57 protein-coding genes (1 of these 57 only partly in view) are annotated in these 56,202 nt (G+C 66.6%); 23 read left to right on the forward strand and 34 right to left on the reverse strand.

The features are described 5' to 3' along the window. Positions 1 to 89: 89 nt before the first annotated feature. The 4 genes from WC815_07090 to WC815_07105 form a co-directional block, all read right to left on the reverse strand. Entirely contained in the window at positions 90 to 398 is a 309-nt protein-coding gene (locus WC815_07090) for a hypothetical protein (GenBank protein ID MFA5908522.1), read from the reverse strand. 122 nt (positions 399 to 520) lie between these two features. Further along, complete coding sequence (locus tag WC815_07095; protein ID MFA5908523.1) at positions 521 to 796, reverse strand: toll/interleukin-1 receptor domain-containing protein; 276 nt, start codon at positions 794 to 796, stop codon at positions 521 to 523. 774 nt (positions 797 to 1,570) lie between these two features. Next, entirely contained in the window at positions 1,571 to 2,254 is a 684-nt protein-coding gene (locus WC815_07100; protein ID MFA5908524.1) for a hypothetical protein, read from the reverse strand. A gap of 106 nt (positions 2,255 to 2,360) precedes the next feature. Further along, positions 2,361 to 3,506, reverse strand: coding sequence for a TIR domain-containing protein (locus WC815_07105; GenBank protein MFA5908525.1), 1,146 nt, complete (start codon positions 3,504 to 3,506; stop codon positions 2,361 to 2,363). A gap of 501 nt (positions 3,507 to 4,007) precedes the next feature. On the opposite strand from WC815_07105, the gene WC815_07110 reads away from it, so the two are divergent. Next, on the forward strand, positions 4,008 to 4,586 hold the full coding sequence (locus WC815_07110) for a Uma2 family endonuclease (GenBank protein MFA5908526.1): 579 nt from the start codon (positions 4,008 to 4,010) through the stop codon (positions 4,584 to 4,586). A gap of 16 nt (positions 4,587 to 4,602) precedes the next feature. On the opposite strand, the gene topA is transcribed toward WC815_07110, so the two are convergent. Then, positions 4,603 to 7,317 carry a type I DNA topoisomerase gene (gene topA / locus WC815_07115; protein MFA5908527.1) on the reverse strand — a complete coding sequence of 905 codons (2,715 nt, stop codon included), beginning with the start codon at positions 7,315 to 7,317 and terminating at the stop codon, positions 4,603 to 4,605. A gap of 72 nt (positions 7,318 to 7,389) precedes the next feature. Next, on the reverse strand, positions 7,390 to 8,220 hold the full coding sequence (dprA, locus tag WC815_07120; protein MFA5908528.1) for a DNA-processing protein DprA: 831 nt from the start codon (positions 8,218 to 8,220) through the stop codon (positions 7,390 to 7,392). A 125-nt stretch (positions 8,221 to 8,345) separates the two neighbouring features. On the opposite strand from dprA, the gene WC815_07125 reads away from it, so the two are divergent. The 8 genes from WC815_07125 (at position 8,346) to WC815_07160 (ending at position 13,281) form a co-directional block, all read left to right on the forward strand. Next, entirely contained in the window at positions 8,346 to 8,708 is a 363-nt protein-coding gene (locus WC815_07125; GenBank protein MFA5908529.1) for a tetratricopeptide repeat protein, read from the forward strand. Between the two features lie 46 nt (positions 8,709 to 8,754). Then, positions 8,755 to 9,513: a hypothetical protein gene (locus tag WC815_07130; protein ID MFA5908530.1), complete on the forward strand. Its 759-nt coding sequence runs from the start codon at positions 8,755 to 8,757 to the stop codon at positions 9,511 to 9,513. 160 nt (positions 9,514 to 9,673) lie between these two features. After that, positions 9,674 to 9,991, forward strand: a complete 318-nt coding sequence (gene rplU / locus WC815_07135; protein ID MFA5908531.1) for a 50S ribosomal protein L21 — start codon at positions 9,674 to 9,676, stop codon at positions 9,989 to 9,991. A gap of 5 nt (positions 9,992 to 9,996) precedes the next feature. Continuing rightward, complete coding sequence (rpmA, locus tag WC815_07140; protein ID MFA5908532.1) at positions 9,997 to 10,254, forward strand: 50S ribosomal protein L27; 258 nt, start codon at positions 9,997 to 9,999, stop codon at positions 10,252 to 10,254. A gap of 7 nt (positions 10,255 to 10,261) precedes the next feature. Next, on the forward strand, positions 10,262 to 11,392 hold the full coding sequence (gene obgE, locus WC815_07145; protein MFA5908533.1) for a GTPase ObgE: 1,131 nt from the start codon (positions 10,262 to 10,264) through the stop codon (positions 11,390 to 11,392). After that, complete coding sequence (gene nadD, locus WC815_07150) at positions 11,389 to 12,048, forward strand: nicotinate-nucleotide adenylyltransferase (protein MFA5908534.1); 660 nt, start codon at positions 11,389 to 11,391, stop codon at positions 12,046 to 12,048. Before obgE ends, nadD begins: the two co-directional genes overlap by 4 nt. A 141-nt stretch (positions 12,049 to 12,189) precedes the next feature. Continuing rightward, complete coding sequence (gene rsfS, locus WC815_07155) at positions 12,190 to 12,534, forward strand: ribosome silencing factor (GenBank protein ID MFA5908535.1); 345 nt, start codon at positions 12,190 to 12,192, stop codon at positions 12,532 to 12,534. Positions 12,535 to 12,549: 15 nt separating this feature from the next. Beyond that, positions 12,550 to 13,281, forward strand: coding sequence for a ComF family protein (locus WC815_07160; protein MFA5908536.1), 732 nt, complete (start codon positions 12,550 to 12,552; stop codon positions 13,279 to 13,281). Here WC815_07160 and tmk read toward each other — a convergent pair. Both tmk and lysA read right to left on the reverse strand, forming a co-directional pair. After that, positions 13,247 to 13,876, reverse strand: coding sequence for a dTMP kinase (tmk, locus tag WC815_07165; protein ID MFA5908537.1), 630 nt, complete (start codon positions 13,874 to 13,876; stop codon positions 13,247 to 13,249). The genes WC815_07160 and tmk overlap by 35 nt on opposite strands. Further along, positions 13,873 to 15,147 carry a diaminopimelate decarboxylase gene (gene lysA, locus WC815_07170; protein MFA5908538.1) on the reverse strand — a complete coding sequence of 425 codons (1,275 nt, stop codon included), beginning with the start codon at positions 15,145 to 15,147 and terminating at the stop codon, positions 13,873 to 13,875. Before lysA ends, tmk begins: the two co-directional genes overlap by 4 nt. A gap of 93 nt (positions 15,148 to 15,240) precedes the next feature. Here lysA and WC815_07175 point away from each other — a divergent pair, with 93 nt between their 5' ends. Genes WC815_07175 through WC815_07195 form a run of 5 tightly spaced genes read left to right on the forward strand, consistent with a single transcriptional unit; the run spans position 15,241 to position 19,024 of the window. Beyond that, on the forward strand, positions 15,241 to 15,840 hold the full coding sequence (locus WC815_07175) for an RNA polymerase sigma factor (protein ID MFA5908539.1): 600 nt from the start codon (positions 15,241 to 15,243) through the stop codon (positions 15,838 to 15,840). Next, complete coding sequence (locus WC815_07180) at positions 15,837 to 16,178, forward strand: STAS domain-containing protein (GenBank protein ID MFA5908540.1); 342 nt, start codon at positions 15,837 to 15,839, stop codon at positions 16,176 to 16,178. The genes WC815_07175 and WC815_07180 overlap by 4 nt, the downstream gene beginning before the upstream one ends. Positions 16,179 to 16,217: 39 nt before the next feature. Beyond that, positions 16,218 to 16,487, forward strand: a complete 270-nt coding sequence (locus tag WC815_07185) for a hypothetical protein (GenBank protein ID MFA5908541.1) — start codon at positions 16,218 to 16,220, stop codon at positions 16,485 to 16,487. 51 nt (positions 16,488 to 16,538) lie between these two features. Continuing rightward, complete coding sequence (locus WC815_07190) at positions 16,539 to 17,900, forward strand: radical SAM protein (protein ID MFA5908542.1); 1,362 nt, start codon at positions 16,539 to 16,541, stop codon at positions 17,898 to 17,900. 2 nt (positions 17,901 to 17,902) lie between these two features. After that, positions 17,903 to 19,024 (forward strand): DUF1028 domain-containing protein, encoded by a 1,122-nt coding sequence (locus WC815_07195; GenBank protein MFA5908543.1) that lies wholly within the window; start codon positions 17,903 to 17,905, stop codon positions 19,022 to 19,024. Between the two features lie 199 nt (positions 19,025 to 19,223). Here WC815_07195 and WC815_07200 read toward each other — a convergent pair whose 3' ends face one another. The 14 genes from WC815_07200 to WC815_07265 all read right to left on the reverse strand — a co-directional run bounded on the left by WC815_07200 (position 19,224) and on the right by WC815_07265 (position 32,541). After that, positions 19,224 to 19,853, reverse strand: a complete 630-nt coding sequence (locus WC815_07200; protein ID MFA5908544.1) for a hypothetical protein — start codon at positions 19,851 to 19,853, stop codon at positions 19,224 to 19,226. 3 nt (positions 19,854 to 19,856) lie between these two features. Next, entirely contained in the window at positions 19,857 to 20,822 is a 966-nt protein-coding gene (locus WC815_07205; GenBank protein MFA5908545.1) for a c-type cytochrome, read from the reverse strand. Between the two features lie 16 nt (positions 20,823 to 20,838). Then, complete coding sequence (locus WC815_07210; GenBank protein ID MFA5908546.1) at positions 20,839 to 21,327, reverse strand: nuclear transport factor 2 family protein; 489 nt, start codon at positions 21,325 to 21,327, stop codon at positions 20,839 to 20,841. Positions 21,328 to 21,333: 6 nt separating this feature from the next. Next, a complete protein-coding gene (locus WC815_07215) occupies positions 21,334 to 21,492 on the reverse strand; it encodes a hypothetical protein (GenBank protein MFA5908547.1) in 159 nt (52 codons plus the stop codon). Then, positions 21,493 to 23,637, reverse strand: coding sequence for a PQQ-binding-like beta-propeller repeat protein (locus tag WC815_07220; GenBank protein MFA5908548.1), 2,145 nt, complete (start codon positions 23,635 to 23,637; stop codon positions 21,493 to 21,495). Beyond that, complete coding sequence (locus WC815_07225; protein ID MFA5908549.1) at positions 23,634 to 24,077, reverse strand: CHRD domain-containing protein; 444 nt, start codon at positions 24,075 to 24,077, stop codon at positions 23,634 to 23,636. Before WC815_07225 ends, WC815_07220 begins: the two co-directional genes overlap by 4 nt. Before the next feature lie 93 nt (positions 24,078 to 24,170). Next, positions 24,171 to 25,271, reverse strand: a complete 1,101-nt coding sequence (locus WC815_07230) for a matrixin family metalloprotease (GenBank protein MFA5908550.1) — start codon at positions 25,269 to 25,271, stop codon at positions 24,171 to 24,173. Beyond that, a complete protein-coding gene (locus WC815_07235; GenBank protein ID MFA5908551.1) occupies positions 25,268 to 25,876 on the reverse strand; it encodes a hypothetical protein in 609 nt (202 codons plus the stop codon). Before WC815_07235 ends, WC815_07230 begins: the two co-directional genes overlap by 4 nt. A 10-nt stretch (positions 25,877 to 25,886) precedes the next feature. Beyond that, positions 25,887 to 26,993 (reverse strand): VWA domain-containing protein, encoded by a 1,107-nt coding sequence (locus WC815_07240; GenBank protein MFA5908552.1) that lies wholly within the window; start codon positions 26,991 to 26,993, stop codon positions 25,887 to 25,889. Further along, positions 26,993 to 27,718, reverse strand: a complete 726-nt coding sequence (locus tag WC815_07245) for a hypothetical protein (GenBank protein MFA5908553.1) — start codon at positions 27,716 to 27,718, stop codon at positions 26,993 to 26,995. The genes WC815_07240 and WC815_07245 overlap by 1 nt, the downstream gene beginning before the upstream one ends. Before the next feature lie 34 nt (positions 27,719 to 27,752). Beyond that, positions 27,753 to 28,862, reverse strand: a complete 1,110-nt coding sequence (locus WC815_07250) for a VWA domain-containing protein (protein MFA5908554.1) — start codon at positions 28,860 to 28,862, stop codon at positions 27,753 to 27,755. Then, complete coding sequence (locus WC815_07255) at positions 28,835 to 30,109, reverse strand: hypothetical protein (protein ID MFA5908555.1); 1,275 nt, start codon at positions 30,107 to 30,109, stop codon at positions 28,835 to 28,837. Before WC815_07255 ends, WC815_07250 begins: the two co-directional genes overlap by 28 nt. Then, positions 30,106 to 31,146 (reverse strand): MoxR family ATPase, encoded by a 1,041-nt coding sequence (locus WC815_07260; protein ID MFA5908556.1) that lies wholly within the window; start codon positions 31,144 to 31,146, stop codon positions 30,106 to 30,108. Before WC815_07260 ends, WC815_07255 begins: the two co-directional genes overlap by 4 nt. Positions 31,147 to 31,227: 81 nt before the next feature. Further along, positions 31,228 to 32,541, reverse strand: coding sequence for a dipeptidase (locus WC815_07265; GenBank protein MFA5908557.1), 1,314 nt, complete (start codon positions 32,539 to 32,541; stop codon positions 31,228 to 31,230). Between the two features lie 63 nt (positions 32,542 to 32,604). On the opposite strand from WC815_07265, the gene WC815_07270 reads away from it, so the two are divergent. From WC815_07270 to WC815_07280, 3 genes are all read left to right on the forward strand, one after another. Further along, entirely contained in the window at positions 32,605 to 33,495 is an 891-nt protein-coding gene (locus WC815_07270) for a sigma-70 family RNA polymerase sigma factor (protein ID MFA5908558.1), read from the forward strand. Further along, positions 33,492 to 34,484, forward strand: coding sequence for a hypothetical protein (locus WC815_07275; GenBank protein MFA5908559.1), 993 nt, complete (start codon positions 33,492 to 33,494; stop codon positions 34,482 to 34,484). Before WC815_07270 ends, WC815_07275 begins: the two co-directional genes overlap by 4 nt. A gap of 106 nt (positions 34,485 to 34,590) precedes the next feature. Further along, positions 34,591 to 36,087 carry a hypothetical protein gene (locus WC815_07280; GenBank protein ID MFA5908560.1) on the forward strand — a complete coding sequence of 499 codons (1,497 nt, stop codon included), beginning with the start codon at positions 34,591 to 34,593 and terminating at the stop codon, positions 36,085 to 36,087. A gap of 25 nt (positions 36,088 to 36,112) precedes the next feature. Here WC815_07280 and WC815_07285 read toward each other — a convergent pair whose 3' ends face one another. Then, positions 36,113 to 36,454, reverse strand: coding sequence for an STAS domain-containing protein (locus tag WC815_07285; protein ID MFA5908561.1), 342 nt, complete (start codon positions 36,452 to 36,454; stop codon positions 36,113 to 36,115). A 121-nt stretch (positions 36,455 to 36,575) separates the two neighbouring features. Between WC815_07285 and WC815_07290 the strand changes: the two genes are divergently transcribed. Continuing rightward, positions 36,576 to 38,216 (forward strand): M28 family peptidase, encoded by a 1,641-nt coding sequence (locus WC815_07290; protein ID MFA5908562.1) that lies wholly within the window; start codon positions 36,576 to 36,578, stop codon positions 38,214 to 38,216. A 12-nt stretch (positions 38,217 to 38,228) separates the two neighbouring features. Here the strand turns inward: WC815_07290 and WC815_07295 are convergent, their stop codons facing one another. Genes WC815_07295 through WC815_07305 form a run of 3 tightly spaced genes read right to left on the reverse strand, consistent with a single transcriptional unit; the run spans position 38,229 to position 40,915 of the window. After that, positions 38,229 to 38,981 carry an ABC transporter permease gene (locus WC815_07295; GenBank protein ID MFA5908563.1) on the reverse strand — a complete coding sequence of 251 codons (753 nt, stop codon included), beginning with the start codon at positions 38,979 to 38,981 and terminating at the stop codon, positions 38,229 to 38,231. Between the two features lie 12 nt (positions 38,982 to 38,993). Next, positions 38,994 to 39,923 carry an ABC transporter ATP-binding protein gene (locus tag WC815_07300; GenBank protein MFA5908564.1) on the reverse strand — a complete coding sequence of 310 codons (930 nt, stop codon included), beginning with the start codon at positions 39,921 to 39,923 and terminating at the stop codon, positions 38,994 to 38,996. Then, positions 39,923 to 40,915 carry an aminotransferase class IV gene (locus tag WC815_07305; protein MFA5908565.1) on the reverse strand — a complete coding sequence of 331 codons (993 nt, stop codon included), beginning with the start codon at positions 40,913 to 40,915 and terminating at the stop codon, positions 39,923 to 39,925. Before WC815_07305 ends, WC815_07300 begins: the two co-directional genes overlap by 1 nt. A gap of 91 nt (positions 40,916 to 41,006) precedes the next feature. On the opposite strand from WC815_07305, the gene WC815_07310 reads away from it, so the two are divergent. The 4 genes from WC815_07310 to WC815_07325 all read left to right on the forward strand — a co-directional run bounded on the left by WC815_07310 (position 41,007) and on the right by WC815_07325 (position 46,015). Continuing rightward, entirely contained in the window at positions 41,007 to 42,380 is a 1,374-nt protein-coding gene (locus tag WC815_07310) for a S8 family peptidase (protein MFA5908566.1), read from the forward strand. A 367-nt stretch (positions 42,381 to 42,747) separates the two neighbouring features. Further along, complete coding sequence (locus WC815_07315; protein MFA5908567.1) at positions 42,748 to 43,146, forward strand: hypothetical protein; 399 nt, start codon at positions 42,748 to 42,750, stop codon at positions 43,144 to 43,146. Between the two features lie 30 nt (positions 43,147 to 43,176). Then, positions 43,177 to 43,794 carry a DUF1326 domain-containing protein gene (locus tag WC815_07320; GenBank protein MFA5908568.1) on the forward strand — a complete coding sequence of 206 codons (618 nt, stop codon included), beginning with the start codon at positions 43,177 to 43,179 and terminating at the stop codon, positions 43,792 to 43,794. 37 nt (positions 43,795 to 43,831) lie between these two features. Then, on the forward strand, positions 43,832 to 46,015 hold the full coding sequence (locus WC815_07325; GenBank protein MFA5908569.1) for a carbohydrate binding family 9 domain-containing protein: 2,184 nt from the start codon (positions 43,832 to 43,834) through the stop codon (positions 46,013 to 46,015). Between the two features lie 358 nt (positions 46,016 to 46,373). On the opposite strand, the gene lpxC is transcribed toward WC815_07325, so the two are convergent. From lpxC to WC815_07360, 7 genes are all read right to left on the reverse strand, one after another. Further along, positions 46,374 to 47,279, reverse strand: coding sequence for a UDP-3-O-acyl-N-acetylglucosamine deacetylase (lpxC, locus tag WC815_07330; GenBank protein ID MFA5908570.1), 906 nt, complete (start codon positions 47,277 to 47,279; stop codon positions 46,374 to 46,376). 211 nt (positions 47,280 to 47,490) lie between these two features. Then, positions 47,491 to 50,421 (reverse strand): excinuclease ABC subunit UvrA, encoded by a 2,931-nt coding sequence (uvrA, locus tag WC815_07335; GenBank protein MFA5908571.1) that lies wholly within the window; start codon positions 50,419 to 50,421, stop codon positions 47,491 to 47,493. A gap of 71 nt (positions 50,422 to 50,492) precedes the next feature. Next, entirely contained in the window at positions 50,493 to 51,974 is a 1,482-nt protein-coding gene (locus WC815_07340; GenBank protein ID MFA5908572.1) for an amino acid permease, read from the reverse strand. Positions 51,975 to 52,019: 45 nt separating this feature from the next. After that, complete coding sequence (locus tag WC815_07345) at positions 52,020 to 52,886, reverse strand: rhodanese-like domain-containing protein (protein MFA5908573.1); 867 nt, start codon at positions 52,884 to 52,886, stop codon at positions 52,020 to 52,022. After that, on the reverse strand, positions 52,883 to 53,245 hold the full coding sequence (locus tag WC815_07350; protein MFA5908574.1) for a hypothetical protein: 363 nt from the start codon (positions 53,243 to 53,245) through the stop codon (positions 52,883 to 52,885). Before WC815_07350 ends, WC815_07345 begins: the two co-directional genes overlap by 4 nt. Next, positions 53,242 to 54,261 carry an IPT/TIG domain-containing protein gene (locus WC815_07355; GenBank protein MFA5908575.1) on the reverse strand — a complete coding sequence of 340 codons (1,020 nt, stop codon included), beginning with the start codon at positions 54,259 to 54,261 and terminating at the stop codon, positions 53,242 to 53,244. The genes WC815_07350 and WC815_07355 overlap by 4 nt, the downstream gene beginning before the upstream one ends. A 2-nt stretch (positions 54,262 to 54,263) precedes the next feature. Then, the gene (locus tag WC815_07360) at positions 54,264 to 54,797 is read right to left on the reverse strand and encodes an HNH endonuclease (protein MFA5908576.1); all 534 of its coding nucleotides are present in this window, start codon (positions 54,795 to 54,797) and stop codon (positions 54,264 to 54,266) included. A 70-nt stretch (positions 54,798 to 54,867) separates the two neighbouring features. Here WC815_07360 and WC815_07365 point away from each other — a divergent pair, with 70 nt between their 5' ends. Beyond that, on the forward strand, positions 54,868 to 55,518 hold the full coding sequence (locus tag WC815_07365) for a C40 family peptidase (GenBank protein ID MFA5908577.1): 651 nt from the start codon (positions 54,868 to 54,870) through the stop codon (positions 55,516 to 55,518). 12 nt (positions 55,519 to 55,530) lie between these two features. Here the strand turns inward: WC815_07365 and mtgA are convergent, their stop codons facing one another. Then, positions 55,531 to 56,202: the 3' portion of a monofunctional biosynthetic peptidoglycan transglycosylase gene (mtgA, locus tag WC815_07370; GenBank protein ID MFA5908578.1), read on the reverse strand. Its footprint extends 195 nt past the window's final position; 672 of the gene's 867 nt are visible here — the last part of the coding sequence; its start codon lies beyond the right edge, outside the window; its stop codon occupies positions 55,531 to 55,533.

The following is a 56,202-nucleotide window of genomic DNA, read 5'->3' on the forward strand; positions in this document are numbered from 1 at the left end:
GCATCCGCCTCCCGCAGAATCGTGACCATCTGCTCTTCGGTAAATCGGGTCTTCTTCATGGCTCCCTCGTGGTCCGAGGGGCCATTCTCTCAGGCTTCAGGTGGTCCGAAAAAGACCGGGCAGGTCAAGGTGGCCCGAGGGTACCAGGTTCCATGTTCAAGTTGGTACTCAAGAGGCCGAAGCACCTCCGGCGGAATATGATGGCGGTTCTTGGCGACAAACTCGGGAAGGTACTTGTTGCTGCATGACGCAGCAAGCCAAATCTCGCGATTCAGAGTTGAAACCTCGGCGAGGCGCGTCGCCTCCGCTGATGTCAGTTCCGCGGGGTGAGGCAGTAGTTGCTGGAAGAGGGCCTCGGCCCCACGCCAGCTTCGCGCATCCGCGAGCGCGTCGATCATTGTCGCAATTAGCACCCGCGGAAACCGAGCGACCAGTGGACGACGAAAGATCTCTGGGTCGATTGGGTCAGACAGCAAGTGTCCCTGGAAGACGGCGATGAATCCGTACGGCCTAGTCTGATCTAGACACACGGGAGGATTAACACGTTGGGCCGCGCGACAGCAAACCCAACTTCCCGAGAGGCCCAATCAGAACTCTTGAATGCTTCGCTCAGCAACGGCACGAAGATCTCCGTAGCTGCGAGTTCGACAAGAATCGTGTCACGCCACTCTTGCGATACGCGAATATCGTCGTGAGCCATGAAGGCATCGACTCCAAGACCGGTGAGCACCTTCTTGACCTCGGCCGCTTTGTGACGATCGTGCGTTGAGTAGCTGACGAACCCGCGAATACGCATTCCCATCGGCGCCTAACCGTCTTCGGTTTTGATCTTCATGCTGAGGCCTAACGGACAGCGCTCACCCGCGGCCGCTTCGTTTCACGGGTGCAGCGCTTGTTAGGCCGACGCGCTGCCCCAGCCGACGAGCGCCCAGTCGGCTCAGATCAAGCATCATGTGTGACGAGTCACGCCATAGCGAAATGGTACTGGAACGGTTACTCCAGCTGACGGGGACATGTACGATGCGCAGACCGAGTTCATAAGCACGAGCGACGATCTCGACTTCGTATGCGAGACCAGCGACCATAAGGCTAGCAAAGAGCTGTCGTGCCGCCGTTGCACGATAGGCTTTCACACCACATTGAGGATCAGCTTCTGGGGGTATACCGACAACACTCGAGGCCAATCGACGGAAAGCGGCGCTTGCATACCGGCGTGACAACGGAACGGCTGATGATTCAACCTGGGGTCCCTGTCTGCTACCAGCGGCTACGTCGTGGTCGACTAGTGAGTCAACCAGCCGGTCTAAGTCGGCCCACGATACAGGCAGATCCGCATCGCAGACCAGAATGGCCGAACCACGGCTAGCCAACACACCCGCTTGGACACATCGGCCCTTTAGAGCTGGCACGATGTGCACTACCCTCGCTGGTTCAAGCGATTGCCTCGGGAGCAGCTCGCCGCTCGCGATAACTTCTACCGGCAAGTTCCTCCCAGCAGCCCACGAGTAGAGGGCCGAAATAGCGCTCGCGGCTCGCTGGTCGCGCCAGACGGGTATAACGACGGACAGTGTCATGGTCCAGTAGATCCGACGTCCGCCGCCAGCGCTCTCAGGGAGTCGCCCCCGTCCCCGAAGTTTCCGGCCTCTGCTTGCCGGAGCTTACGGTGCAACACAATCATCATGCCCACATCAACGGCGATGACCAGCAGAAGCGCGCCAAACAACAGATAGTCCACGCCGAGATATGCCACATATTTCACACTCGTCCCATCGGCGGGTCGGAGCCATCCCATCCAGACCCCAACTAAGAGCAGGGCGCCAGAGAACGTCACGCCAATCGGCCCCTGCAGGAAGAGAAGCGCCGAGATGTGCAGGAGTGTCGCGCGGTGTTTCGCGATCCATGACTCCCACTGCATCGGAGGCGCGCTCGACTCGGCCCTCAGACGAAAGTAGGGCTCGATATATTCGCGTATGTAGGTTCCAACTCGTATGTACTTCCACAACTCCGAGGCGTAAACAGTCGTCATCGCCAGTGACTGAATACTCAGCAGCAACGCGACAGCCGGGACTACTAGAGGTGGCATGGGCCCGTTGGCAGCGACGGCGGCCGCACCAGCGAGCGTAAGACCGAATCCCGTCACTCCGGCCCAGACCGCATTCGACAGCAACTGTGCGCTGCGGTCACTTTCCGCTCGCAGGGCCTCGTACTCGGCCAAACGTGCGTGATCCACTGATTCCGTGATCTTGTTGGCCATCGCAGTGTCTAACTCCATGTCCGGTGTCGGCATAACGTTTTGCGCTCACCCGCCGGCGCTCACCGATAACGCGCGCCGGTCGGGTGCAGCGCGGCATTGGGCAGCTCTATCGAAATTGGCTGAACGTCTTCAGCAGTTTCATCGTCGAGTCGTAGTCCAGGCGGTCGCCCTCGTAGTCGCACCTGTAGAGACCTTGCAGGTTAGACGGCAGGGCAACGCCCTTCTCGACGAGCAGGATCACCTTGCGACCGTACAGAGCCATCGCGGCACCAACCTCGATGAGGACATTGTCGTTGATCTTTGTGTGTTCGTTACCGTCACGGTCGAGGTACTTGCCCTCAGCACCAACATGGAGGACACCGGCTCCGCATGAGCGCATGTCCTCGAAGACCTTTTCGGGCACCGGTATGGCCGTCGCTTCTCGCTCCACGGACACAACGGGCTCAAAGTTGCCAAAGGCCAGTAGTTCCTTAATTTGAATGGCGATTGCCTTTTGCTTGCCATGGGAGATGAACACACGGTTGGCCTTGGCATCGAAAGCCGGGGACACTAGGGCCGGGGCCACAAGCACGGGCGGCGCAGGATTGCCCTCTGATGCCACCACGAAGCCGTTGGCGCCTTGGTCTACCGCCGCGTCATCCACATCCGGGTCAGGCAGCGCTGGGGTAGCCGTAGGCGCAGGCACACCAGGGGAGTCGAGGTTAATAAATGGACCAGTCGGCGTTTCGCGAATGATGCCGGCATATCGGCCATTCGTTTTGACAATATCGAGAGCCGCCTCAACCCGCTCCGGAGGCACTCCCAATGACTTTAGGACGTTCCCGGCAATCACGTCAGTCGGGAACTTGGCCCGGCGGTAGCGCTCGAAAAACTCCCGTGCAATCCGCGGCTTCAGAATGGCCTGACGTCTTGCGGCGAGGTCCTCGCCTTCCTCTTCTGGCGCGACGAGCCGACGCCCGAGCGCGGACAGGCCAATCGAGCCTGCATTAACACCGCCTTCGGTCAAGCCATAGGCAATCGAGCTACCGGTCAAGGTTCTCCACGCACTGCTCGTGGGACTAATCCCGATCGCCAGTGCTACATCGGGCGGCGATCCGCTCTTTCCCGCGAAGTTGTCGACAAGGGCCGACGCAATCTTCTGGGCCTGCTGGAGGCTGTTCTGTGGAAAGTCAGCCTGTTTGAAGTAGACACCTTTCTCTTCGGCCTTCTTGTCGGCCTTGCGCTCACGCTGCTTGGTGTCTTTCTTCGCCATAAATCACCTCAGTCTGCCCAACTTCAAATGGGTGTCTCGCGCCAATTACTGGTCAGACGCCGGTTGCGCCGACGCCTGCACTTGGGAATACGCCCCGCTCGCGCGGATTATTGCCGTCATTCGAGCCGGCCACAAGTCATTCTGCCAAAACGATTCGCCTCACTTGAACGACACCTGAACCGGGAATTGGCGCCGGCGCCACAACCCCGGGGAATCGGGGATGCGACGGCTCCTGTCTCAGCCAGTACGCCCGAACTGCGCGCGCAACTGCGAAAGTCAAGAGGCGCCGCTTCAGGCCGACCGCCAGGCGGGACTCGCGGCGTGCCGGACGGGAAGGTGTCAGATTCTTCGTGGTGCGATCGCGGTCGACGCAGCAGATTCTGCGTGGTCAACACCCTGCATCGTCGAGTTCAGGCCCAAACCCGAGCGGCACATAGTTACAGCTCTCACTGGCATGTCCAATGACGATGGTAGGATTCCAGAATGGAGGGGAGGGACGCGATGTCAGACGCGGTTCGGTCGACAGCCAAGCTCACCTACGACGATCTGGTCGCGATGTTTCCGGAGGACGACGGAGTCCACCGGGAGCTTATCGACGGGGAGATCGTCGTGACGCCCTCGCCGGCCAACCGGCATCAGACACTCTCGTTGCGACTGACGCTGGCGCTCGGGAACCATCTGGAGGCGCACACTGAACAAGGCACCTTGTTCGTCGCGCGATTCGATGTCGTGATGACGCCCTACGATGTCGTGGAACCCGACCTGCTCGTCGTGCTTGGCGACCAGCAGGACATCCTCACGGACAAGAACGTTCAAGGCGCGCCGGGGCTGGTCATCGAGATCCTCTCGCCCGGCACGCGCCAGCGTGACCTGACGCACAAGCGGCGGCTCTTCGATCGCGAAGGCGTTCGTGAATATTGGATCGTGGATCCCGACCGCAACAACGTGGCGGCCTGTCGGCGGGCCAACGATGGATCGTTTCCGTTGGCGACCACCCTCGAGGCCAGAAACGGCGAGACGCTGACGACGCCGCTGCTGCCGGGTTGGGAGCTGCCGCTCGAACGGCTCTTCCGGCCGTAGTCCGCGACGCCTCGGCCTACGCCGGCTTCTTCGCCTTCTTCGCTGCAGTCTTCTTTTTCGCCGGCGCCTTCGCCGCCTTGCGACCACGCGCGGGCTTCTTCTTCTTCCCCATGCCCTCGCGCGCCGCCAGCAACTCCACCGCCGACGCCATCGTCACCGCTTCGACCTGCGTACCCTTCGGCACGGAGGCATTGGTGGTGCCGTCGCTCACATACGGCCCATAGCGACCATCGAGGATGCGCACGTTCTCGCCGCTGGCCGGGTGCTTGCCGAGCGCCTTCAGTTCCTTGGGCTCGGACCGCTGGCGGCGGCCCGACTTCTTCGGCTGCGCGAGCAACTCCTTCGCGCGCTCCAGCGTGATCGAATAGACGTCGTCGGTATCTTCGAGCGACCGGAACTCAGTGCCCTGCTTCACGTACGGACCGAACCGGCCGACGTTCGAGAGGATCGCCTCGCCGTCTTCGCCGAGGCCCAGCTCGCGCGGTAGCGACAACAGCTTCAGCGACACATCGAGCGTGATCGTCTCTTCGGTGTGATCGCGGCCAAGCGAGGCGCGCCGCGGCTTGACGTCGCGGTCTTCCGGCGTCTCGCCGAGCTGCACGTAGGCGCCGAAGCGGCCGTGCATGATGTAGACGTGCAGGCCGCTCACGGGATCGACGCCGAGCGACTTGGGCCCCTGCGCCTTGGCCTTGAGCAGCGCGATGGCCTTCTCGAGCGTCAGATCGGCCGGCGCCAGATCTTCCGGCAACGACGCGCGCGGGCCGCCGTCGGCCTGCGATCCGAGCTGCAGGAAGGGGCCGTAGCGCCCGATGCGGACGCGCACCGGCAGGTCGCTTTCGGGATCCTTGCCGAGCTCGATGATCGGGTATTCGATCGCCTGGCCCTTGTCTTCAACCAGGTGCTCGAGACCGGGATGCTTGCCGTCGCCGCGGTAGAACTCGGCGAGGAAGACCAGCCAGTCTTTTTCGCCGTTGGAGATCTTGTCGAGGATCTCTTCCATTTCGGCGGTGAACGCGAGGTCGACGTAGTCGCCGAAGTGGTTGCGGAGCAGGCGGGTGACGGCGAACGCGGTGAAGCTGGGCACCAGCGCCTTGCCCTGGTGCGAGATGTAGCCGCGGCGCTGGATGGTGGCCACCGTCGGCGCGTAGGTCGAGGGACGGCCAATGCCTTCTTCTTCGAGCTTCTTGACCAGCGACGCCTCGGTGTAGCGCGCCGGCGGCGAGGTCTGGTGGCCCTTGGCGTCGAGGCCGAGGAGGATCAGATCCTGATCCATCTTGTCGGGCGACCACACCTGATCGCCGACCGAGAGCTTCGGCAGTACGGTGTCCTGTTCGAGCAGCTCGGCCGACGGATCGTCGGAGCCCTCGACGTAGGCGCGGAGGTAACCCGCGAACTCAATGGCCTTGCCGCTCGCGTTGAACGTAGCCGGCGTGCCGTCGCTCGCCTCGCCGGTGATCTCGACCGAGGTGCGCAGCAGCTTGGCGTCGGCCATCTGCGACGCGACCGCGCGCTTCCAGATCAAGTCATAGATGCGCATCTCGTCGCTCTCGAGAATGCGCTCGAGCGACGCCGGCGTGCGGCGGAAGTCGGTGGGACGGATCGCTTCGTGGGCTTCCTGCGCGTTGCGCACCTTGGTCTGGTACTGCCGCGGGCCCTTGTGATAGTCGGCGCCGTACAGTTCCACCACCGCGTGCTGCGCTTCGACCAGCGCCTTGTTGCTGAGCGTGGTCGAGTCGGTCCGGTGATACGAAATCAAGCCTTCAAGATCGCCGCCGCCGAGATCCATGCCCTGGAACAGCCGCTGCGCGATCTGCATGGTGCGCTCGGACGAGAACCCGAGCTTGCGGTTGGCTTCCTGCTGCAGCGTCGAGGTGGTGAACGGCGGCGACGGCCGCTGCGTGTAGGGCTTCTCTTCGACGCTGGTCACCGACCACGGCAGCCGGCGCATCAGCGTTTCGCGCAGGCCCTGGGCGTCGGTCTCGTTCAGCAGCTTGACGGTGCTCGACTCGAGCACGCCCTTGCTGTCGAAGTCCTTGCCGGTGGCGACGCGCTGGCCGCCGACTTTGGCCAGCGTGGCGGGGAACGCGATCGATCCGCCGCGCAGCCGGGCCTCGAGATCCCAGTAGCTCGCGGTGCGGAACGCGATGCGTTCCTCTTCGCGCTCGACGATGACGCGGACGGCGACCGACTGCACGCGCCCCGCGCTGAGGCCGGTCTGCACCTTCTTCCACAGCACCGGCGACAGCGTGTAGCCGTAGAGGCGGTCGAGAATGCGGCGGCTCTCTTGCGCGCGCACCAGGTTCTCGTCCACGTCGTGCCGTTCGGCGAGCGCCGCATTCACCGCTTCTTCCGTGATCTCGTGGAAGACGATGCGGCGGACCGGCACCTTGGGCTTGAGCAGCTCCTTCAAGTGCCAGCTGATCGACTCCCCTTCGCGGTCAGGGTCGGTCGCGAGAATCAGTTCCGAGGCGTCCTTCATCGCGGCCTTGAGCGCCGTGACGTTCTTCCGCTTGTCGGGGGGCACCACGTAGTAGGGCGTGAAGTTACCGTCGGTATCCACACCAAGCCGGCCCCACGACTTGCCCTTGATCTCCGCGGGCACCTCGGCGGCCGACTCCGGCAGATCCCGAATGTGGCCGTAGCTGGCCTCCACCCGGTATTTCTTTCCGAGGAAACGAGCAAGGGTCCGGGCTTTGGCCGGGGATTCAACAATAACTAGCGGTATCGGCATCGACTTTTCGGATTCAGGAAAGGCCTAACGTTAGCACGGCCGAATTTTCGGGAGAATTCTGTGTCATCTGCGTCATCTGCGGCCCTGGGTCATCTGCGTTCGAATGAACCGGCCCGATCCAATTCGCCGAATCTCTCCGGTCAGCTCCCATTCGAGCAGCCTGGCCAGCGCGTCACCGGCCGGAACTTTCAGCTCCGCGGCAATGTCATCTACCGTGAATTCAACGGTTTCCGGGGTTTCACGCGCCGCGCCCCGCCCGCTGCCGATCCCGAGTTCCTGCAGGATATCGACCGCAGACTCCACGAGCTTTGCCCCATCCCTCAACAAGGCGTGGGCGCCGCGATTGCGCCCGCCGGCCGTCAATCCAGGCATGGCCATTACGTCCCGGCCCTGGTCGGCGGCGTGTCGCGCCGTGATCAAGGACCCGCTTTTCTCCGCCGCCTCGACCACGAGCACCGCGCGCGAGAGCCCGCTGATGATGCGATTGCGACGCGGGAAGTGGAAGACCTCGGGCGGTGCGCCCGGTGGGAACTCGGTCATCAACAGGCCGTGGCTCGCGATCCGCTCGAACAGCTCTTCGTTCTCGGAGGGATACACGCGGTCGATGCCCGTGCCCAGCACGGCTATGGTGGTGCCGCCGGCGTCGAGGGCGCCGGTGTGGGCGGCCGAGTCGACGCCGCGCGCGAGTCCACTCGCAATCACGATGCCGGCGCGAGCCAGATCCCCGGCGATGGATTCAGCCGCGGCCACGCCCTCGCGCGACGCGGCGCGCGCGCCGACGATGGCTACCACAGTCTTGTCACAAATAGACACGTCACCGCGCACCCAGAGAATGTCGGGCGGATCGGGAATTTCGGCGAGCAACGGCGGGTAACGAGACGAGCCGCGCCTGATGGAATCCATGCGGAATTCCTCGGCTGACAGCCCCTGACCTGATGACGACGATACCGTCGTCGGGCACCAACGGCAATGCCTGATTGTTCGCTTGCCCCCCTTGGGGTTGGTCGCTATAGTGCGGAGTAGGAACCATGTCTGTCCGCCCTCTGGTTTTAGCGTTGTTCGTGGTCGTGGCGTCGGCTCCACACGCGTGGGCCGAGCAGCGAGGTCCGGCCAAGGAACAGGTTGAATTCGGCATCCAGGTGGCGCAGCGCGGTCTGTGGAAAGAGGCGATCTACCGCTGGGAACGCGCCGCCCAGCTCGATCCAACCTACGCCGCAGCGTTCAACAACCTCGCCGTGGCCTACGAGCACGAGGGTCAGTTGGCGAAGGCGCGAGAGGCGTACGAGAAGGCCCTCGCGATCGAACCCAACAATGCGCTCGTCCGGCAGAACTACGACCTGTTCAAGGAAATCAATGACCGCGCGGCTCAGAAAGACGGCCGACAGCTTTAGGCGCACGGCCGGAGGCCGGGCAAAGGCAACGCTGTGCCTGGCGCTCGTGGCTGCTCTCGGGGCGTGCACCAGCTATACCGAGATCCCGATTGAGACGCCGATCCAGCCCAAGCTGGACGTGTCGGCGTTCCAGCGCGTCTTCATCGCCGGCTTTATTGCCGGCGCCAACGAAGACGTAGACGCCAACATGGAGACGGTGCGCCTGCTGCGGAGCCAGTTGCGTAACAAGGGCATCATGCGGGTGATCGACGCCGACACCCTGCCCCTCCTCGAAGTGGCGCGGCAGAGCGGCGACCCCTCGGCCACGCCGCCGGTTCCGGATCAGCAGGCCGTCGCGCCGGCGCAGGAGCCGGACCCGAACAAGCCGCCGGTGTTCAACGAGGAGAAAGACCTCGAGCCCTACCAGCACATTTTCGCGAACGTCGCCTACTGGAAGCGCATCGGCGAGGAATTCCAGCAGCCGCTGATCGTGACCGGCGCGATCCTGTTCGCGCCGCAGCAGCGCTCGGGCTTCGTCCAGCGCGAGCAGGAAGTCTACGACTCGTTCGGCCGCCGCCAGGTGGTGCCGGTCCGCACTTACATGGAGCGCAAGGGCTTCGTGCTGCGCCCGACGTTCATCTTCATCGACGGCCGCACCGGCGAAACGCTGCACACCGAGACGTTCCGGGAAGAGATTCTCTATAACGCCAGCCAGCAAACCCCGGCCCTTTCGTCGTATTTCGAGCTCATGGATCGGCTCCTGCCGGCCTTCCTTAACACATTGAGCGCACAGAAGATAAAGGGAACCAGGACCCTCCTGAAGTAGGCCAGAAATGGTCCGGCTAAAGCCGGACACTACATCAATGTGGCGTCCGGCTTTAGCCGGACCAGCCCTCCGCCTTTAGGCGGACCGACCCCCTGTGGTATCCTTTGTAGTTCCTGTGGCGCGGAAATTCAGTTCCGCTGTCCAAATCGGAGAGTTGACCGTGTTTGCAATCATTCAGGCCTCAGGCCGCCAGTTCCGCGTCGAGACCGGCGCCATTATCGCCATCGATGGACACAACGCCGGTGAAGCCGGCGGCGAAGTGTCGTTCGACCAGGTCCTCCTCGTCAGCAACGACGCGGGCGACGTCACCGCCGGCACGCCCTTCGTGGCCGGCGCCAAGGTATTGGGCGTCATCGGCGAGCTCGACAAGACCAAGAAGATCCGCGTGTTCAAGAAGAAGCGGCGCAAGCAGTATCGTCGGACCAAGGGCCACCGGAGCCTGCTGACGCGCGTCCGCATCACCGACATTCAGGTGTAAGCGCAATGGCTACAAAAAAAGGTCAGGGATCGTCTCGTAACGGCCGCGACAGCAACTCGCAGCGGCTCGGCGTCAAGCGCTTCGAAGGCAACCTCGTCAGCGGCGGGTCCATCCTCGTCCGCCAGCGCGGGCGCAAGTACCAGCCCGGGCTGAACGTCGGCCTCGGCAAGGACGACACGCTCTTCGCGAAGGTCACCGGCAAGGTGAAGTTCGAGGATCACGGCCAGCGCGGGCGGTTCATCTCGGTTCATCCGGTCGAGTAACTAGTAAGTGTTCGTCGACGAAGTCGACATCCACATCAAGGCAGGCGACGGAGGCGCAGGTTCCCTGAGCTTCCGTCGCGAGAAGTTCGTCCCCCGGGGCGGACCTGATGGCGGCAACGGCGGCGAAGGCGGCTCGGTCTTCATCGTCGCCGACCCGCACCGCAACACGCTCGTCCACTTCCGTTTCAATCCCGACTACAAGGCCCAACGCGGCGGCAATGGCGCCGGCGCGCTCCGTACCGGCCGCGGCGGACGCGACCTCGAAATCCCGGTGCCGGTCGGCACGCTGGTCTACAAGAAGGATCCGGACACCGGCGAGCTGACGCAGGCCGCGGACCTGACGGTGCTGGGCCAGCGCGTGCTGCTCGCCAAGGGCGGACGCGGCGGGCTCGGCAACGCCCACTTCGCCACCTCCACCAATCGCGCCCCGCGCAAGGTGCAGCCGGGCGAGCCGGGTGAGGTGTTCGATCTTCAACTCAAGCTGAAGCTGCTGGCCGACGTCGGCCTGGTGGGCTACCCCAACGCCGGCAAGTCCACGTTGATCTCGGTGATCTCCGCGGCCAAACCGAAGATCGCGGACTACCCCTTCACGACGCTGACGCCGAACCTGGGCGTGGTGGCGCTCAGCGACGACCGCAGCTTCGTGGTCGCCGACGTGCCCGGCCTGATCGAGGGCGCGCACTCGGGTCACGGGCTGGGCCACCAGTTCCTGCGGCACATCGAGCGCACCAAGGTGATCATCCACCTCGTCGATGTCTCCGGCGCGTCGGGCCGCGACCCGGTTGAAGACTTCGACACGATCCGTCGCGAGCTGGAGTTGTACAACCCGGAACTCCTCAAGAAGCCGCACCTCGTCGCCGCCAACAAGATCGACGCGGTGGACGACCCCAAGCGCATCACCGCGCTCGAGAAGCGCGCGAAGAAGCTGAAGCTGAAGTTCTTCCAGATCTCCGCCGTGACCGGCGAGGGCGTGAAGCCGCTCATCGAGGCGGCGTGGCCGATCATCGCCAAGGCCCGCGAGCTCGAAGCGAAGGAAATCGCGGTCGCGGCGGAAGAGGATGACGAGCGAGAGGTTCCGGCGGATTACAACCCGGCCCTGATGCCGCCGCTCCGCAGCGGCACGCCCAAGAAGCGATGACGCTCGGCGTCCTCGGCGGCACCTTCGATCCCATCCACAACGGTCACCTCGCGGCGGGCCTGCGGGCCCAGGCGGCCCTGCGGCTCGACCGCGTGCTGGTCGTGCCGTCACGCATCCCGCCGCATCGGTCGATGACGGTCGGCACGCCACCCGCCGATCGGCTGGCCATGGCGAGGCTGGTGGCCGCTGACCATCCAGGCTGGACCGCGTCTGATGTCGAGTTGAAGCGTGACGGCCCGTCGTACACCTTCGACACGCTGACGGAGCTCCGCGCCGCGTCGACATCTCAGTTTTTCTTCATTATCGGGGCCGATGCGTTCGCGGAAATTGCCACGTGGTCGCGCTACCCGGCCGTGCTGGACCTGGCCCACTTCGCCGTCGTCGCGCGGCCCGGAATCACGCTACACTCACTGCAAGCGCGTGTCCCCGACCTTGCCGACCGCATGACGACACCGGACCTGTTCAAGCCCTACGCCCCGGGCCTCGAGCCAGACCAGAAAACCCGCGTCATTTTGATAGAAACCGCGACACCGGACGTGTCGTCCACCGAGATTCGCCGGCGCGTGCGCGCCGGTGAGAGCATTCACGGTCTCGTGCCCGAGGCCATCGCGTCGTACATTGCGACCCATCGTCTGTATGTAGAGGCGGGCCTTTAGGCCCGCCTGCATTGCTGGAAAGCACCTTGCATGGCCAAAACGACAAGCCCACGGAAACCCCGAACGACCCGCCTTCGCCCCGACTCCGCCAAGGCTTCGTCGGGCTCCGGCGAGGCAGGCACGAAGGCGGCCTCGCCGCGTTTGCCCAAAGCCATCCAGGCGGTGGTTGAGGCGGCGCAAGCCCGGAAGGCCACCGGCGTGGTGGTGCTCGACCTGAAGAAGGCGGGCGCCTTCACGGATTACTTCGTGATCTGTTCGGGCGCCAATCCGCGGCAGGTGCAGGCCATTGCCGACTCGGTGGAAGAAGCGCTCAAGGCGCAGAAGCAGCGTCCCTCGCTGGTGGAAGGCTACGCCCGCGCGGAGTGGGTGCTGCTCGACTACTTCGACTTCGTGGTCCACGTGTTCTCGAAACACGCGCGGGATTTTTACGCCCTCGACCGCCTCTGGGGCAGCGCCGTCCGCCACGAAATCCCCGACGAAGACTAATACCGGGGGGCGGGCATGACCCTGCGCGCCCTCGCCAATTCCCTTCTCTCTTCTCTATTCGAACCGCCCTGCGCGGCCTGCGCGCAGGTGCTGGCGCAGCCGCTCGACGGCGCGGTCTGCGAGCGCTGCTGGGCGTCCATTTGCCTGGGCACCGGCTTGCACGAGCGCTACCGGGACCACGCGGTCGATTGGGCGTGCGCGGTCGATCACTATGACGGGCGCCTGCGCGACATCATCCACGCGTTGAAGTACGAGCGCCGGCGCTCGATTGCGAGACCACTGGGTGGATTGATGCGGGAACGCGGAGCGGCGTTGCTGCAAGGGGCGGAGCTGGTGGTGCCGGTTCCGCTGCATCCCCGCCGCCAGCGCGCGCGCGGCTTCAACCAGGCCGACGACCTGGCCCGCCAGCTCGGCCTGCCGGTCGTCCCGCTGCTGCGGCGCGTGCGGTTCACCACTTCACAGATTGAGTTACCGGCGGATGCGCGTCACCAGAACGTGCGTAACGCGTTCGCCCTGACGGAGGGTCCGGCTAACCGCCTTCGCCAAGGCTTCCACCTTCGCCGCGGCTACGGTGGACAGGTCGGCGCTCAAGAAGCCGGACGCTACATGGGCACGGTGGTCGTGCTGGTGGACGACGTCTCGACGACGGGGGCGACGCTGGAGGCGTGCGCCCGGGTGTTGAAAACCGCGGGTGTAAAGGAAGTGCGGGCGCTTACAGCAGCCCGAGTCGTGACCGGACGGCGGTGAGCACGTCGGCCGACACCGCGTCTTTGTCGCGGGCGCCGTCGAGGTGCACCCAACCCGGGTCACTGCCGGCCTGGTGGATGTAGCTCTCGCGCACCCGGCCCAGCAGCGGCAGGTCACGCTCGAACTTGTCGCGCGCCACCTGCTTGCGGTTGAGCGACGCCGCCGGCGGGATGTCGAGCAACAGCGTCAACGCCGGCTGGGGCAGGCGCTGCTGGATGCTGGCCACCCAGGCGGCATCGACGCCCTGTGCCTCGCCGTAGGCGATGCTCGAGGCGAGGTAGCGATCGCACACCACCATGCGCCCTTCGTCGAGCCACTGCGTGATGCGGGGCCGGAACTCGAAGCGGTTGGCGATGTAGAGCAGCTGCAGCGTGTCGGGTTCGTAGTGGCGCACGCCCTGGAGCGCGTGGCCGATCTCGGTGCCGATGGCCGTGGTGTATTCCGGGAAGGTCAGGAACTCGGCGAGATGTCCGGCGGCACGAAAGGCCGCCAGCAACCGCTCGGCCTGGGTTTGCTTGCCGCTTTGATCCAGCCCTTCGAAGGCGATCAAGTGCCCCTTCGGCTTGGGGCTTGGGGCGTGGCGCTTGAGTGTCATTCGGTCTCGAGGGCGAGCAGCTCGTCGAGCGTCTGGCGCCGGCGGATCACCCGCCACTCACCGTGCTCCACCATCACTTCTGGCGACAGCGGCCGGCGCAGGTAGGTGTGGGCCATCACCGCGCCGTAGGCGCCGACGTCGCGCACGGCCAGCAGGTCGTCCACTTCCACGGGCGCCAGCATGCGGTCGCGCGCGTAGGCGTCGGTGCTCTCGCAGATCGGACCGACCACGTCCACGGGCCCGGGTTCGCCGCCGCGGGGCGTGACCGGCTCGATGCGGTGAAACGCGCCATAGAGGGCCGGGCGCATCAGCTCGGTCATGCCGGCGTCGACGACGACGAAGCGCTTGGCGCCGGGGAATTGCTTCACGTCCACCACCCGCGTGAGCAGCACGCCGGCCGGGCCCACCAGCACGCGGCCGGGTTCGATCGCGATCTTGAGGCCGCTGCCCCTGGTCGCCGTCACCAGGGCGCGCACGTAGTCGGCCGGAGCGACGACCGGGCCGCCGTCATACGAAATCCCGAGCCCGCCGCCCATGTCGAGATGCTGCAGGTCAATGCCTTCGGCGCGCAGCGAATGCGCGAGCGCCACCACGGCCTCGGCGGCACGGCTCAACGGATCGAGCGTGGTGATCTGGGATCCGATGTGCACGTGGGCGCCGACCGGGATCAAGCCCTTGCGGCTGGCCATCTCGCGGAACAGCGCCGGGGCTTCGTCGATCGGCACGCCGAACTTGTTCGACTTCAGGCCGGTGGAAATGTGCGGGTGGCTCTTCGCGTCGATGTCGGGGTTCACGCGCAGGGCGACCCGCGCCACCGTGCCCTGTGCCACCGCGCGCTGATCGATACGATCGAGTTCGCCGGGTGATTCGACGTTGATGGCCAGCAGGCCGAGCGACACCGCGCGGTCGATCTCCGCCGCGCTCTTGCCGACGCCCGTGAAGATGATCTGGTCGGGGCGAAACCCGCACCGCATTGCCACGTCCACCTCCCCGAGCGAATTCGCATCGGCTTGCGCGCCAAGCGCGTGGAGCAGGCGGACGATGGCCAGCGCCGAGTTCGCCTTCAGCGCATAGTGAATGGCGTGCGGATAGCCGTCGAAGGCGGTGTCCAGCGTCGCGTAGGCGGCGCGAATCATGTCCGCGTCGTAGACGTAGCAGGGCGTCCCGGCAGCAGCGGCGATGTCCTGGAGCCGTCTGGTCGATGCCTCCGCCGTCGCGCTACGCGCTTTGGCGGATAGGTCGGTAGAAGTGGAAATCGCGGGGGAGGCCACTTCCCTGATTCTATCGCGTCAGCGGGGCAATCCGGCCGTGACGGAATGGTATGATTCCGGGTCGGGGACGGCTCGTCCTCGGCCTTCTGACACATGCCTGATCCCTCGCCGGCTCCAACTGATGCCATCGACGCGCTGATCGCGCGCTGCCTGGGCGGTGACCAGACGGCCTGGGAAGAGATCGTGCGCCAGCACCGGCGCAAGGTCTTCAACATCGCCTACAAGTTCACCGGCCGGCACGACGAAGCGGAAGACCTGACGCAGGACGTCTTTCTCAAGATCTTCAAGTCGCTGCACACCTTCGACCGCCGCGCCAACTTCCAGACCTGGCTGGTGAGCGTGAGCCGCAACCTGTGCATCGACCACTACCGCAGCGTCCGCAAGGAGCGCGAGACCATCGATCGCGACGTCGACGCCGGCGAGCTGACGCCGGCGGCGCCGGGGCAGAACGCCTACCAGGCGCTCGAGCAGGCCGACCGCGTCGAGCTGCTGCGCAAGGCGATGGCGGAACTGCCGCCGTCGCTGCGCGAGGCGGTGGTCAAACGCGACATCCAGGAATTCTCGTATCAGGAAATCGCCGACCAGCTCAACCTGCCGGAGGGCACCGTGAAATCGCGCATCAACCGCGGCCGCACGGAACTGGCTCGCCAGGTGCAACGCATTCGAGAAGAAGACGAAGGGGTAACCGGATGAATCTCACGACCGACCGTGCTCAAGGCGTCGCCATTGTCCGCATCGGCGAGACGCGACTGATGTATCCGCTGCTGGCCGACTTTTCCGGCGCGGTCATGTCGCTGCTCACCGCCGGCGACAAGAAGGTGATGATCGACCTGTCGAAGGTCACCTACGTCGACTCGGCGACCATCGGCTGCCTGATGGACCTCTACCGCCAGACCTCGGCGGCCGGCGGCGAGCTGCGCCTCGCCGGCGTCAACAAGCGCGTCGAGACCATGCTCACCATGACCGGCGCGCACAACTTCCTCAAGATGTTCCCGGACGAGGCGGCTGCGCTTCAGAGCTTCGGGAGCTAGGCCGCAGATGTCACCGATGACGCAGACAGGTGCCCAGCCATGAGAAGCATCAAGACCACCTCCGGCGCCGACATCCTTCTGGATGGCGACCTGCTCGCCGTGCTCGAGGCGCTGTTCCACGAAGTGACCGCCAAGCGGGAACTCGAGCGCTCGTTCGAGGACATGAACCGCGAGATCAACTACCTGATCGACCAGCTCACCGACGAGGAACGGCGCGCCTACCTGGCGGAGAGCCTGTTCCTGAACCAGGTGAAATACGAGAACGACAAGCTCGAGGCGTACATGAAGAAGATCGGAAAGACGTCCTAGGACTTAAGACCCCTAAGACCTGGGACCTAAGACCTAAGACCTGAGAGAGAAATGTCGCTCAATTATCAGGCGACGCGTTTTACGTGTTCGTGGCCGTGGTCGATCGGCGTCCTGCTGTGCGACGGCCGCATGGTGTGTGGGTGCGCCGACCCCTACGCCAGGCGCGTGCTCGGCGACACCCGCACCTCGTCGGTGGCCGACATCTGGCGCGGGCCGATTGCGTCGCAACTGCGCACCGACCTCAACGCCGGCGGATCGAGTTTCTGCGGCGACTGCCCGCTCAAGCTCCCGCTCGGCCCGGACGAGGCGCCGCCCCAGCGCGACCTCAACGTCGGCGGCATCCCGGGCCGCCTCTACATCGAGTGCACCGCCGCCTGTAACATCTCGTGCCTGCAGGCGTGCTGCGCCCCGGAAACCGGCATCACCCGCACCCGCCAGGCCGGCATGCTCGACTTCGACGTGTTCACCCGCGTGGTCGACGAGGCCGGCCCCTCGCTCGGGCGCATCGACTTCTTCAATTACGGCGAAGCGTTCCTGCACAAGCGCGCCGTGGAGATGTGCGAGTACATCAAGACCAGGTTCCCGCACATCTACCTCTACACCAGCACCAACGGGCTGGCGTTCACCGAAGAGAAGGTCCGCCAGCTCGCGCGCTCGGGGATCGACGAAGTGACGTTCTCGCTGGACGGCTCCTCGCAGGAGGCCTACGTGAAGTACCGCCAGCGCGGCAACTTCGACAAGGCCATCGCCAACCTCCGGGCCTTGATCGACGAGAAGGCGAAGAGCGGCCGCGACGTGCCGTTCGTAAACTGGCGCTACATCCTGTTCAACTGGAACGATAACGACGAAGAGATGGCGCGGGCCCGGCAGATGGCCGCGGAGCTCGGCGTCGATCGGCTGTGCTGGGAAATCACCGACCACCCCGAAGACGGCTTCTCGCGCCGGTTCGCGCCCGGCACGCCCGATCACGACCGCATTAGGTTCGAGATCTGGGACGGCAACAACCTTGGCAATGCCATTCCGGGCGCCACGCCGCGCGCCGAAATCGACGTCCGCACCGTGTTGCCCGACCTGCCGTTCCTCGCGAGGGCGGCCACACCCGTCACGATGACGGCCACGGTGAAGAATGTGTCGGCGCGGCCGTTCAGGGCGCAGGCCAGCTACGGACGGCGGCTGGTACGCCTCGGCGCGCAACTATTGGCCGGCGACGGGACGATGATCAACCGGGACCACGCCCGGGCGTGGCTGCCGGCGGACCTGGCGCCCGGGGCCGAGACGACGGTGCACATCGAGGTGCCGGCGCCGGCGCAGCCCGGTCGCTACGGGTTGAAGTTCGACATGGTGAGCGAAGGCATCGACTGGTTCGAAGCCTGCGGGTCGCCCACGATCACGCGGGAACTCTGGGTCCGATAATTATGAACAAACCGACCATCGCCGCATTCATCCTCGTTGCCCTCTTGCCGCTGGCGACCAGCGCGCAGCAGCGTGCCGCCGACGGCGTGACACTGAACGACGAGGGGCTGCCGCAATACTCCACCTTCTCGCTGTGCGCCATCGACCCGGCCACCGGGCAGTCGGGCGCCAGCGTGACGACGCGCGTGCCGTTTGTCGGCCGCGCCGTGCCGCACGTGCGCGCCGGCATCGGCGCCGTCTGCACCCAGGCCTCGACCATGGTCGAATACGGCGCGCGCGGGCTGGATCTGCTGGCCAAGGGCGTCGAGCCGCAGGCCGCCCTGGCCCAACTGCTCGCCGACGACCAGCAGCGCGAGTCACGCCAGCTCGCGCTCATCGACATGACGGGCCGCACCGCCGCCCACACCGGCAAGCAGAACGGCAACTGGGCCGGCAGCCGCCAGGGCCTCAACTACACCGTGCAGGCCAACATCATGGTGGGCCCCGAAGTGGTGGACGCCGTGGCAACGACGTTCGAGTCCACCGCGGGCACCGGCATGCCGCTGGCCGAACGCATGATCCTGGCGATGGAAGCCGGTCAAGCCAAGGGCGGCGATCGCCGCTGGGGCAACCTGCAGTCGGCGGCCATCAAGATTGCGGATCCGAACGATCCCGGCCGCGGCGGCGATCACATTGCCCTGGCCATCGAAGTCGGCGAGCACCCGGAGCCGGTGGCGGAGCTGAAGCGCATCTACTACACGACCGGCCGCCGCCTGGGCTACCGCACGTTCTCACGGATCGAGGGCGCTGACGTGATCGAGTTGAAGCGGATGCTGCACGCCCTCGGCTACTGGCGTCCGGCGCTGGCCGCGTTCCCCGCGGCGCCCGCCTCGGTCAACACGCCGCAGATGCAGGAACTGCGGAAGAACAATCCGGTTGCGTTCGAGAAGGCCTCAACCGAGGCGCGCCAGGCGTCGGCGGCATACACGCGCGACTACGCGGTGTTTGATGACGAGGCCATTGCCGCGGTCGACAAGTTCCGCGCCGATCGGAGTCTGGATTACCAGGGCAACCCGCCGGGCCTGGTTGACGCGCGGTTCATCGAGACGCTCAAGACGGCGTATCTCGCCAAGACCGGGAAATAGAGGCGTAACGGATTTGGTGATCTCGTGATGTGGTGATTTGGGGATTTGGGTTACGGGATTTGAGGGATTTGAGGGATTTGAGGATTGGGATTTGGAGATCTGCAACCTCGCGACCAATTCGCGGGGCAATGTTCAAATCAACAAACCAACAAATTCCGCAACCACAATCACCAAATCACCACATCACGAGGTCGCCAGATTATCCGGCCTCGACTGGCGCGACGCAGTCGCGCTCGGCATCGGCGCCAATCGGCATCCACCGGTAGAAGTCGGGTTGGGCCGCCATCATCATCACCGGCGCCAACCCCGCCGGATCGAACGCCGGCCCCGCCTGCTGGGCCAGGGTCTTCCGGAACGCGTCGAACCCCGGGACGTTGAAGACGATGTAGTACAGCTGCCGCGTCGCGCCCATCGCCGACACGCGCCGGTAGCCGACACACTTCGGCGTGAGGGCCGCGCCTTCCAGCCCGGCCGAGCGCGCCATCGCCAGCACCTGCTCCGCGGTCAGCGTCGTCGGCAGTTCCTGCCGAAGCGCGAGCGGGATGCCTGGTGCCATCGGCGTGCTCATCGATTCCATCTGCCGGCTGAACAACTGCCGGAACAGGTTCATCGGCAGTTCCGGCGGCGGCCGCAGCGACACCACCGAGCCGGGCGCATCCGCCGCGGTGTCGATGGCGAGGGTCCAGCCCGCGAGATGCCGCGACGACACCTGGTAAGGCTGGGCCCTTGAATCCTGCGCCGAGCGGACGAAGAGCAAGCCGGCGCCGGCCAGCAGCAGCAACACGACGGCCACCTTGATCAGGGGATGGACCTTGCGCGCGGGCATCATCCGCTAGGGCTCCTGCGACGCCGTGTAGGCGGCGATCGCGATCATGTCGTCCACCGTGAGCTTCTCCACCGCGGTCTTCATCAGCGCCGACCATGTGCCCTTGCGCACGCCGGTTTGCAGATCGAACAACTGGCGTACCGTGTAGCTCGGCGATCGGCCGGCCAGCGGCGGGACCGGGCCGAGGCCCTTCAGGTCGGGGCCATGGCAGGTGCCGCACGCCACCGTCTTGCCGCTGCCGCCGGTTTTCACGAGCGACCCACCGCGGGCGATGCTCCCCTTCGGCACGTAGGCGACGAAGCCGGACGCCGCGTCGCGCAACTCGGTGCGGCGCAGGTCTTCCGGCATCTCGATGATGCGCTGGCCGAGCGGCTCGGTGCCCTCGCCGGACGGCACGTGCATGGACCCCGCAATGCGAGTCTTCGGCACCTCACCGGCTTCGACCACGCGGATCCACTTCTTGAAGGGGAACGAGCTGAAATAGGCCGCCGCCGCCTTGATCTCCTCGTCGGTCGCCGCTTTCGCGTCCTGGATCATCGCGTTGGGCGGGCCCATCCGCGGCTCCGCGCTCTTACGGTCGCCGCTCTTGAAGTCGGCCATCTGCTGGGCGATGTAGGCGGCCGGCAGTCCGGCGAGCGACGCGTTTTCGGGACGGCCCTGGCCGTTGACCAGGTGACAGAAACCGCAGGCGCGCATCTCTGGACGCCGGCCATGGGCCACTGATTCGGGCATCGGTGGATGCGCGGACGGGTGCCAATCGGGCGGATTGAAGGCATCGCGCGTCTGCGCCACGGTAAGTGACACGCTGCTACCGGGCACCTGCTGCGGCGCCGGATCCGGCGCCGTCGGCTTGGCGCCCGGCGCCGGCGGCGGATTCACGGTATAGGCCCAGGGCGGCGGCGCAGGGGCCTGCGCCGACACCACGGTCGATGCGAGGGCGACAATTACGAGAATGCGCAGCGGGCGGATCATGAATGGGTTGAGGCTATCACCTCTGGGCGGCATCGAAGATCGATGCATGAAGGTGGACGATCGTCCAGCCTTCACCGGCCCTTCGAAATACCAGCGTGCGGCGCGCCCTCTCGGCCGGCGTCCCCAGGTGAAAGGTGACCACGGCCATGCTGTCGAATCTCTGAATCAGTAGATCTTCCGGTTGAAGGTTCATGTATGGGGGCGTGGCGCGGCCCGAGCGCTGGCGAATCTGGTCGAACACGACCTGGAAGGTCCGCTCGATTTCGCGGCGGCCCTGGATCCGCGTTGGGAACGTTCGCGGCGGTGGCGAGGGGGGATGAAAGACGGTCGCGTCCTCGGCGAAGCAGGCGAGGAACTTTGGCATGTCGAGGTTATTGAAGGCGACAACAAAACCGCTAATCGCCGCGTCGAGGCCATCCGCGGTCTGAGCGGTTGCGCTGGTCGCGCCGAACGTCGGCAAGCCCACGAGGGCGGCCACGGCAATCACGCGATGGATGCTGCGCACCGGCACTCAGGCCGTCGCCTTCGTCTGCACGTCCTTGACGGCCGCCTGAATCAGTTTAGTGAGCGTCGGCAGGTGCTTGCAGTCCTTGCGGACCTGAGCGTCCTCGATCGCGTTCAGGAAGGCGCTGACCGAGGCGGCCGTCTTCTTGGTTTTGAGTTCTACCATTTACCGCTTCGGCAGTTCGAACACGTACAACGTGTGACCGTTCGACGGCGGGTTGATCTCGGGCGTGATCGTCCGCGGCACCACGCGCGGGCTGCCGCCGCCGACGCCGGTGGTCACGGCAACATACTGCTTGCCGTTGGCCGAGAACGACACCGGGAAGCCCTGCACGGCGGTGCCGAGGCGTGCGGACCACAGCACCTCGCCGGTCTTCACGTCGTAGGCCCGGAATTGGCGATCCAGGTCGCCGATGAACATTACGCCACCGGCGGTGCTGAGCGCCGCGGTCAGGTAGGCCGCGCGCTGCTGCACGCTCCAGGTCTCTTTCATGGTCGTCACGTCGATGGCCAGCAGCTTGCCGACGTTGCCGTCGCTGCCGGGCATTTCGAAGAACCGGCGCGCGGCCGAGGTGCCGCCCGAACCTTCCGCGAACTCCACCTTGCGGGCCGCGATCTCCATGCACGACTGGCTGAGCGGGATGATCAACTGGTGGGTCGGCGGGTGATAGGTCATCGCCTGCCAGTTGTGCCCGCCCTCGGTACTCGGGCACACCGCCAGCCACTCGTCGAGCTTCTGGTCGACGATGTCTTGCCGGTAGGTGGGCGTGCCCTTCTCGGGATCGATCTTGTCGAACATGTTCTGGAACACGGTCTGCTTGTAGCCCAGGAACTTGCCGGTCTTGCGTTCGAGCTTCCACAGGATGCCGGCCTTGCCGATGGTGAAGACCGCCTTCTCGGGGCCGTTGTCGATCAGCACCCGCTCGAACACCTCGTCCTGGTCGAGCGTCTCACCCGGAATGTGCTGGTAATGCCACGCCAGGGTGCCGTCTTCGGCCCTGAGCGCAACCGTCGAGCCCGTGTAGAGCGCCGCGTCGGCGACCTTGAGACCGCGGCTCGCGGGCATCCACGGCTTCGGCTGCGCGACGCCGTAGTAGATGAGATCGAGGTCGGGATCGTAGCTGCCGACGATCCAGGTGTCGCCGCCGGCGCGCATCCCGTCAGGCAACGCGCCCCAGGTGTCGCCGCCGGGCTCCCCCGTTCTCGCGACGGTGTGGAACTTCCACAGCAGCTTGCCGGTGTTCGAGTCGTAGGCGCTAATGAAGCAGCGTTCGCTGGCACGGAAACGATCGCAACCCTGCAGGCCCTGGATCACCTTGCCGCGCACCACCAGCGGACCGCTCGTCTGGTAGTACCCCTTGGTGTTGTCGGCGACCGTCACATTCCAGACGACCGCCCCGGTCCGGGCATCGAGCGCATACAGCTTGGCATCGGTGGTCGACAGGAAGATCTTGTCCTGGTAAATCGCGATGTTGCGCATCGAGGCGAATGATCCGACGGCGGCGTTGGGGCCCACCTGGTTCTCCCAGATCAGGTCGCCAGTGGCGGCATCGAGCGCCTGCACCATGTTGAGCGTGTGCGTGAGGTACATGATGCCGTTGTGCACGAGCGGCATCGGCTGGTTGGAGCCGCCCTCGTTCATCGCCCAGCTCCACGCCAGCTTGAGGTCTTTGACGTTCTTGTTGGTGATCTCGGTGAGCGGGCTGTAGCTCCACGCCTGGTAGTTGCGGCGCGCCATGAGCCAGTCGCCCGGATCGGGGTTCTTCAGCATTGCGTCGGTGACCGGCACGTAGTTCTTCACTTCGCCCCTGACCGAGTGGCCACGGGGAGGAGCGGCTGCTGCCCGCGCTGGCGGTGCGGCCCCAGCGGGCCCGGCTGGTCCGGCGGGCCTGGCCGCGGCGCGCTGGCCGGTGGCGATCGACCCAATCGCGACGGTGGTGGCAAGCGCCAGTGGCTGGGGGCCGGCGGCCGCGCCATTGAACTGCAGGATGTAAGCGCTGATGTTGAGGTACTCCGCTTCACCCAGGCTCGGCTTCCCGGGTGGCATCGTCGCCGACATGTACTCGACGAGATCTTTCGTGGTCCGCCCGCGCCAGGTGATCATGAAGTTGGCACCAGCCAGTGCCGGTGCCTCGTTCTGACCCACCAGCGTGGGCTGGTGGCAACTGGCGCAGTTGGCCTGGTACGACGCCTGGCCGGCGGTGGCCTGCGCGACGGTGTAGACGGCCGGCGATGGTGCCTGTCCGGCGGTCAACGTAAGGTGGGCGCTCGCGATCAGCACCAGGGCGGCACAGCTAATCCACGTCTTCATTTCTTGCCCTCTTGAATGAGCAGCCAGCCCCAGAGGTTCCCATCCGGCGCCTTCTCGCTATGCACTTGGATGTACAGCCGTCCGTTGGCCAGGTCATCGACCTGATCCTTCGTCAGCTCCATGGTGCCGGTGATGGTGCCGCTCGTCCCGGGCGTGACCTTGAGGTCGCCGATGGCCGGGCCGCGCATCGCCGTTCGCGGACTGCGATGCACGCGCGCAACCGTCGACGCCGTCTTGAGGCCGGTGTAATTCCCGGTGAGCGAGAGGGTGGTGCCGTTCAAGGTCGCCGTCACCGCACCCGAGCCGGCAACGGTCGCCTGCATGGCGACGTCGAGCGGTACTGGCGACAGCCGGGCGCGGTATTGGCGTGCCTGCGCTCCAGCCGTCACCATCGAGGCGGCGGCCAGGCAGGCGGCAAGTAGAAGGGACCGTCTGGTCATCGGGCGGAATAATACCCTGTGTTGCGCGCGGCTGCTCAACGCACTGAGGTCTGCCATGCACCCGATCCGCGGCCGAACCGATGGAGAACCGGGCTAACGGCAGACCGGTTGTACGCCCCGCCCATCGATCTGGGCGAACACCTTGTCGATGGCCACGGCATGGCTGCAGCTGTTCACCCGGTAGCGCAGGTACTCCTGGATCCAGACGACGTCGCCTTCGTTGTCAACAGCCGTCTGGGTGGTGCCGCGCCGCAAGTCGTCCCGATATTTCGCTTCGAGGCCGACCCGGAAGTCCAGGGCTTCATTGCGAGGGGGGAACGCGATGGTGCCGGACGAGGCCGTGCCGCACACGCCGTAGGTGCCGGTATTGTCGATCTGCGCGAAGACCCGCGTCTGCGCCTGGCCGTGCGAGCACCCGTTGACGCGGTACCGGTAGTACTCCGAAATCCAGACGATGTCGCCTTCGCGGTCGACGAAGGTGTTGGAGTTGCCCCGGCGAAGGCCGTCTCGGTACTTGGATTCGAGCTGGTTGCGGAAATCAAACGACTCGTTGCGCGCGGGGAAAGATACGCTTCCGGTACCGCCGTATGAATACAGGAACTGCGCCCCCGAGATGTCGTCGGCGGTGACCGTGTCGGTGTTGCCCGGCGCCGAGTTCATCACCGCGTTCACGCTTTGCCCGTGATCGTTGGGATGGTTGAGGCCAATCACGTGCCCGAACTCGTGCATCACGAGGCGGCGGAAGTCGACGGTCCCCGAGCGCACGTTGCCGCGATACGAATTCCACGACAGCTGATTGTTCATGATCACGTCGGCTTCGGTGATCGCGCTGCCGCTCGATCGCCACAGGCAGTAGCCGGCGTACGACTCCCACGATCGGCCGTAGATCGACGACGACCAGAAGACGTTGTTGACGCCGTTGCCGAGGCCGGTCGAGGCGGTGGAGTCGCGGATCACCCGGAACTGGACGGTGTCCATGTACTGGTTCCAGATCGCCATCGCGGACTCAGCCGGCTGGCCCCAGGTGGTGGAGCCGTCGATGAGGGTCACGCCGTTGCTGATCGAGCCCAGTTGCAGCGACATCACCGGGTTGCCGGCCCATCGCGGGCCGTCGTACCAATACGCCGGCGAACGGTCCGCGGCGACCAGGACCAGGGCGAGCGCGGCCAGGGGAACGCACCAGCGGCGGATCATCGGCGCCGCTCCAGTTGCCGCACGCGGTCGCGGACCAGCGTCACGAAATCGCTGAGCGACAAGGCCGCCGACATCGACCGCACGAGACCACCGCCACCCTGGGCCGAGGTGGCCAGGCCGATGGCCTCGACCGATACCAGCGGCGCAAATCCCACGGTCAGCATCCGCGCCGTGCCGCTGCCCGCTTCGTTCATCACCCGGAAACGGCCCTGGTCGGATCCGACCAGCGGGCTGACGGCGTGGGGCGCGTTGTTGAGGAACAGGACGTCGCGATCGCCGACCCGAAACTCCGGCACGTGCGACACCCGTAGCGTTTCGTCGCCGATGGTCCCGCCCAGCACGTCAACGGTGAGGGTGCGAGGCGCGCTGCCCTTCAGGCTCTGCTCCACCTCGATCGTGACCTTGGTGATGATGAGTCTGGAGGCGCCGAAGTGTTCCCACTCGGCGCGGCGGCTGGTGACGGTGCTGACCACGATGGCCGCGGCACGCTCGGTCAGCTGGTCCAGCGACAGCGTGCCGAAGTCGGGCTCGCGTGGTTGGGCCTGCAGCAGGCCCTGGGCCACGATCAGCAGGAACGCGGCGATGAGGCGAGAAGGACCGCCCATACCGCCCACGCTACCAGAGAAAGCGCAGAAGCCCTACGGCAGCCAGCAACGCCCCCGCCAACTGCAGGCCCAGTTCCACCGGCTCCCGCAGAAAGACGATGCTGGCCGCCGCGAGGGCGACACCGGCGGCCAGGAACCGCCAGTACAACTCCTGCACCTGTCCTTCTTCGGTCGTGGTCGGCGCCTGCCGGCGGCCGGCATCGATGATGGCGTTGGCAATGTCGCGATCGGCGTCCCGATCGAGCTCGAAATACTGGCCGCCGCCGGCGGCGGCAATGCGTTGCAGCGACGGGCGGTCGAGGCGCGAGCGGCCCGGCGACGGCTCTTCCTCGCCGTCGGCGTTCACGCTGACCGGCAACATCCCGCCCGACAGCGTGCCGACGCCGATCACATAGAGCGGCACGTGCGCCTGCCCCGCCAGCTCGATCGAGCGCGCCACCTCGCCGCTCCACGATTCGCCGTCGGAGATCATCACGAACATCTTCGCGTTGGGCGACGGACCGTGAATCTCCCGGTCTTTCTCGAGCAGGCGCAGGCCCCAGGCAATGCCCTGTTCCAGGTTGGTGTCCCACGTCGTGTCATCTTCGAGCCGGAACGGCGAGCGGCCGCTTAGGTGATCGAGGAAGAAGAACACCGTGTTCGGGTCGCGCGTCAGGCGGATCTGCGGCGTGGCGATGTGCGCGAACACCGTCAGCGCCAGGCGGTCGTCATTCCAGCTGAGCGAGTCGCCCAGCAGGCGGAGGAAGGCCATGGCGCGCTGCCAGCGAGTCGCGGGGCCCGCTGACGACTCGCCGACGACGTCGGTGACGTGCATCGACGCCGACCCGTCCTGCAAAATGACGATGTCGATGCCGGCGCGGCCGACGATGGTGGTCACGCCCTGGGGGCGGGCGACGGCGACAATGACGCTGGTGGTGGCGAGAATGAGGCAAAGCCAGAACGGCAGATCACCGGCGAGGCCGAACCGCTCGCGCACCGGAATGGTTCGCCGCTCGCGCAAGTGACGAAGGTCCGACCACCGGCGCACGAGGCGCCACACCCACGCCACCAGCAGGAACGCCGGCGCGGCCAGCAGCCACAGAAAATGCGGCGCGCCGAATTGCAGGCCTTCGACCACTATCCTTTTCGCTGAATCCTGCCGCCGGGCGTGGCCTCAGGCTGGGCTTCGCGATCGCCGTACTCCATCGGCGCGATCACCTCGAACTCCTCCGCCTTCATGTCCGGGGGCGGGCCGCCCGGGCGGCCATGAATCGTCGTGCCCGCGGGCAGGTCGCCCGCCCGCCCTGAGCCTGCCGAACGGGCACGCGCCCGCACCGGCCCCGCCGCGGCCGGAGCCGGTGGCGTCTTGCCGGGCACCCGTGACGCGACCTGGTCCCGGACCCGCGACACGTATTCGTAATTGTAGGCCGCCTCCGCGTGGCGCGGCGCCGCCTTCAGCACCGAGGCGTAGGCCTGCAGCACGCCGTCGAGCCGCTGCACCTGTTCCTGCTGGGTGCCGCCGTCGCGCTCGCTGGCTCGGAACGAGGCATTGGCCGCGGTCAGCAGCACTTCAGGATCCAATTCCTGGGTCTTCTCTTCCATCACCGCGTCGTAGCCGCCGATCCAGTACGACACCGTGGCGCGGATGCGCCTAATGTCGTCAGACAGCCGGCCCCGATCGCCGGGCAGGTAATCCGACACCGTCGCCTCGGGCACGAGCTCATCGTCCACTTCGAACTGCAGCGTGGCCATCTGCTGCCGCGCGTCGGCCACGCGAGTGGCCAGCGCGGCTTCAGACCAGCACAGCCACGCGCCCACGAAGAGCACGACCGCAACCAGGAGTCGAATGGAGACGATTCTCATATCCCGAACCTTTCAGAACCCTTCAGAACCGTTCCTACGGTAACTTCCCGAACCACGGTGTCGCGAGCTTGAGGCTCGCGGCGCCGGTCCACAACGCGGCCGCCGCCAGCGCCAACAGAATGAAGCGCGGCTGCTGGCTCGAATACTGTCGCGTCTCGATCGTGCCGACGGCCTCCCGATCGATGTCTTCGACCGCGGCGATCAGGCTGGCCTCGTTCTTGGCGACGTAGTAGCGGCCGCCCGTCTTCTCGACCGCAGCCTGCCACTTCGCGTCGGGGATGCCGTCGCCGAACTCCTTGTTGTAGTTCGTTCGCACGAAGAACAGCGGGATCTTGTTGTCCACGGCGCTCTTCAGGATGTCGTCGAGGCTCCGCCCGTGGACGATCGAGGTGGTGTCTTCGCCGTCGGTGAAGATCACCATCAGGTTGCCCGAGGCCTCGAGAAAGTTGAAGGCCTTGAAGATCTCGATGCTCTCTTCGAGCGCGCTGGCAATCACGGTGCCCGACTCCGGGAACTGCGAGAACTCGACCGGGTCGCCGATCAGCGCCATGCTCAGCAGCAGGTTGTCGTAGTCGCTCGTGAACGGCGTGATGACGTAGGCGCGGCTGCCGAACTCGACCAGGGCCATCAGGTCGCGGTGGCGCCCCTTGCGGCGGAGCTGGACGAAGCGCTCGGCGGCGGCCACGGTCGTGAAGAACGCCGGCTGCACCTCGTTGCGGGTGTTGAGCGTGGTGGCCTTGAAGGACGTCTGCATGCTGTCGGAGGCGTCGATCATCAGGCTGATGCGCCGGCCGGGATACGTGACGTTCTCGACCACCAGCGAGGAGTACGGGTCGGCCAGCGCCAGCAGCGCGAACGGCAGGGCGGCGATGAACAGGACGAGAGGCAAATGGCGCGTCCAGGCGAGGCGCGAGCCCGGCACCGATCGGAGCAAGGCGGGCAGCACGATCTGATGGCGGCCGGGCTTGCCGCTCAAGGCGGACCGGATCAGCAGAAACAAGGCGGCCGACCCGACCACTGCGAGCAGCGCGAGGCGTCCGGTGTCGCGGCGCCAGAACTGGAGCCCGTCCAGGTCGAACACCGCCCACTCGGCGGCCACCGTTTGGGCCACGGTCGTCAGCGCCGCGACCACCACGTTCTCCACCAGTTCCGCTCGCGTTCGAGGTCGCGAGCCACGCTCAGCGCGTGGCGTGTCGCCTCGTCCAACGTCGCGGCGTCCCGAACCGGAGCCTGCTGATACAGATTGGCGGTCATCGCGGCCAGCGCCGACTGCAAGCCTTCGAGCTGCTGCCGCCGGGTCAACGACACCGCCGCATCAAATCGCGAACCGGCAGCAGCCACATCGGTGGCGGTCACCGAACTCGACACCGCCGCCCGCATGGGCCGCACGCGCCCGTGCGACACGGCCAGCCGGCCTTCCGGGGTCGGCCCCTTGCCGGTCATCACCTTCTCGCTCAGCGGACGGCCAATCGCCAGGGCGGCGATGACGCGCTGCGCGGACAGGGCTCGCGCCACCGCGGCGTCGGTCCAGCCGTCGCCGGCCACGAGCGCCTGGACCTCGGCCAGTTCCTGGGCGGCACGCGCGGCCACCGCTCGATCAGGCACCTGCCCGCTTGCGACATCGGCTGTCTTGCGCGCGCGCCGGGCCAGCGGCACCAGGGCCAGCACGGCCACCACCGTGGCGATCGCCGCCAGCGCCACCGCCAGGATCTCGAACAGGCTGCTGCGGAACCGGAGTGACTCGACCGCGCCCAGGCTGGCGTCCGAACCGTCGCGAATGTCGGCGGCCTCGGCTGGAACCAGTGACAGCACCTTGATGGGCAACGCCGGCATCAGGTAGGTGAGGTCGCGGCCTTCGAGCGCCGCGGCCGCGCCGACGCGGCTGTGCACGCGGAAGGGAATCGACAACGCCGGCACGTTCACGTCGCGGCCAATCGCGTCGGCGCCGATCAGCCGCAGTTGGTAGTGGTACTGGAAAAACCGCCGCTGCTGGCGGTGCGCGTCGGCGGGGTGCGAGCCGCCCAGGATCTCGAATGGGGCCATCTGGATCGACGCCACGCCGAGGCGGGATTCGTCGGCGACGACCTGCAATGAGTCGGTCTCGATCACGGCGCAGGTGAGCACCACGTTGAACGACTCGCCGATCGTGATGGCGCCGGTACTGGACTGCCACCAGCAGCGAATGGGTTCGACGCCGCCGGGGCGCAGTTGCGCCGGGGTCAGCGGCGGTGGCGCGGCCGGCCGCGCCGCCGCGGGCTTGGCCGGCGCGGGGGCATGCGCACTATGGTCCTGCGCCAGCAACGTGGCCGCGCCGAATGTGGCCTCCGGCTTCAGCCGGAGTTCACCGGAGAACAGCAGCAACGCCGACACCACCGCGAGCACGAGTCTCATGGCACCGGCACCTGGTCGATCACGTCGCGAATCACGGCCTCCGCCGTGAGCCCATGGGCCGCCGCATGCGGTCCGAGCCAGATGCGGTGGCCGAGCACGAACGGGGCGAGTTCCTGGATGTCTTCCGGGTAGACCTCGGCGCGGTGGTGCTGCAGCAACGCCCAGACCTTGGCGAGACGGCTCCAGCAGATGATGGCGCGTGGCGAGGCGCCGAGGTCGACGCCGCGCTCCACCAGCTCCGAGGGCGAATGGTGATGCCAGTCGGTGTCGGTGTTGTACGGACGCGTCGCCGCCACCAGCCTCTGGATGTAGCGGCCGAGCCGGTCGTGGAGGAACACGCCCTGGTTGATCACCGCGCGCAACTGGATGATGCGCTGCTTCGACAGCAACGGGTTGAGCGTGACGTGCTTGAAGTCGAAGTTGACCAGCTTCTCCTCCTCTTCGGGAGGCAGGTAGCCGATGTTGACCATGACCGCAAACCGGTCGGTGGCCGCTTCCGAGAGTGGAAAGGTGCCCTGCCCCAGCTCCACCGGGTTCATGGTGGCAATGGCGAAGCTGAACGCCGGCAGCTCGTAGGTGGTCTTGCCGACCGTGATCGTGCGGTCCTGCAACGCCTCCAGGAAGGCGCTCTGCGACTTGAGCGGAATGCGGTTGATTTCGTCGAGCAGGATGACTTCCGCGGCGGCCATCGGCCCGAACTCCGTCACCAGTTCCCCGGTGGACGGGTTGATCATCTGGAAGCCGACCACTTCGGTCGGCTGCAGGTCGGCGCGGCCCTGGATGCGGGCGAACTTGGCGTCACTGATGGCCGACAGGATGACGCCAAAGAACGTCTTGCCGACGCCCGGCACGCCCCGCAGCAACAGGTTGCCGGCATTGACCTGGCGCTCGGTGCGCTTGTCGTAGGTCGTCGGGATTTCGGAGAGCAGGACGACGTTGGCGACCGCTTTTGCGATGTCGTAGCCGACCAGCGCCTTGCTGCCTTCCGCGATTACTGCGAGGTGGAAGTCGATGGCTTCCTGGAGTTCCGCGTGCACCGCGCAGATCCTACCGCGAAACCGGCATCACCACGTGATTGAAACAACAGCGCGGCCCGCCGTGGCGGGCCGCGCCGTCCGCTACTTCTGGCCGGCCTGTATCTGCCTGGCCACCCGCTCGACGTCAGCCATCACCCGCAGCAGGTTGCCGCTCCAGATCTTGCCGATCTGTTCCTCGGTGTAGCCGCGGCGCACCAGTTCCAGCGTGACGTTGAAGGTCTCGTCGGCGCCGTTCCAGCCGGTGACGCCGCCGCCGCCGTCGAAGTCCGACGAGATGCCGACGTGCTCGAGGCCGATCTTCTTCACGAGGTAGTCGATGTGGTTGACGAAGTCGGCCACGGTGGCGCGCGGGTCACCGGGGGTCTTCTTGTCGATCTCCGCCATGCGCGCATCGTACTTGGCGCGCTGCTCGGGCGACATCGCGTTGAGGCCACCGCGTCCGCCGCCGCCCGTGCCGCCAGCGGGGCCGCCACCGGGCATGCCGAGGCCGAACTCCTTGCGCAGCGCCGCGATCGCCGCGGCGCGCTCGGGCGAGTCGGGCTTGTTGATCTTCACGTAGCTCGCAAACGCCACGGTCTGGATGACGCCGCCGTTCTTCTTCAGCGCCATCAGCTGCTCATCGTCCATGTTACGGCTGTGGTCGGCGAGCGCGCGCGCCGCGGAGTGCGAGGCGATGACCGGCGCCTTCGACAGCGCCATCGCCTGCATGTTGGCGGCCTTCGACGGGTGCGAAAGGTCCACCATGACGCCCCACTTGTTCATCTCGGCGATCGCCTGCTTGCCGAGCTCGCTCAGGCCGTTGTGCAGCCACTTGCCGTCGCGCTCGCCGGTGTTCGAGTCGGCGAACTGGCTGTGGCCGTTGTGCGCGAGCGACAGGTAGCGGCCGCCGCGATCGTGGAACTCCTTCACACGCTTGATGTCGGTGCCGAGCGAGTAGGCGTTCTCGATGCCGATGAGGGCAACCTTCTTGCCGGACTTCGCGATGCGGGGCACATCCGCGGCGGTGAGCGCCAGCTCGATCTGGTCGGCGGCGATCTCCCTGGTGAGGTGATGCACGGCGTCGAACTTGGCCACCGCCTGCTTGTAGGCGCCGTCGTAGCCTTCGGGCGTCAGCGGCCCCTGGCCGACGTAGACGATGAAGAAAGAGGCGTCGAGCCCGCCCTCCATCATCTTCGGCAGGTTGACCTGGGTCTCGAGCCGCTGGGTGTAGTTCTTCTGCCGCGTGAAGTTGTCGGGGTCAATGTCGTCGTGCGTGTCGAGCGTGATCACGCGCTCGTGAATGGCCCGGGCCTTGGCGATCAGCGCGGCGTCGGCGCCGGCCTGGGCCGAGGGCCGCGGATCGGCCAGGGTCACGAACAAAAAGAGGGCGGCGGCGAATGAAGCAAGGCGGTTCATGGGCAGATCTCCTGAAGCGCAGATCCTACCATCCCGAGTAAAACTGAGAGACGATTGGCGGGAATGGATGAGGCACGGGCCGGGCGCCTGTATCGGGAGGCCAATGCCGGCCGGTGGGACCTGCCACGCGCCGTGCTGGTGGACGCCTTGGTACGAAGCGCGGCCAAGGCGTTTGCCGGCCGAATTCCTTCGGATGGGGAACTCGATCGATACCTGCGGACCTTGCACCTGGCCGACCTGGCCCTGGCCTGCGCGTGTGCCGGCGGCCACGAGGCCGCGTGGGACCACTTCGTCGCCGAGTTCAGGCCCGCGTTGTACCGCGCCGCCGACGCCGTGGACGCACACGGCGGCGCGCGCGAAGTCGCCGACGCCCTCTACGCCGAACTCTTCGGCGTCAAGGAGCGCGATGGCGACCGGCAATCCCTCTTCCGCTACTTCCATGGCCGAAGCAGCCTCAGCACCTGGCTGCGTACCCTGGTGGCGCAACGCTTCGTCGATCGCATCCGCGAGAGGCGGCGCCTCGATCCGCTCCCTGAGGAGACGTCGCCGGTTGCCATCGCCGCCAAGCCGGCCGCGCCAGACCCCGATCGGCCGCGTTTCTCGGCGGCGATGCGCGCCGCGCTCGGACTCGCCATCGCCGCGCTGGCGCCGCGCGATCGCCTGCGCCTCGGCTGCTACTATGCGCAAGAGATGACGCTCGCGCAGATTGGCCGGCTCACGGGGGAGCACGAAGCGACCGTGTCGCGCCATCTCACGCGCACCCGGCGCGCGATCCGGGATGAGGTGGAGCGACAGCTGCGCGAACATAACGGGTTCGGCGACCGCGAGATTTCAGAGTGCTTTGCCAGCGTATCGGCTGACGCGGGGCCGATGAATCTCGACGATTGGCTGCCGCCGGATGGCGCCCGCAAGAAGCCCGGCGCGGATCGTTCTAACCCTGAGGACCCCTCGTGAACGCCGAACGCGATCGCGACCGCCAACTGGAGCAGCTGCTCAAGCACGAGCTGGGCGCGGCCACCGCCGCGCCCGCATCGGCGGCGTGCCTCGACGCGGAAACCGTGGCGGCCTGGATGGAAGGCGGCCTCAATCCGCAGGCCGCGGCCCTGGCAGAGGCGCATGCGTCTGGCTGCGAACGGTGCCAGGCCCTGCTCGCCACGGTCGCGCGCACCACGCCGGCGGCGGCCGCCGCGGATGCGAAAGGCGCGCGCCTGTGGCGCTGGTGGTTTGCCCCGCTCGCCGCGAGCGCCGCCGCGGCCACGCTGTGGATGGTCGTGCCGCGCGGACCCACCACGATCCCGGAGAGCGCGCCGAAGCAGGTGGTCGAGGCCCAGATCCCAGAGTCAGCCAAGGACGCGGCCGCGCCTGCCCCGGCGGCATCTGCCCCGGCCGCACCGGTCCCGGCATCGCCGGCGCCGACCGCGCCGACGGTCGCTCGCGAAATGGTCAGCGAGCGCGCGACCGCGCCCGCCGGGACGGCGCAAGAGACGGCGCGCAAGGCCGAGGCGCCGATGCGCGCCGACAACGCCGCCGAGGGACGCGTGGGGGCGGCCGCACCCGCCCCGCCCGCGCTGGCCCAGCTTCGACGGGAACAGCGAGTCATCGAGGTGGCCTCGCCGGACGTCACCCACCGCTGGCGTGCCGGCGCCGGCGGCACGGTCGAGTACTCAACCGACGCCGCCGCCACGTGGCTCCCGGCCTCCTCGCCCGCCGGCCTGGAGATCACGGCCGGCTCGTCGCCTTCAGCGACGGTGTGCTGGCTGGTCGGCCGAGGCGGCCTCGTCCTCGTGTCCGGTGACGGCCGCACCTTCACGCGAGCGCCGTTCTCTGAGGTCACCGACCTCTCGTCAGTTACCGCTGTGAACGCTCGCACGGCCACGGTCACGTCCGCGGATGGGCGCACCTTCGCCACCGACGACGGCGGCCGGACCTGGCGCCGGCCGTAAATCGCCAAATCGCCAAGTCACCAGATCACCAACTGCAAGAATTTCCCCCAGCCCCGTTCTAAGGGAAAGGGGCCACGAACGGCCCCGTTCTCAAGGAGCGGTTCCCATGTCTGCACGCACGTATCTCGCCTCGCTCGCCATCCTGGGTGGCGCGCTGCTGCTGCGGCCCGAGGCCCAGCCCACCCTGCAAGCCGAACCTGCGGTGATTGACGAAGCGCCGGTCACGAGCGACGAGCAGGATCTGACGACCACGCTCGACGACCAATCCGAACTGGCCATCACGGTCTACAACTCCGACATCGCGCTGGTGCGCGACGTCCGCAACCTGCAACTGGCGCGCGGCGTCGGCAACCTGCGGTTCATGGACATTGCCGCCACCGTGAATCCGGCGACGGTGCACTTCCGCTCACTCACCGAGCCTTCCCGCGTGAAGGTGCTCGAGCAGAACTACGAATACGACCTGCTCGAGCCCGACAAGCTGCTGCGGAAGTACGTGGGACGCGAAGTCACGCTGATGCGCACGCGGCAGGACGGCGGCACCACTCGACAGGAGGAAGTGAAGGCGTTGCTCCTCAGCTACAACGCCGCGCCGGTGTGGAAGATCGGCAACGAGATCGTCACCGGGATCGGCGCCGATCACATCCGGTTCCCGGAACTGCCCAGCACGCTGTATTCACGGCCCACGCTGATCTGGACGGTCGCCAACGACGGCGAGTCGCGCCATCGCGTCGAAGCGTCATATCTCGCCACCAAGCTCGCGTGGAATGCGGACTACGTCCTCACCGTGGCCCGCGACGACAAGGCCGCGGACCTCAACGGCTGGGTGACGCTGACCAACGGCAGCGGCACCGCGTTCCGCAACGCGAAGCTGCAGCTGGTGGCCGGCGACCTCAATCGCGTGCGCCAGCAGGTCGGCAAGATGATGCAGGAGATGGCGGCTCGCCGCGACGCACCCGCGGCCGCGGAGGCGATGGCCCAGGAGGCGTTCTCCGACTATCACCTCTACACGCTCGGCCGGAAGACGACCATCAACAACAACCAGACCAAGCAGGTGAGCATGCTCGAGGGGACCGACGTGCCAATCGTGAAGCGCTACGTCGTTGACGGGCAGAACTACTACTACCACAACCAGCAGCACCCGGGTTCCCCCCTCAAGGACCTGGTGCAGGTCTACTACCAGTTCAAGAACGAGCAGAAAGGCGGGCTGGGGATCCCGATGCCGGCGGGCGTGCTCCGCGTGTATCAGGCAGACTCAAAGGGCGGCGTGCAGTTCGTCGGCGAAGACCGCATCATGCACACGCCGAAGGACGAGACGCTCAACGTCAAGATCGGCAACGCCTTCGACGTGGTGTGCGAGCGCAGCCAGATCGACTTCCAGCGCATTACCGGCAACGTCTACGAGTTCGAGTACGAGGTGACCCTGCGCAATCACAAGGCTACCGCGGTATCGGTGGAAGTCAACGAGCCGCTGGGCGGCACGTGGCGGATGATTCGCTCGTCGCACGAGTGGACCAAGACCGCGGCGTGGGCGGCGCAGTTCAAGGTGCCGGTGGCGGCGGACGGCACGGTGGTACTCAAGTACCGCGTGCGGGTGACCTACTGAGCGGGAAGCGCGCGGCGCGTGCGACTCAGGCGGTGAAGCCGGCCAGCGCCTTCTCTTCCGAGTCGTAGGTGTCGAACACGGTGAGCAGCTTGGTGATGGTCAGCAGGTCGGTGATGCGGCTGGTCAGGTTGACGAGCTTGACCGCGCCGTTGGCCTTCTGGGCGGCCATCGAGCAGCGGACCAGTTCGCCCAGGCCGCCGCTATCCATGTAGCCGACCCCGGCCAGGTTCAGCAGGACCTTGTTCCGGCCCTGGAACACGACGCTCGCCACCTTGTCGCGCAGCAACGTCGCGCCATCGTCAATCGTTAGCTTGCCCTGGAGATCCAGGACGGTGATGTCGCCAATCGTGCGCTCAGTGATCTGCATGCGAAATCCCTCGACGGCCCGGATGCACCCGGGTAATGGTGAGACGATTCCGCGACCGTGGGGGGCGGCGCCTCGCAGGGGGGAGTCTACCTCAATCCAATACGGCGCGACCGCATGTACAATGCGCCCCCGGGAGGTCACCGTGCTGAAACGCGTGCTCATCGCCATCTGTTTGATTGCCACTGTCTCGCTGGCGGCCCAGCAGCGGGCGCCGCAGAACGAGTCCATTCGCCAGGAGGACCTGCGCGCCGACCTGTTCTTCCTGGCCGGGGATGCGATGCGTGGCCGGTTGACCGACACGGTCGAGAACCGCGCCACCGGCGACTACATCCGGTCCCGGTTTGAACGGCTTGGCCTCAAGCCCGCCGGGGCCGGCAATTCCTACTTCCAGAACTACAACCTGATGACCGCCACGCTCGGCGAGGGCAATGCGTTGGCGGTGACGGGGGGAGGCGGCGGCGCGCGCCGGTATCGGCACGGGCAGGAGTTCTATCCCCAGCGGTTCGGCGCGAGCGGACAGGTCACCGCGCCGGTGGTGTTCACCGGCTTCGGCATCGGCGCGCCCAGGTGGCGGCACGACGACTACAACGGCGACGTCAAGGGCAAGATCGTGCTCGTGCTCGACCACGAGCCCGGCGAGCGCGACCCCGACAGTCCGTTCGAAGGAGTCGTCACCGCGGAGCCGGCGGCGGCGTGGCGCAAGGCGCTGGCCGCGCAAGAGAAGGGGGCGGCGGCCATCCTGTTCGTGAGCGACATCCACAACCATCCGGGGACCGCCAACTTCGAGCAGACGGCGCGCAACGTCTGGCCCGAGGCGCGGCCGCACCTGCGCACGTTCACCCTCGCCGCCTGGGCGGATCGCATTCACATTCCCGCGGCGCAGATCTCCCCCGCTCTGGCAGCGTCGCTCGTCGCCGGCACCGGGAAGACGCTGGCGGAACTGGGCAAGGCGGCGGAGGCGGCGCGCGGCTTCACGCCGTTGCCGCTACCGGGCGTCGAGATCGAGCTGACCACCGCCGTCGATCGGCACACCATCCCCGACCGCAACGTGGTCGCGCTGCTCGAAGGCAGCGATCCCAAACTCAAGGACGAATGGGTGATCGTCTCGGCGCACTTCGATCACAACGGCGACCAGGTCTTCGCCGGCGCCGACGACAACGGCTCCGGCACCGTGGCGCTGCTCGAGATCGCGGATGCCTACGCGCTGGCGGCGCAGCAGGGCCGCCGCCCGCGCCGCAGCATCCTGTTCGCGGCGTGGAACTCGGAAGAGCGCGGGCTGCTCGGCGCGTGGGCCTACACCGAGGAACCGCTGGCGCCGCTGACCACGATTGCGGCGGTGCTCAACATGGACATGATCGGCCGCAACGAAGAGGTGCAGGTGGGCGGCGGTGCGCGCTTCAACGGCTTCGAGGTGCAGAGCGCGGAGTCGAACAGCAACACGCTCAACGTGATGGGCTTTGCGCGCACGCCCGACCTGTCGGCGGCGATCGACAAGGCGAACGCCGGCATCAGCCTCGAGCTCAAGCGCCGCTACGACAACAACCTGTCGAACCTGGTCCGCCGCAGCGACCAGTGGCCGTTCCTGCAGCGCGGCGTGCCGGCGCTGGGGTTCATGACCGGGCTTCATCCCGACTATCACACCGTCTACGACCGGCCGGAGAAGATCAACTACGTGAAGATGGAGAAGATCGCGCGGCTGATTCACCAGGCGAGCTGGGATCTCGCCAACGCGGATTCGCGGCCCAAGCCGGTCGCGCCGTAGGCGCGACGCGGGTCATTCCCAGCGAAACACGCGGGACGACAGCGCCGTGCACGCCACGCCCACCACGAGGAGCACGGCGATGTCGCCGAGGTGCGCCGACCATGGCTCGCCCGTCCAGATGCCCCGCAACAACGACACCACGTAGGTGACGGGCAGCAACCGCGCCACCGTTTGCAGCCCCGCGGGGAGCGCGTCCACCGGCGCGAACAGGCCCGAGAGCGCGATCATCGGGTAGAACGTCAGCGCGCCGATCGGCTGCGCGAAGCGCGCGGTGGGGACGATGGCCGCGATCACGAACCCGATGGAGAGCAACGACAGGGTGCTCAGCAGCAGCGCCGCGCCAAATCCGATCAGGGGCACGTCGAGGCCGACCGGGTAGTAGCGCCTGCCGGCCAGCGTCATCAGCACCAGCGAGAACGCCGTGAACACCAGCTTGACCAGCACGTGCGCGGTCAGGATGGTCGGCGGCCGCAGCGGCGTGGCGCGGAGGCGCTTCAGGATGCCGCTCTCGCGATAGATGGAGACGACCGTCACCAGGGAGATGACGGCGCTCATGGAAATGAACAGCGCGGCCAATACCGGCAGGCCGGCCTGCATGAAGGCCAGGTTGGCCGGCGAGGGCGCTCCGGTGCCACCCCGGTTCAGGGCGCGGCCCGCGATCAGGAAGACGGCCACCGGCATCACCAGCGTCCCGATCGCCCCCAGCGGCTCGCGCAGGAAGATCTTGATTTCCAGCCAGGTGAGTTGCAGGAGTCCACGCAGCATGAGGGCGCCTGCCTAGTCGCGAATCGAGTGGCCGGTCAGCTTGAGGAACACGTCCTCGAGGCTGGGCAACACGGTGCGGAAGTCGCTGACGCGAATCTGGTGCTCGGCGAGGCACTGGATCACCTCGGTGACGAAGCCGTCGCCCCGCCCGTGAATCGTGAACTCGGCGTCGGCGCGCAGCACTTCGTCCACGTGCGGGAGCGCGCCAAAGCACGCCTCGGCGGCTGGGTCCCGCGTCACCAGGACCACGGACCGCCCGGGGCAATGCCGGTCCACGAGCCGTGGCGGCGTGTCGATGTCGATGATGCGCCCGTGCTCGATGATGGCGACGCGGTCGCACAGCCGCTCGGCCTCTTCCATGAGGTGCGTGGTCATGAACACGGTCTTGCCGCGGGCCCGGATGCCACGCACCAGATCCCAGATGGTGCGGCGCGACTGCGGATCGAGGCCGGTGGTCAATTCGTCGAGGAACACCACTTCCGGATCGTTGATGAGCGCCAGCGCGATGAACAACCGCTGCTGCTGGCCTCCAGAGAGGGTCATGAACCACGCGTTGCGCTTGTCGGCGAGGCCCAGCTGCTCGAGCAGCCGGTCGCCGTCGCTGACCGGTCGTCTATAGAGTGAGGCCCAGAGGTGGACCGCTTCCCACACCTTGATGCGCTTCTGCAGGTGGGCCTGCTGGAGCTGCACGCCGACGCGCTCCTGCAGCTGGTAGGCGTCGCGAAACGGGTCGAGGCCGAGCACCGAGATGGAGCCGCGATCGGGCTGGCGCAGCCCTTCCACGCACTCCATGGTGGTGGTCTTGCCGGCGCCGTTGGGTCCGATCAGGCCGAAGATCTCGCCGTCGGCGACGTCGAACGACACCTCGTCAACCGCGACCGTCCGGCCGTAGGTCTTCCGCATTCCGGCGACCCGGACGACCGGCGGCGTGGACGCGCTCATCAGAGACCGGGCACGTCGATCAACCGGTCGCCGCTGCGCATGTCCTCCTCGAGCAGCGCCATGAGCGCCCTGGCGATGGGACCCGGGTTGCCGTCGCCAATCTTCGCGCCGTCCCATTCGACGATCGACGCCACCTTGATCGAACTGCCGATCAGCATCATCTCGCGGGCGGCGCGCGCGTCGGCCACGGGCACGTCGCACACTTCCACGCCCGCGATCCGCCCCTGCTTCACCAGTTCGGGCGCCAGCGCCAAGAGCCGGAGCGACGTGCAGCCCGACAGAATGTGATCGAATTTCGGATGGCGAAACACCCCGTCCTGCGTCACGAACGCGACGTTCATGTTCGAGCTCTCGCCGACATGCCCGGCCTCGTCGATGAAGACGCCGTTGTCGAGGCCGGCCTTCTTCGCCTCCATCTGCATCAGCACGTTCGGCAGGTAGTTGGTGCTCTTGGTGATGGCGTAGAGCGGCGGCTTGATCGGCAACGTGGTGGTCATCACCCGCAGCCCTTCGGTATACCAGCGCTCGGGATACGACAGCCCGGCGAAGATCATCACGAAGAACCCCGGCTCGGCGCCGGCGGCGGGGCTGAGCTCCAGGCTCCCGGGCCCGGACGACAACCAGTAGCGGATGGCGCCGTCGCGCTGGCCGGCAGCCGCCGTGGTGCGAATGACGATGTCGCGCATGTGCTCGCGCGTGCCCGGCAGCTGCAGGTTCGACCGCGCCGCCGACCGCATGAACCGATCGAGATGCGCGTCGAGGTCGTAGATCCTGCCGCGGACGATACTCGCCGTGTCGAAGATGCCGTGCCCGCGATGCACCATGTGATCGTCGAACGGGATCACCATCAGCGCCGGGTCGGTCACCACGCCGCCAAGCTGGCTCGAATAGAACGCCCAGTACTTGACCGGCTGTTTCTCGCGCAAGGCGTGCAATCCGGCGAGGATGTCATCGGTGTTCAGCAGGCGAAGGGAAGGGGAAGTGGCTGCCATTGGCCGCCCACTCTAGCATGTGGCGATTCGTCCCTCCGGAGCGTATACTCGTCCCGCTCCTTTGGCCCTCGGTAACCTCTGGAAGGTGACCATGTCTCTGACACGTTCGTTCGTGCTCCTGTCCTGTTCGGCGCTCCTGGCGACTGCCGTGCTCGTGCCAGTAGCCGGCCAACAACCCGATTCACCGGATGCCGTCAACAACCAGGTCCTCGTCCAGTTTTCGGCCCGTTCAACGCCCGCGGCGCGCGCGGCCGCGCGCGGTCGCATCCGAGCAACGCGCGAGGAAGTGCTAGTGGCCGCGACTCGCCGCGCCGACGGCAAGGGCGACCTCGAGCTGCTCCGGTTGCCTCCCGGGCTGGCAGTGGCCGACGCGGTCCGCGGCCTCACCGCCGACGGCGCGGTGGAGTTCGCCGAGCCCAACTGGATCTACCAGCACCACGCCACTTCCAACGACCCGTACTTCACGAATGGATCGCTGTGGGGCATGTACGGTGATGCCTCGACGCCAGCCAATCAGTTCGGCAGCCAGGCGGCCGAAGCGTGGGCGGCCGGGAACACCGGTCAGGCTTCGGTGTACGTCGGCATCATCGACGAGGGCGTGATGCGCCAGCACCAGGACCTCACGGTGAATGTCTTCGTGAACGCCTTCGACCCGGTCGACGGCGTGGATAACGACGGCAACGGCTACGTCGACGACGTCAACGGCTGGGATTTCGACGGCAACAACAACAGCACCTTCGACGGGACGCAGGACGACCACGGGACGCACGTCGCCGGCACGATTGGCGCGGCGGGCGGCAACGGCACTGGCGTTGCCGGAATGAACTGGCAGGTCACCATGATCCCGGCCAAGTTCCTGGGCCGGCGGGGCGGCACGACGGCCAACGCCATCAAGGCGGTTGATTACCTCACCGACTTGAAGACGCGCCACGGCTTCCACATCGTGGCGACTAACAACTCCTGGGGCGGCGGCGGCTTCTCGCAGGGACTGCTGGATGCCATCAACCGGGGCGGCAACGCCGACATCCTCTTCGTGGCGGCCGCCGGCAACGGCGGCAGCGACGGCGTGGGTGACAACAACGACACCACGGCCAGCTACCCGTCCAACTATCAGTGCACGGCCAATGGCTCGTACGACTGCGTGGTTGCGGTCGCGGCCATCACGAGTGCGGGCGCCAAGTCGAGCTTCTCCAACTACGGCGCCAGCACCGTCGACCTCGGCGCGCCTGGTTCCGCCATCTACTCGACGCTCCCCGGCAAGTCGAACAGCTCGACCTACGGCTCCTACAGCGGCACCTCGATGGCGACACCGCACGTCACCGGCGCCGTCGCACTCTACGCGGCGGGGCATCTCACCGCCACCGCGGCACAGATCAGGACCGCGATCCTGACCAGCGCCCTTCCCACGGCGTCGCTCGCCGGCAAGACGGTCACCGGCGGCCGGCTCAACGTCGGCGGGTTCTGATCCCGCAGGCCCGAAAAAACGAAACGCCCGAGCGGCGAATGCCGCTCCGGGCGCTTCAGTGCGCAATTTGCGCCTCCCGGCAGGAGCCGGGACTATTTGTTTAGATCAGTTCCGAGTTGCTCCAATTTCGTCGCGTGACCGGGGACTTACACCCGGTCACGCGGCGAAATGGTCCGGCGGAGTGTTCATCGTGCAACCCCCTTTGCCGAGAATTCGAACCCTGTCGTTCCGTTCCATTCCGCCGCCCACGCCTTTGCGACGGCTTGTTACCATTACACCTCCACGGCGGTGAGGGGCGTGGCTACCACTGTGATACGCCTACGGGCAGCCGGTGTCAAGGGGGCCTGCCGGAGTGCATAATGGGGCCATGAAAGACACTCCGCGCGCATGGGTTGGACTGGTGCTGGTCGCGGCCACGCTGGGAATGTCGGCGCCATCGGCGCAGACGCCGTCAACCGGGCGCCTCATGCGCGACAAGCTGACCCATACCAACAGGATCCTCGAGGCCATCCTGACCAGCGACTACGAGTCGCTCGATCGGGAAAGCGCCGCCCTGGTGCGCGCCACCGAGCTCCCGGCCTGGTCGGTGCTGAAGAGCCCCGAGTACTTGCGGCAGAGCGCCGCCTTCATCAGCGCGATCCAGGACCTGCGTGACGCGGCCAAGGCGCGCGACCTCGACACCGCGGCGCTCCAATACATGTCGTTGAGCCTGACCTGCTTCCAGTGCCACAAGCACATCAAGGGCGCCCGCATCGCGGGCAAGTAACCGGACGAGAGGACTGCCAACATGTCAGCCATGCGAACCATCCCTGCCCTGATTGCCATCTGCCTCACCGTGCTCGTGGTCCCGTCGCGGGCCCAGACCCCCAGCTGGCACCTGACCGCCACCGTGGCCGAAAGCTGCAGCTGCACCGTGTCGTGCCCCTGCAACTTCGGCGGCGACCCGTCGAAGATGCCCTGCGAGGGCAATCGCATGATCTCGATCGAGCAGGGCCACTACGCGGACGTGGACCTGGCCGGCGTGCAGGTGCTGGTCACCTTCAACATGCGGACGTGGTCGAAGATCTACGTCAGTGACAAGGTCTCGGATCGCCAGATGAAGGCGGTGGAGGCCCTGCTGCCCCTCGCCTTCGCGGGCTTCCAGAAGGGGATGCTGTCGTTCACCAAGGCGCCCATCACCATGGAAGTCACCGACGCGCGGGTCCGCTTCTCGGGCCCCGAATCGGCCGTGGACATGGAAGTGATGCGCGGGTTCAACGGCCAGGCCGTCAAGATCCTGAACCTGCCAGCCGCCGTGTTCCAGGACTACACCCAGTTCCGATCCGTCTCGCACACCCACACCAGCGCCGCGCAGTCGTGGAGCCACAAGGGCACCAACGGCTTCACCTCGAAGTGGGACACCGGCAGCAAATAGATCGCGATCTGCCGGCGCAACGGTATTCTGTAGGGCGATGCGTCACCTCGTCCTGCTTGCCGTGCTGGCCGCCTCGTGGCCGGTCTCCCCGCTGTACGCTCAGACCAGCGACATCCTGACGTCGGGACGGCGGGTGCTCACCGCCGAGCGCCTCCGCGACGACGAGCGGGTGACGCTGGACGGCATTCTCGACGAGGGCGCCTGGAAGCGCGCCACCACCGCGGGCGAGTTCATCATGCAGGACCCGGTGCTCGGCGGCACGCCCACCGAGCCCACCGACATCCGCGTCGTCTTCAACCGCGACCACCTCTACATCGGCGTCGTCTGCTACGACTCGGAACCGGACAAGCTGAAGGGCAACACGCGCAAGCGCGACGAGTTCCTCAGCGCCGACGACCGCTTCATGTGGACGATGGACACGTTCCTCAACCAGCAGACGGGCTATTTCTTCGAGATGAACCCGTCGGGGTTGATGGCCGATTCGCTGATGGGCCCCGGCGGCAGCCAGAGCCGCGAATGGGATGGCGTGTGGAACGCGCGGGTCCGCCGCAGCGACATCGGCTGGACGATCGAGATCGACATCCCGTTCCGGACGCTGGCCTTCGACCCCAACGCCCCGGCCTGGGGCGTCAACTTCCAGCGCACCGTCCGCCGCAAGAACGAAGAGACGGTGTGGACCGGCCACCAGCGCAACCAGGGCCTGCGGCGGATGTCGAACGCGGGGCTGCTGGTCGGCCTGACCGACGTCACGCAGGGGCGCGGCCTCGAGTTCAAGCCGTATCTCGCCGGCGCCATCGGTGATGCGCCGGGCCGGACGCCCGCGATCGAGCGCAACGGCACGGCCGACGTCGGCGGCGAGATCACCTACAACCTGACCCCGAGCCTGCGGGCCGTGGCCACCATCAACACCGACTTCGCGGAAACAGAGGTTGATACACGGCGTGTCAACCTGACCCGGTTTCCGTTGTTCTTCCCGGAAAAACGCGGCTTCTTCCTCGACGGCGCGACCTTCTTTGACTTCCATGTGCCGGCGTTCTTCTCGCGGCGCATCGGCCTGACCAACGGTCAGCCGCAGCGCATCCTGGGCGGCACCAAGCTGACCGGCCAGGCTGGGCGTTTCGACGTCGGCGCGCTCTACGTACGCACCGGCGAAGACAAGGGCGCGCTCGGCGAGGACTTCCTGGTGGCCCGCGTGCGCCGCCGCATCCTCCGCCAGTCGTTCATCGGCGCCCTCTACACGGGGCGCTCGACCCGCGACCAGTCGGCCGTGGCGACCCGCACCACCGCCGGCCTCGACTTCCGCCTGGCGACATCGTCTTTCCGCGGCAGCAAGAACCTCGAGGCGAGCGGGTTCTTCGCCGTCACGACTCCATCGCTGGGCATCGGCGACAACCTCTCGTACGGCCTGCGCCTCGATTACCCCAACGACGTGTGGGACACCAGCTTCGCGTTCCAGGAAGTGCAGAAGAACGTAAGCCCGGAGGTCGGCTTCCTGCCGCGGCGCGACTATCGCCGCTACCAGCCGGAGTTCCGATGGGGCCCGCGGCCCACCGACAACCGCTGGATCCGCCGCCTCTCGTTCGGCGGCGACGCCGACATCTACACCGACACGCGCAACCACCTGGTGACGCGCGAGGTGGACCTCACCGCCATGCGCGTCGAGCTCCACAGCGGCGACAACGCCGAGGTGAGCGTGGTACCCACCTACGAGCGTCTCGAAGAGGATTTCGGGATCTCAACGGGCGTCACCCTGCCGGCCGGGGCGGAGTACTCGTTCACCCGATTCCGGATCTCGGGCCAGACCGCCAACAAGCGGATGCTGGCGCTGCAGCCGCGCGTGGAGTGGGGCAACTTCCTGTCCGGCAGGCGTACCGAGGCCGCCATCGGCCTGGGCGTGCGTCCGCGGTCCGGCGTCACGCTCAACCTCTCCTATGAATGGAACGCGGTCGATCTGGCGGAGGGGAGTTTCAAGACCCGCCTGTACCGCTTCGTCGGCGACACGCAGTTCAGCCCGTTCATGTACCTCGTGAACAACGTGCAGTTCGACTCGGTGAGCCGCGTGCTCGGCTGGCAGTCGCGCTTCCGCTGGATCGTGACGCCCGGCAACGACATCTTCGTCGTCTACACCCACAACTGGCTGGACTCGACGGATCCCTCATCCCGCTTCATGACGCTCGATCGCCGGGGCGCCGCCAAGGCCGTGTATACCAAGCGCTTCTAGCCACGACACTCGAGCGCACCAAAAAAGAGGCCGCGGTCGCCCGCGGCCTGAAGCGTGCACGTGGAGGTTGGAGAGAGACGCTCAGTACCGGCACGCCCGCAGGGCGTTGACCGCCGATGGGACGAGCAGGACGAGGGCGGATGCAGTCAGCTTCATCATGGGCGGTCCTCCACGTAGCAGGGGGCGACGATCGCGTTGGCTGGGACACGCTAGCAGACTTCGACGCCTTCTGACCGGACCGCGGCGCAGGTTGCACGCAAACCGCGGCACCCTGCCGGGCAGCCGCGCGGTACAAAAAAAGGCCGCGGGCGCCCGCGGCCTAGTTGCGTTCACGTTGGAGGTTGAGCGATTGGACGAACTAGTGAGCGCGCACCGCTCCCGGCACACCCACGGCATCGAATGCCCCTTCGGGCACAGCGGCGGGCGCCTCGACCAGGCACCACGCCTCTTGATCGTTGAGAATCTCGGCCGCGAGCTGCGTGTGCAGCGCGTGGCCGGCGCGATGGGCGACGACGTGACCGACGATCGGATATCCGACGAGCGCCAGGTCACCGACGACGTCCAGGATCTTGTGGCGAACGAACTCGTCTTCGAAGCGCAGGGCGTTCAGCACGCCGGTGTCGCCGATGACGATGGCGTTCTCGAGTGAGCCGCCGAGGGCCAGGCCGTTCTGGCGCAGCCATTCCACTTCCTTCAGGAAGCCGAACGTGCGCGCCGCGGCGATGTTGTCGGCGAAGCTGCTTTCGGTAATGCGCTCCGTGCGCGACTGGTGCCGCAGCAGCGGATGGTCGAAGCTGATGGTATAGCTGACCTTGAAGTGATCCGACGGGTAGATGGCAATGCGCTTGTCGCCGCTCGCAATCTGCACCGGCTTGAGGATTTTGAGGTACTTGCGCGACGGGCCCAGCGTCTTGACGCCCGCTTCCTGCAACAGATACAGGAACGGCGCGCTGCTGCCGTCCATGATCGGCACTTCTTTGTGGTTGAGCTCGACGATGATGTTGTCGATGCCGGCCGAAACCAGCGCCGCCAGCAGGTGCTCGACCGTTTCGACGGTGGCGCCGGCCTTGCCCAGCACGGTCGCGTGCTGCACGCTGGAAACCTCAGAAACCGAAGCGGCGATTTCGACGCCCAGATCCGTGCGGCGGAACCGGATGCCGGTGTCCGCAGCCGCGGGCTTCAGGGTCAAGGTGACCTTCTGGCCGGAGTGAAGCCCGATGCCAGCGCATGAAATCTGCCGTTTGATCGTCCGTTGTGCGTCCATTTAATCTACGGTTCCGCTCCCAACAGAAGCAAAGTCGATGCCTACGATTGGCCCCCAGGCATAAATTGACTAAGCCCATTGCCTGCAACGTTTACACAGATTTTCACACTCGGGCGCTTCTTACGGCTGTGTTTCCGGAGCCACAGCGGCAAACCCCCGAAGTGTGGCTATTTTGCCTCGCCTTCGCCCTTCGGGCTTTGGCGGAGCAGGCTCAAGCCTCTAACATTGCGGCCAGAAACTGGCCCGTCGCCGAGGCTTTGGACTTCGCCACCTGCTCCGGCGTGCCCTGCGCCACGACCCGGCCGCCGCCCTCGCCGCCCTCAGGCCCCAAATCGATCAGCCAGTCCGCCGACTTGATGACATCCAGGTTGTGCTCGATCACGACGATGGTGTTGCCCTGATCGACGAGGCGCATCAGCACGTCGAGCAGCTTCCGCACATCCTCGAAGTGCAGGCCGGTGGTCGGCTCGTCCAGGATGTAGAGCGTGCGGCCGGTGCCGCGCTTCGACAGTTCGCGCGACAGCTTGACGCGCTGCGCCTCGCCGCCGCTCAACGTGGTCGCCGACTGCCCCAGCGTGATGTAGCCCAGGCCCACGCTCTGCAGCGTGCGCAGCTTGACGGCCAGCGGCGGGAAGTTCTCGAGCAGCGGCAGCGCCTGATCGACGGTGAGGTCGAGGACGTCGGCAATCGACTTGCCGCGGTACTTGATCTCCAGCGTCTCGCGGTTGTAGCGGCGGCCCTTGCACTGCTCGCACGTCACGTAGACGTTGGGCAGGAAGTGCATTTCGATGGCGATCACACCGTCGCCCTGGCACGCCTCGCACCGCCCGCCCTTGACGTTGAACGAGAAGCGCCCCGGCTTGAAGCCGCGGGTGCGCGCCTCGGGCACCATCGCGAACAGCTCGCGGATGAACGTGAACAGGCTGGTGTAGGTCGCCGGATTCGACCGCGGCGTGCGCCCGATCGGCGACTGATCGATTTCGATCACCTTATCGATCAGGTTGATGCCTTCGATCTTGTCGTGCGCGCCGGGTTCGTCGGCGGCGCGATAGAACTCACGGGCCAGCGCCTTGTAGAGGATGTCGTTGACCAGCGTGCTCTTGCCGGAGCCGCTGACGCCGGTAACCGCGACCAGGCGCCCGAGCGGGATCTTCACGTCCACCGACTTGAGGTTGTTGGCGCGGGCGCCGCGAATCACGATTTCGCCCTTCGCCTCTTTCCGGCGGGCCGCCGGCGTCGCCACGGAGTGGTGTCCGGCGAGATAGGCGCCGGTCAGCGACCCGTTGCCGTTACCACCCACGCCCGGCTGCCGGGCGTGGGGCCCGGCGTTGGCGATCAGGTCGGCCGGCGTGCCCTGGAAGATCACCTGGCCGCCGAGGTCACCGGCGCCGGGGCCGAGGTCCACCACGTAATCCGCGGTGCGAATGGTCTCTTCGTCGTGCTCCACCACCACCACGGTGTTGCCAAGGTCGCGCAAGCGCCCCAGCGTGGCCAGCAACTTGCGGTTGTCGCGCTGGTGCAGGCCGATCGACGGTTCGTCCAGCACGTAGAGCACGCCGGTGAGGTTCGAGCCGATCTGCGTCGCCAGCCGGATGCGCTGGCCCTCGCCGCCCGACAACGTTGCCGCCGAGCGCGCCAGCGTGAGGTAGCCGACGCCGACGTCGTTGAGGAAGCGCAGCCGGTCGCGAATTTCCTTCAGGATGCGCGTGGCGATCATCGCCTCCCGGTCCTGCAGCTCGAGGCCCTCGAATACCGCGAGCGCGGATGAAATCGGCAGGTTGACGTAGTCGGCAATGGTCTTGTCCTTGAGCGTGACGACCAGGCTTTCGGAGCGGAGCCGGTTACCCAGGCACACCGGGCATTCACGCAGCGCCCGGTACGGGTCGAGCTCTTCCTGGACGGCCCACGAACCCTCCTCGAACCGCCGGCGCAGATTCGGGATCACGCCCTCGAAGTCGCGGCCGAACGGTTCGGGCGTGACCAGCTTCTTCTTGGCCGTCTTCTTTGCGGTCTTTGCGGATGGTTCGGCGGGACTTGAGTCCCGCCCTCCTGGCGCCTTGCCATCCGGACCGAGGAGGATGAGGTCGCGATGCTTCTTCGGGAGCTTGCCGAAGGGCACCTGCGGATCGATGCCGTAATACGCGGAGATTGACGCCACCGCCTCCGACACCAGCTTGCCGTCGCCGCGGCCCCACGGCGCAATGGCGCCGCCGGCCAGCGACAGCGACTCGTCGGGGACAATGCGGTTCGGGTCGAAGTCCCAGGTCGCGCCCAGCCCCTGGCACGACTGGCAGGCGCCGTGCGGCGAGTTGAACGAGAACGCGCGCGGCGACATCTCCGGCACGCTGATGCCGCACACCACGCACGCCAGCTTGCGCGAGAACAGCCGGTCCCCGCCATCCAGCGAGTTGATCACCACGACATCGTCGGCCATGGTGAGCGCGACCTCGACCGATTCGGCGAGGCGGCGCTCGATGCCGCTGCGGACGATCAGGCGGTCGATGACAATGTCGATGTTGTGATTGCGGCGGCGGTCCAGCTTGATGTCTTCTTCGAGCGAGCGGGTGTGGCCGTCGACGCGGGCCTTGGTGAAGCCGCGCGTGCGCAGCGCCAGCAGTTCCTTCTTGAACTCGCCCTTGCGGCCGCGGACGATCGGCGCCATCACGTTGATGCGGGTGTCCTGCGGATTGGTCATCACCAGGTCAACGATGCGCTCGAGCGACTGGGAGGCGATGGCGCGGCCGCAGTTCGGACAGTGCGGCACGCCGATGTTGGCGAACAGCAGCCGCAGGTAGTCGTAGATCTCGGTGACCGTGCCGACGGTGGAACGCGGATTGGAGCCGGTGGTCTTCTGCTCGATCGAGATGGCGGGCGACAGGCCGTCGATCAGATCGACGTCGGGCTTCTCCATCTGCTCGAGGAACTGCCGGGCGTAGGCCGACAACGATTCGACGTAACGCCGCTGGCCCTCGGCGTAGAGCGTGTCGAAGGCGAGCGAGGACTTCCCCGAGCCCGACAAGCCCGTGATGACCACGAGCTTGTTGCGCGGAATGTCGACGTCGATGTCCTTGAGGTTATGGACGCGCGCGCCCCGGACAGCTATCCAATCGTGCGGCATGAGGTACTGCGGGGCCCACGGCATGGACCCCAATCCCCAATTCTAATACGTACAGGCCACAGAGGCACAGAGACCAGGCTCAGTGTCCTCCGTGGTTAGTTTCGCAGTTTGCTGTGTTTGAAGCCGTAAACGACGTACAGCACCAGGCCGACGGCCAGCCAGAGGCCGAACCGTTCCCAGGCCTGATAGGGCAGGCCGACCATGATGAACAGGCAGGCGACGACACCCAGCGGGGCGATAACCCACACGAAGGGCACCTTGAACGGCCGGTGACGCTCGGGCTCCTTGACGCGGAGCACCAGGACGCCGGCGCAGACCAGCGCAAATGCGAACAGCGTCCCGATGTTGGTGAGGTCGTAGGTCTCGGCCGCATCACCGATCGCCGAAGCCACCGCCACGAGGATGCCGGTGAACAGCGTCGCGGTGTACGGAATCCGCGTCCTGGGATCGATGCGCGCCACCCACTCGGGCAGCAGGCCGTCGCGCGCCATGGCGAAGAAGATGCGGGGCTGCCCGTACTGGAACACCAGCAGGACCGCCGACATCGACACCGCGGCGCCAAACGCCACGATCACGCCGACCTTCTGGTAGCCGATGAGTTCGAGGGCGCGGGCCAGCGGATCGGCCACGCCCAGTTCGGTGTAGGGCACCATGCCCGTGATCACCGCGCCGATCACGACGTAGATGAGCGTGCACACCGCCAATCCGCCGAGGATGCCGATCGGCAGGTTGCGTTGCGGGTTCCTGGTTTCTTCGGCCGCGGTCGAGATGGCGTCGAAGCCGATGTAGGCGAAGAACACGATGGCCGCGCCTTGATGGATGCCGGTGAACCCGTTGGGCGCGAACGGGGTGTAGTTGGCGGGGTTGATGTTGCCGAGGCCGACGACGACGAACAGCGCGAGCACGGCCAGCTTGATGATCACCATCACCGTGTTGGCGGACGCGCTCTCGCGGGCGCCGCGCAGCAGCAGCCACGTGATCAGCATCACGATGCCGAAGGCCGGCAGGTTGACCAGGATCGGGATGCCGAGCAGGTGCGGCGCCGTGGTGAGCAGGCCGCTGACGTCGGGGTTCGAACTGAGGAGCGCGGTGCGGTAGCCGGTGGTCAGCCACGCCGGCAGATCGACGCCGACGCCGCGCACCAGCGTGTTGAAGTAGTCGCCCCACGAGATCGCCACGGCGACGTTGCCGACGGCGTATTCGAGCATGAGGTCCCAGCCGATGATCCAGGCCACCAGCTCGCCGAGCGTCGCGTACGAGTAGGCGTAGGCGCTGCCGGCCTGCGGGATCATCGCCGCGAGTTCCGCGTAGCAGAGCGCCGCCAGGGCGCAGGCGCCGCCCAGCAGGATGAACGAGAAGATGAGGGCGGGACCCGCCCCATAGCGGATCACCGTGCCGTCGGGCGCCACCTGCCCGGCCGCGGCGGTGCCGATGGCGCCGAAAATGCCGGCGCCGATCACCGCGCCGATGGCCAGCATCACGAGATCGCCGGCGCCGAGCACACGCTTCAGCGCGCGCGGGTCCGAGTCGTCGATCACGAGCGCCGCAATCGGCTTTCGCTGGAAGAGTTGATTCATACGCGCCTGCATTCTAGTGCAGGAACGCAGGCCGGCGCGGAACGTCTACGCGGGAGACGCCACGTCATCAGATGACGCGGGCCGCTCCGCCACCACCGAGGCGACGAAGCGCCCATCCGCTTCGCCTTCGCGCGAGCGCAGCACCGCGAACGGCGCGACCAGCTTCGGCAGTTCCCCGGCTTCGAGCAGGAACGCCGGGTTCTTCGGATGCCCGACCTCGGCCTGCCGGGTCGTGAACGTCTCGTAAAACAGCCGGCCGCCGGGCTTGACCGCCGCCAGCAGCGCCGGCATCAACGGCCGATGCAGGTAGTTGAAGACGAAGACGGCATCGTAGGCATCCCGCGACAGATCGGGCGGCGGATCGGTCTCGAGATCGACGATACCCGCGGTGAGCGTGAGGCGGAGGCGTTGGGCGGTGGCGCGCAGAAAGGCGACCGCCTCGGCATCCCGGTCAATCGCGGTAACCTCGAAGCCCGCACTCGCAAGCAGCAGCGCGTGCCGGCCGCGGCCACACGCCACGTCCAGAACCTTGCCGCCACGCGGTAACAGATCGGCGTTGTCGATCAGCCAGGGAGACGGTCCGCGCAACGCGCCGGGGCCAAAGTCGCGCGGCCCGGACCATGCGGCGAGACCGCCGGCCAGGTTGAGCACCCCACCAACGCCGGCTTCCAGCAGCAGCCGCGACGCCGCGACACTCCTGACGCCGTGCTCGCAATACACGAGCAACGGCCGTCCATCGCCGGGCAGCACCGCGGGCGCCGACGCGATCAGGTCAACCGGGATCAGCCACGCGCCCGGGATGTGGCCGAGCTGCTCGTACTCGCCCGGAGACCTGACATCCAGGGCGATGGCGCCGCCCGTGGCGAGCAGGGCCCGTGCCTCATCGTGACTGATGGTACGGAGTTCGCTCACGACGCAATGATGACGGCGGCGAAGACCGACGCCAGGAACAGCCAGCGCAACGTGACCACCCACAGCGACGCCGCCGCGCCGACCAGCCACGGCGAACGGCGATCGCGCGAGCGGAACCACCACTTGGTGACGTCGAACAGTCCGGCCGGCGACAGCGACAGCAGCAGCCCCAGGCCGAAATCGAAGATGCGATAGCTGTCGGACACCTCGAGCACGACGGCCACCCACAACGCACCGGCCAGAATCGACAGCGCGAGGCGGTCGTAGGGATGCGCCAGCGGATGGAGCACCAGCGACGTCGTGCGCAGTCCCAGGCACAGGCCGGCCAGGCCGACCAACCCCACGATCAGCACCGTCATGCGATCGAGGTCCGGGAGCCGGACGCCACATCGGCGGGAAACGAGTAGATGGATTCGTTCGAGGCGACCACCAGTTGGCCGCGCGCACCGAACGCGAGCCCGACGAGCCCGGCGCCGGCCACCACCAGCTCGGGCGGCGCGCCTGGGCGCATCGCATAGACCCCGCTCGCGCCGGCGAGTGCTTCAACGACGTGCAGCGTGCCCGCGGCATCGAAGGCGAGGCCCTGGGGCCGGCCGAACCGCGCCGCCACCGTTTCCACGGCGCCGTTCGGGCTGATGCGGCGCACCGAGTCGTAGGTCGCCAGCGTCGGCGCCGACACGTAGAGATGGCCGTCCGGCGACATCGCGAGGTGAAAGGCCGCCATGCTTGGCGGCACGCTCGCAAACACCTCAGTGCGGCCGCTCGGGTGAATGCGGAAGATGGTGCCGCCCCGATCGCCGACATAGAGCGTGCCCTCAGCGTCGAACGCCAGGCCGCACGCCACCCCGAGGTCGGACGCCATCACCTCGTACTGCCCGTCCTCGAACACGCGATAGACGCGGCCCTCGAAACGGCTCGACACGTAGAGGCGTCCATCCGGGCCCATCGCCATCGAGGTCGGGTTGACGAGACCGTGGACGAAAGGCTCGCGCGCGCCGCCGGTGGCCGGGATCCGGAAGATCGAGACCGCAGCCTCCTGTCCGCGAGAACCGCTGTAAGTGACGTAGAGGGAGCCATCGGGACCAAACACCGGGTTGTCCACCTGGTGGAGCCCGGTGGCCAGCAACGCGCCGACGCGCGCATACAAGGTGGCGCCCGGAATGCAGGCCACCTTCACCGGCATCTCGCCGCCATCAAGACCGGCCGGGACAATCACGGCGAGCCGATCCGACGACGCAAACGCCAGGCGCGCCGGCTGGCCGCCCATGGTCACGAGATCGGCGGTCGACTCGGGTAGTGGAAAACCGTCGCCGCGCAGCCAGAGCCGGCCGCCTTCGACGACGCGGACCGGCTCCAGGCTAGTAAGGTGAGGCAAGGTTAGGTGTCGTCCAGTTCGAGGTTCCAGTACAGGTAGTCCCGCCAGCTTTCGGGAGCACTGCGCCGCCCGATTGTGATCCGGATGGCCGGCGCCGACATCGGCCGCCGCGGCGGGCGCACCAGCCGCATCCGCGCCTCTTCCGGCGTCCGCCCGCCCTTGCGCCGGTTGCACGTGACGCAGCAGGTGACGATGTTCTCCCAATCCTTGCGGCCGCCCTGCGACACCGGTAGCACGTGATCGAACGTGAGGTCTGGTGTCGGGAATACTTCCGCGCAGTACTGGCAGGTGCACTCATCGCGCGCGTAGATATTGGCGCGCGAGAACGGCACGTAGTCGAAGCGCTTCTTGATCCGCACGTAGCGCAACAACCGGATGACGGAGGGGAGTTTGAAGGCGAACGTCACCGCGCGGACTTCGCGGTCGTGATGCGCAATGATCTCGACCTTGCCCTGACACCACAACGTCACCGCCTTCTGCCAGTTGACGACTTTCAGCGGCTCGTAGGTCGCGTTGAGGAGGAGCGTCTGCTCCATTCTCGGGCCATTGTGCCACGAATCACGGGGGACTACACAATTCGGCACACCGGCCGATAAGCTGTGATCGATGGCCCACCTTCGCGCTTTGCGCTTCCGCCTGCGCCAAGGCTACGGCGGACAAGCGAGGTTGATTGTCGCGGGCGCCCTGGCGGTCGTCGTGACCGGCTGCGCCAGCTCCGGCGGCATGGTCTATACACCGCGCCCGTTCCCGGTTCCCGGCGGTGGCGGCACCGTGGCCGTCCCCGCGCCGGCCGAGGCCGCCATCCCGCCCGGCGTGGTGCCACCGCCGACGGGTCGTCCCGCGGCGCCCGGCTCCACCGCCAAGGGCGCCCTGCCCGCGGGGGGGACGGCGGATGGCTACGCGCTGTCGAGCACCGCGCTGGCGCTGCGCGGCGCACCGTATCGCAACGGCGGCATCGACCCCAACGGCTTCGACTGCAGCGGCTTCGTGCGCTATGTCTACGAGCAGCACGGCGTGCCGATGCCGCGCGAGGTCAGGGAGCAGTTCAGGGTCGGCAAAAGCGTGGACCGCAGCCGGCTGGAGGCGGGCGACCTCGTGTTCTTCAGCACCGTGGCCCCGGGCGCCTCGCACGTCGGCATCATGATCGGCGGCGATCAGTTCATCCATGCCCCGAGCGAGCGCGGCGTGGTGCGCGTGGAAAACCTGAGCGTCCAGTACTGGGCCAGCCGCTACGTCGGCGCCAAGCGTGTCAACTAGGGATGATTGGGGTCAGGCCGCGAAATCCGCCCTTTGGAGACTCAGGGGGCTGCCATTCCCGGGCGGAATGGGAAACGGTTGCGGCACCGGCGGCGGCGGTTCGGGCGGGGTCTGGTCCACCGGCGCGGGCGTGGGCATCTCCACCGCCGGCGCGGCCGGCGGCGTGTCCTTGATCCCCATCCTTCTCAAGATGATCTGCTGTCGGCGAAGCAGCCGTCGCGTCGGCTTGGCGGGACTGTGCTCGCGCGGGTTGATGATGGCGCCGGCCAGCAGCGCCGCGTGCTCCATGCTCAACGACGCGCAGGGCCCGCCGAAATACGCGCGCGATGCCGCCTCGCATCCGAAGATGCCGTCGCCCCACTCGATCATGTTCAGGTAGATCTCGAAGATGCGCCGCTTGCTCAGCGCGGCTTCGAGCCGGCGCGCGATCAACAGCTCCTTCACCTTGCGCATCGGGTTGCGCGACGGCGACAGGTAGAGGTTCTTGGCCAGCTGCTGCGTGATGGTGCTGCCGCCGCGCAGGAACTGCCCTTCCTCCCAGTTCTTCTCGAGGGAGGCCTTGAGCTCGGTCAGGTCGATGCCGTCGTGATCGTAGAACGCCGCGTCTTCGGTCACAATCACCGCGCGCCGCAGGTTGGCGGAGATCTGATTGTAGGGAACCCAGCGGTGCCGGATCTGGAACTT

It is taken from the genome of Vicinamibacterales bacterium (genome assembly GCA_041659285.1).
Classification (GTDB): domain Bacteria; phylum Acidobacteriota; class Vicinamibacteria; order Vicinamibacterales; family UBA2999; genus 12-FULL-67-14b.

Bases quoted from the DNA above. Each gene is read 5' to 3' on its own strand.
- lpxC (MFA5908570.1), bottom strand. From the start codon at position 47,279: ATGGACGCACAACGGACGATCAAACGGCAGATTTCATGCGCTGGCATC.
- WC815_07190 (MFA5908542.1), top strand. From the start codon at position 16,539: ATGTCGCTCAATTATCAGGCGACGCGTTTTACGTGTTCGTGGCCGTGG.
- WC815_07185 (MFA5908541.1), top strand. From the start codon at position 16,218: ATGAGAAGCATCAAGACCACCTCCGGCGCCGACATCCTTCTGGATGGC.
- WC815_07315 (MFA5908567.1), top strand. From the start codon at position 42,748: ATGAAAGACACTCCGCGCGCATGGGTTGGACTGGTGCTGGTCGCGGCC.
- WC815_07220 (MFA5908548.1), bottom strand. From the start codon at position 23,637: ATGAAGACGTGGATTAGCTGTGCCGCCCTGGTGCTGATCGCGAGCGCC.
- WC815_07180 (MFA5908540.1), top strand. From the start codon at position 15,837: ATGAATCTCACGACCGACCGTGCTCAAGGCGTCGCCATTGTCCGCATC.
- topA (MFA5908527.1), bottom strand. From the start codon at position 7,317: ATGCCGATACCGCTAGTTATTGTTGAATCCCCGGCCAAAGCCCGGACC.
- tmk (MFA5908537.1), bottom strand. From the start codon at position 13,876: ATGACACTCAAGCGCCACGCCCCAAGCCCCAAGCCGAAGGGGCACTTG.
- WC815_07195 (MFA5908543.1), top strand. From the start codon at position 17,903: ATGAACAAACCGACCATCGCCGCATTCATCCTCGTTGCCCTCTTGCCG.
- WC815_07095 (MFA5908523.1), bottom strand. From the start codon at position 796: ATGCGTATTCGCGGGTTCGTCAGCTACTCAACGCACGATCGTCACAAA.
- WC815_07200 (MFA5908544.1), bottom strand. From the start codon at position 19,853: ATGATGCCCGCGCGCAAGGTCCATCCCCTGATCAAGGTGGCCGTCGTG.
- WC815_07295 (MFA5908563.1), bottom strand. From the start codon at position 38,981: ATGCTGCGTGGACTCCTGCAACTCACCTGGCTGGAAATCAAGATCTTC.
- dprA (MFA5908528.1), bottom strand. From the start codon at position 8,220: ATGGATTCCATCAGGCGCGGCTCGTCTCGTTACCCGCCGTTGCTCGCC.
- WC815_07360 (MFA5908576.1), bottom strand. From the start codon at position 54,797: ATGGAGCAGACGCTCCTCCTCAACGCGACCTACGAGCCGCTGAAAGTC.
- WC815_07090 (MFA5908522.1), bottom strand. From the start codon at position 398: ATGATCGACGCGCTCGCGGATGCGCGAAGCTGGCGTGGGGCCGAGGCC.
- WC815_07280 (MFA5908560.1), top strand. From the start codon at position 34,591: ATGTCTGCACGCACGTATCTCGCCTCGCTCGCCATCCTGGGTGGCGCG.
- WC815_07310 (MFA5908566.1), top strand. From the start codon at position 41,007: ATGTCTCTGACACGTTCGTTCGTGCTCCTGTCCTGTTCGGCGCTCCTG.
- WC815_07365 (MFA5908577.1), top strand. From the start codon at position 54,868: ATGGCCCACCTTCGCGCTTTGCGCTTCCGCCTGCGCCAAGGCTACGGC.
- WC815_07325 (MFA5908569.1), top strand. From the start codon at position 43,832: ATGCGTCACCTCGTCCTGCTTGCCGTGCTGGCCGCCTCGTGGCCGGTC.
- WC815_07175 (MFA5908539.1), top strand. From the start codon at position 15,241: ATGCCTGATCCCTCGCCGGCTCCAACTGATGCCATCGACGCGCTGATC.
- WC815_07290 (MFA5908562.1), top strand. From the start codon at position 36,576: ATGCGCCCCCGGGAGGTCACCGTGCTGAAACGCGTGCTCATCGCCATC.
- WC815_07320 (MFA5908568.1), top strand. From the start codon at position 43,177: ATGCGAACCATCCCTGCCCTGATTGCCATCTGCCTCACCGTGCTCGTG.
- WC815_07255 (MFA5908555.1), bottom strand. From the start codon at position 30,109: ATGAGACTCGTGCTCGCGGTGGTGTCGGCGTTGCTGCTGTTCTCCGGT.
- WC815_07100 (MFA5908524.1), bottom strand. From the start codon at position 2,254: ATGGCCAACAAGATCACGGAATCAGTGGATCACGCACGTTTGGCCGAG.
- WC815_07105 (MFA5908525.1), bottom strand. From the start codon at position 3,506: ATGGCGAAGAAAGACACCAAGCAGCGTGAGCGCAAGGCCGACAAGAAG.
- WC815_07160 (MFA5908536.1), top strand. From the start codon at position 12,550: ATGACCCTGCGCGCCCTCGCCAATTCCCTTCTCTCTTCTCTATTCGAA.
- WC815_07265 (MFA5908557.1), bottom strand. From the start codon at position 32,541: ATGAACCGCCTTGCTTCATTCGCCGCCGCCCTCTTTTTGTTCGTGACC.
- WC815_07205 (MFA5908545.1), bottom strand. From the start codon at position 20,822: ATGATCCGCCCGCTGCGCATTCTCGTAATTGTCGCCCTCGCATCGACC.
- WC815_07215 (MFA5908547.1), bottom strand. From the start codon at position 21,492: ATGGTAGAACTCAAAACCAAGAAGACGGCCGCCTCGGTCAGCGCCTTC.
- WC815_07125 (MFA5908529.1), top strand. From the start codon at position 8,346: ATGTCTGTCCGCCCTCTGGTTTTAGCGTTGTTCGTGGTCGTGGCGTCG.
- uvrA (MFA5908571.1), bottom strand. From the start codon at position 50,421: ATGCCGTGGGCCCCGCAGTACCTCATGCCGCACGATTGGATAGCTGTC.
- WC815_07340 (MFA5908572.1), bottom strand. From the start codon at position 51,974: ATGAATCAACTCTTCCAGCGAAAGCCGATTGCGGCGCTCGTGATCGAC.
- WC815_07350 (MFA5908574.1), bottom strand. From the start codon at position 53,245: ATGACGGTGCTGATCGTGGGGTTGGTCGGCCTGGCCGGCCTGTGCCTG.
- WC815_07230 (MFA5908550.1), bottom strand. From the start codon at position 25,271: ATGATCCGCCGCTGGTGCGTTCCCCTGGCCGCGCTCGCCCTGGTCCTG.
- WC815_07300 (MFA5908564.1), bottom strand. From the start codon at position 39,923: ATGAGCGCGTCCACGCCGCCGGTCGTCCGGGTCGCCGGAATGCGGAAG.
- rpmA (MFA5908532.1), top strand. From the start codon at position 9,997: ATGGCTACAAAAAAAGGTCAGGGATCGTCTCGTAACGGCCGCGACAGC.
- nadD (MFA5908534.1), top strand. From the start codon at position 11,389: ATGACGCTCGGCGTCCTCGGCGGCACCTTCGATCCCATCCACAACGGT.
- WC815_07305 (MFA5908565.1), bottom strand. From the start codon at position 40,915: ATGGCAGCCACTTCCCCTTCCCTTCGCCTGCTGAACACCGATGACATC.
- WC815_07235 (MFA5908551.1), bottom strand. From the start codon at position 25,876: ATGGGCGGTCCTTCTCGCCTCATCGCCGCGTTCCTGCTGATCGTGGCC.
- WC815_07110 (MFA5908526.1), top strand. From the start codon at position 4,008: ATGTCAGACGCGGTTCGGTCGACAGCCAAGCTCACCTACGACGATCTG.
- WC815_07270 (MFA5908558.1), top strand. From the start codon at position 32,605: ATGGATGAGGCACGGGCCGGGCGCCTGTATCGGGAGGCCAATGCCGGC.
- WC815_07285 (MFA5908561.1), bottom strand. From the start codon at position 36,454: ATGCAGATCACTGAGCGCACGATTGGCGACATCACCGTCCTGGATCTC.
- WC815_07245 (MFA5908553.1), bottom strand. From the start codon at position 27,718: ATGAGAATCGTCTCCATTCGACTCCTGGTTGCGGTCGTGCTCTTCGTG.
- WC815_07225 (MFA5908549.1), bottom strand. From the start codon at position 24,077: ATGACCAGACGGTCCCTTCTACTTGCCGCCTGCCTGGCCGCCGCCTCG.